Origin of the sequence: Massilia terrae (genome assembly GCF_024753145.1) — a bacterium.
Lineage (GTDB): Bacteria > Pseudomonadota > Gammaproteobacteria > Burkholderiales > Burkholderiaceae_D > Telluria > Telluria terrae.
In genome coordinates this window covers 1-54211 of sequence record NZ_JANUGU010000013.1, presented here as the reverse complement: position 1 = coordinate 54211, position 54211 = coordinate 1, and the positions used below count along the sequence as shown (strand labels likewise).

Below are 54211 nucleotides of genomic sequence, written 5' to 3'. Positions count from 1 at the left end.
GGCCGCGGCCCGGTTTTTTTTCGTCGGCCGAACGCCTCAGGCGCGGCCGGCCATGCGCTTGAGGATGTTGTCGCGGTCGACCAGCTGGTGCTTGATCACCCCCAGGATGTGCAGGCCGATCAGGTACAGCATCGCATCGGCGGCGAAGGCGTGGATGTCCTCGAGCGGGCCGTGCAGCGAGCGGAATTCGGGGAAGGGGCTGGGGATGCTGAACAGGCCCATGACCGGGATGCCGCGGCCGGTGGCCCAGATCGACAGCGGGCCGGTGAGCGCCAGCACCGTGATCCCCACCAGCAGCAGCACGTGCACGGTCTTCGAGAGCAGCGTCAGCGCGCGCGGCTGCGGCAGCTCGCGCGGCGAGGTGGAGCGCATGCGCCAGTACACGCGCCACAGGAAGAACAGCGCGGCGAAGGCGCCGATCGCGATGTGCAGGCCCTTCCAGAACTTCTTCACGTCGCCGCGCGGCATGTCCTCGAAATACAGCCCGATCGCCAGCAGCACCAGCACCAGCAGGGCGCCCAGCCAATGGTTAAACCGCGAAATCGATCCGTAACTGGTGGCTGTATCCTGGGTCGGCATGCTCTCTCCGTAGGAATGAAAAAATGCCATTATGGATCAAGCTGCTGCCGGGTTGTACAAGATTTTCAGCGCTTTACTCAATCGCGCAGCGCGAGGATCGGCGTGATGCGCATCGCCGCCAGCGTGTGCCGCAAGGTCGCGCCCAGCGCCACCGCGGCCGCCACCATCAGCGCCGCCAGCACGGTCCACATGCCGACCGGCGCGCGTTCGGTGAACGGCGCCAGGTAGCGTTCGGTCGCGATCCACGCGGCCGGCAGGCCGAGCAGGGCGCCGGCGCAGATCAGCTGGGCGAACTCCTGCAGCACCAGGCCGCCGATCGCGCCGCCGCTGGCGCCATACAGCTTGCGCAGCACAATCTCGCGGGTGCGCCGCTGCACGCTGTAGGCGGCCAGTACGTACACGCCGAACGCGGCGATGGCGATCGCGATCACGCTCGACGCGGCCAGCAGCTTGGCCAGGCGCAGGTCGTCGGCATAGCGTTCGGCGATCTGCGTGCCCATGCGCGTCACCTGCAGCACGTCGTTGGGGAAGAAGGTGGGCCACAGGCGCTCGATCTCGCGTTGGACAGTGAGCTGGTTCTGGCTGCGCACCGTGAATTCGTATAGTTTGTCGCCGAGGTAAAACACGCTGGCCTGCATCGGCTCGCGCGCCGTGCGGTGGCGGATGTCGGGCGCCACGCCGACGATCTGCATCGGCTTTTCGTGGCCGCTCGGGCTGGCGAGCGTCTGGCCGATCGCGTCCTGGGCGCTGGCGAAGCCGAATTTCTTCACCGCCGATTGGTTGATCACCACCCGGCCGATGCTGTGCATGGTATCCATCGCCGGGTTGTACAGGCGTCCGGCCACTGGCTTGAGGCCGTAGGCATCGAAGAATTCCGGACTGACCTGGTAGTAGTTGATCTCGACCGATTCGCCGCCATCGCGCCGCAGCGACGTGCTGTTGACGCTGGCGGTGACTGGCGTATCGCTTTCGCCCACTTCGATCACGCCGGGCAGGCGCGCAAGCGCGTCGCGGAATGCATGCACGCGGGCGTCGCGCATGTCCTTGTTCGTTCCCAATGTCAGCAGCGGTTCGGGCGCAAAGCCGGGATTGAGCGTGCTGGCGTAATGCGTTTGCCAGGTCACGGCGAGCGTGGTGCCGGTCAGTCCCATCGCCGCCGCCAGTTGCAGCACCGTGAGTATGCGGCGCAGCCACAGGCCGCTCGCGGTCTCGGCATTGCCGCGGCCGGCCAGCGCTGTGGTCGGGAGCACGCGCAGCGCCGACCAGGTCGGGTAGGCGCCGGCCGCAAGCCCCAGCAGCAGCCCGAGCGCCAGGCTCGCCGCGAGCGCGGCCGGGTCGAACATGTGGTCGAACTTGCGCTGCACCAGATCCGAGAATACGGGCAGCAGCAGCCACGCCAGCAGCAGGCCGACGCCGGTCGCGATCAGGCACACCAGCACGCTCTCGGCCAGGAACTGGCGCACCACTGCCGGGGCGGCGGCGCCCAGCACCTTGCGTAGCGCAATCTCGCGCTGGCGGCGCAGCGTGCGCACGGTGGCGAGATTGATGTAGTTGGTCGCGGCCAGCAGCAGGATCAGCACCGCCACCGCGGTCAGGCCGTAGATCGTGTTGCGGTCGCCGTGGCGCGTCCGGGAGTCTTGGGTGTCGGGGTCGAGATAGGCATCGGCGAGAGGGCCGAGGCGGAAATCTATCAGGTTGCGGCCGCCCAGGCGGGCCAGTTGGTCCGGAGATTGGCGCTGGTACCTGGGTGACGCGCGCAGTGCGCGCTGCACCGCGTCGAGCAGGGCTTGCGGATCGGCGCCCGGCAGCAGCTTGATGTAAACACGTCCGTGCGCCGAACCCCAGTTGCGGGTGACGAGATCGCGGTATTCCTCGTTCCAGGCGGAAGTGTTGGTGCCAGCCAGCGAGTCGAAGGGAAGGGTGGTGGCGGCCGGCTGGTCGGCCAGCACTGCGCCGATCCGGAAAGTACGGTCGTCGAACACCACCGTCTGTCCGATCACGTCGGCACGGCCGAACAGCTTGACAGCCGTTTCGTGCGTCAAGGCCAGCGCATCGGGACGGGAAAGCGTATCGCGCAGGTCGCCCGCCAGCACTGTCGGCCGGAATATCTTCTCGAAATCGGGGTCGACCACGGCGAAGCCGATTTTCTGAACCGTGTCGCCGGCGCGCACATCGACCGCGCCGTCGATGACGGTGCTTGCCAGGATCGGCTGGCCGCTTGCCAGTGCGGCGTCGCGCGCCGGCAGGCTGGCCGCGTCATGCCAGCGCAGCTCGGACGAGAACAGGTTCCAGTGCTGCATCAGCCGGAAGATCCGTTCGCGCTCGGGCACGGCGCGGTCGTAGGACAGCGAATGGCGCACGTAGCCGAGCAGCAGGAAGCACACCGCAAAGCCGACCGCCAGGCCCATGATCACCACCGCCGAGTAGGCCGGCTCCTTGGCCAGCAGGCGCCAGCCGATGCGAAAGTCACGCAGGTTCATATTGGTTTCCTTCAGTCGCGCAGCGCGCGCACGGGGGTGATGCGGACCGCGGCCAGTGTGTGGCGCAGCGTGGAGAACAGCGTGACCAGCCCGGCCAGGGCCAGCGCCGCCGCCAGTGTCCACAGCCCGACCGGGGCGCGCTCGGTGAACGGCGCCAGGTAGCGCTGGGTCGCGATCCATGCCAGGGGCAGGCCGAGCAGCGCGCCGGCCGCGACCAGGGTCGCGAACTCGCGCGCCACCAGCTTGCCGATCGCGCCCTGGCCTGCGCCGTACAGCTTGCGCAGCACGATCTCCTTGGTACGGCGCTGCACGCTGTAGGCCGCCAGCACATAGATGCCGAAGGCTGCGATGGCGATCGCGATCGCGCTCGATGCGGCCAGCAGCTTCGCCAGGCGCAGGTCGTCGGCGTAGAACTCGCGGGCGATGAAGCTGGCCATGCGCAGCGGGTCCTGGGTCTCGTTCGGGAAGAAGCGCGGCCAGACTTGCGCGATCTCGCGCATCACTGTCGCCGGATCGCCGCTGCAGCGCACGGTGAACACCTTCACCTGGTCGCGCAGGTAGAACACGCTCGACTGCGCGCTGCCGCGGCCCGATGGATTGCGCACGTCCGCCACCACTCCAACGATCTGCCTCGGCTTGACGTCGCCGCCGGTGTCGGCGATGGACTTGCCCACCGCGTCCTGCGGCGTGACGAAGCCGAGGGCACGCGCTGCCGACGCATTGACCACCACGCGGTCGGGCTGGTTCGGGGCATCCAGCGCCGGATCGAACAGGCGTCCGGCCACCGCCTTCAGGCCGTACACGCTGAAGAATTCCGGGCTGACGATATGCAGGCTCAGGTCCGTCGCCTCGCCGCCGTCGCGGCGCAGGGTGGTGACGTTATTGTTGGCGAAGATGTCGTTGCTGGATTCGGCCACGCCTTCCACGCCCGGCAGGCGGACCAGCGCATCGCGCAGGCCGCGCATGCGCGGATCGCGCATATCGTTGTGGGCGCCGAACATGATCAGCGGCGCCGGGTTGAAGCCGGGATTGAGCGTGCTGGCGTAGTGGGTTTGCCACGCCACGGCGAGCGTGGTTCCGGTCAGCGCGATCGCCGCCGCGAACTGCAGCGCGGTGAGGGTGCGCCGCAGCCACAGTCCGCGCGGGGTTTCACTGCCGCTGCGGCCAGCGAGGGCGGCGGTGGCGCGCACGTGCAGCGCCGACCACGTAGGGTAGGCGCCCGCCGCGAGGCCCAGCACCCCGCCAAACAGCACCGTGGCGGCGATGGCCGCCGGGGTGAACATATTGTCGAACCTGCGCTGCACGAGGTCCGAGAACACCGGCAGCATCAGCCACGCGAGCAGCAGCCCGCAACCGGTCGCGATCAGGCACACCAGCACGGATTCGGCCAGGAACTGGCGCGCCACTGCCGGCGCCGACGCGCCCAGCACCTTGCGCACCGCGATCTCGCGCTGGCGCGCCAGCGTGCGCACGGTGGCCAGGTTCACATAGTTGCTTGCGGCCAGCAGCAGGATCAGCACGGCGACCGCGGCCAGCCCGTAGATGGTGCGGGCGTCGGCGTGGACGTCGGAGGTGCCCTTCTGGTCGGGATCGAGGTAGACATCGGCGATCGGAGTCAGCTTGTATTCGATCAGGTCGCGCCCGCCGAGCGCGGCGACCTGCTCCGCATAGTCGCGCTTGACCAGGCGCGAGTTGCGCAGGCCCGTGCGGACGGCTTCCAGCACGGCCTGCCGGTCGCTGCCCGGCAGCAGCTTGAGATACACGCGGCCCAGGTTGCCGCCCCACGCGCTCTCGAAATTCTTCAGCGTCCCCGGCGGCAGGAAGCCGCTGTTGATGCCGGCGAGCGAATCGAAGCCCATCGTGGTGGCGGCCGGCTGGTCGGCGACCACGGCAAGCACGATGTAGTTCTGCTTGTCGCCCTGCAGGGTCTTGCCGACCGCGTCGACAGTACCGAACAAGCGCAGCGCGGTCGCCCGCGCAAGGGCTAGCGCGCCCGGTCGCGTGATCGCCTCATGCAGGTCACCGGCCAGCACTTTCGGCTGGAAGATCTTCTCGAAGTCGGCGTCGACCAGTTCCACGCCAAGGCTGACCACTTGCGACCCGGCGCGCACGTCGACGTTGCGGTCGACCACGGTGGTCGCCAGCAGCGGCTGGCCGCTGGCCAGCGCGGCGTCGCGCGAGGGCAGGCTGGTGGTGATGAACCATTCGTTGCCGAGCACTGCAAGGTTCCAGCGCTCCATCAGCTGGAACACGTGCTCGCGCTCCGGCACGTGGCGTTCGTACGAGAGCGAATGGCGCACCAGCCCGAGCAGCAGGAAGCACACGGCGATGCCGGCGGCCAGGCCGGTGATCACCACCGACGAATACGCGGGTTCCTTGGCCAGCAGGCGCCAGCCGACCCGAAAGTCACGCAACTTCATGCCGCCTCCTCAAGCGGCCTGCAGGGCGTCGACCACCACCCGGCCATCCAGCAGGTGCAGGGTGCGCGAAGCCTGGGCGGCGTGGGCCGGCGAGTGGGTCACCATCACGACGGTGGTGCCTTCCTCGTTGATCTGGCGGAGCAGGCGCATCACCTCGTCGCCATGCGCGGTGTCGAGGTTGCCGGTCGGTTCGTCGGCCAGCAGCAGGGCGGGGCCGGCCACCAGCGCCCGCGCGATCGCCACGCGCTGTTGCTGGCCGCCCGACAGCTGCGACGGCCGGTGCCCGGCGCGGTGCGCCACACCCAGCTTGTGCAGCATGGCCGACACGCGCTCGCGCCGCTCGGCGGCCGAGGTGCCGGTGTATTCGAGCGCCAGTTCGACGTTCTCGAACACCGACAGCTCCTCGATCAGGTTGAAGCTCTGGAAGATGAAGCCGACGCGCCCGCGCCGCAGCTCGTTGAGCTTCGACTCGCTCCAGCCGGCCACGTTGCGGCCTTCGAACCAGTAATCGCCGCTGCTGGGCACATCGAGCAGGCCGAGCACCGACAGCAGGGTCGACTTGCCGCAGCCGGACGGCCCGGTGATGGCCACGTACTCGCCGGCGGCGATGTCGAGGTCGATGTGGTCCAGCGCCGTGGTTTGCACTTCGCCGGTCTGGTGGACTTTGCTGACGCCTGAAAGTTTGAGCATGTTTGGATCCCTTGTTCTGTTATTTGGTGAGTTCGACCCGCTCGGCCTTCCCGAACGGAGTGTAGCTGGAGATGATCACGCGATCACCATTCGATAATCCCGACAGCACTTCGACCTGGGTGCTGCTGCGTCGCCCCAGGCGGATCGCCTTCTTCTCGGCGATGTTCGATCCCGCGCCGAGCACGAAGGCCCAGGCGCCGCCGGTGTCGTTGGCGAAGGCGCCGTTCGGCAGCAGCATGGCCTGCGCCGGCGCGCCGAGCGTGAGCTGGGCGTCGATGCCCTGGCCGGGGCTGAGCACTGGCGGCTGCTCCTTGCCGAACTGGAGTTCGACCGTGAAGCGGCCATCTTTAATCTGCGGGAACACGGCACTGATCGTGACCGGATATTCCTTGTCGTCCTGGCGCACCGTCCCATGACGGCCGACCGCGATGCGGTTCAGGTAGAACTCGTCGACGTCGGCCACCAGCTTGAACTGCGTGGGGTCGTCGATGCGGCCGATATGCTCGTTCATCTGGACGGTCTGGCCGACCTGCAGGTGGAAGTCGGCCAGCATGCCGTCGATCGGCGCGCGCACGGCCAGCGCATCGACGGTCTCGGACACCAGCTTCAGGCCCGAATTGAGGCCGTGGATCGCGGTCTGCATTTCGGTCAGCGCGCCGCTGCGCACCGTCTCTTCCAGCCCGAAGCGGGCGCGCTCCTCGTCCAGCGCGCGCTTTTGCTGCGCCAGCTTGTCGCTTGACTCCTCCAGCGCGACTTGCGAGATGAAGCCCTGGGCGGCCAGGCGCTGGTTGCGCGCATGCTGCTTGCTGGCTTGCGACCAGGCGAATTCGAGGTCCGACAGGCGGCGCTGGTGATCGGTGCGGCCCGCTTCCTGCGCCACCCGCAGGTTCGACAGGTTCGACACCTGCTGCGCGGTTTCGGCCTGGGTGCGCAGCAGCTCGATATTGCGCTGCGGGTTCGACAGCCGGAATAGCAGGTCGCCCTTCCTGACCATCTGGCCGTCGCGGATGAAGACCTGTTCGACGCGGCCGGACTCCACCGAATCGAGAATCACCGAATTGAGCGGCTGGGCGGTGGCGCGCACGACGATATCGTCGCGGAACACGCCCGGCGCCACAGTCGCCACGCGCACGTCGGCGGCAGCCACCTGCAAGCCGTGCGGCGCGAAGTGCCACAAGGCGAAGCCGCAGGCGGCAACCGCGGCCACGCCGGCGCCAATGCGCAGCCAGATGCGGCTGCGCTTCTTCGGCACGACCTTGTCCATGGAGGCGCCGGTGACGATGTGTGGTGTATGTCGATCCATTTGCATGTGAGAGTCAAAGAACAGGTACATGGCCATTAGTGCAAGTCGCGTGCCAGCCCCAAAACTGGGTGAAAAATGGCTTGCGGACAGCCAAAGTGTCCGGATCCGGACAGTTGCCGGTGTTCGGATCCGGACAGCTGTTTTTTGTGCTTTCCGGCCGCGGCCAGCCCGGCTAGAATCCTTGCAGTCCTGACCACGCCAGCAACCGAGAATGGCCGATCCCGCCGCCCACATCCTGATCCTCGACGACGACATCGACGTCGCGTACGCCGCCCAGCTGCTGCTGCGGCGCCGCTTCGGATCGGTGGTGTCGCTGAACGATCCGCAGCAGCTGCAGGCCGCGCTGGCCGAACGGGCGCCGGACGTGGTCCTGCTCGACTTTAACTTCACGCCGGGCCGCATCGATGGCGCCGAAGGGCTGGCGGTGCTGGACCGCCTGCGCGCGCTGCCCCAGCCGCCCGCCGTGATCGCGCTGACCGCCTACGCCGACGTGCCGCTCGCGGTCGAGGCCCTCAAGCGCGGCGCCAGCGATTTCATCACCAAGCCCTGGGATAACGCGCGCCTGATCGCCGCCATCGACAGCGCGCTGGCCCGCCGCGGCGGCGCCGGTGCGGCGGCCGAATCGCCGCTGATGGGCGCGTCCGCCGCCATCCGCGAAGTGAAGGCCATGATCGCCAGCGTGGCGCCGACCGAAGCCAATGTGATGGTGTTGGGCGAGAATGGCGTCGGCAAGGAACTGGTGGCGCGTGCGATTCACCTCGCTTCGCGCCGCGCGGCGAAAACCTTCCTCGCGGTCGACATGGGCGCGCTGCCCGAATCAACCTTCGAGAGTGAGCTGTTCGGGCACCGCAAAGGCTCGTTTACCGACGCGAAGGAGCATCGCGCCGGACGCTTCCAGGCCGCGCGCGGCGGCTCGCTCTTCCTCGACGAGATCGGCAACATGCCGCTGGCGGCGCAGGCCAAGCTGCTGACCGCGCTGGAGCGGCGCGAGGTGACGCCGCTCGGCGCCGACCGCGCGGAAGCGATCGACGTGCGCATCGTCAGCGCCACCAATCTCGACGAGGTTCGCCTGTTCGATCCGTCCGTGTTCCGGCCCGACCTGCTGTTCCGCCTGAATACCATCGTGATCCGCGTGCCGCCGCTGCGCGAGCGCCGCGAAGACATCCCGACCCTGCTGCGCCACTATCTCGACCTGTACCAAGTCCAGTACCAGCGGCCGGAGCGCGTACTGTCGGGCGAAGCGATCGAGCGCCTGTGCGCCTGGCCGTGGCCCGGCAACGTGCGCGCGCTGCGCCATGCCTGCGAACGCGCCGTGATCCTCGGCGCGCAGCCGGAATACCAGTTCGGCGATTTCGGCCTGGCCGCGCCGGCCGCAGCGGTTCCGCAAGAGATCCCGGCGCCGGAACCGCAGCTGGTGCTGGGTGCGCTCGAACGCGACGCCATCGCCGCCGCGCTGGACAAGGCCAAGGGCAATATCAGCCACGCCGCGCGCCTGCTGGGCGTGAGCCGCGCGGCCCTGTACCGGAAGCTCGGCAAGCATGGCATCTGAACGGCGCGCGGCGCTCACCGCCACGTTGTCGGGCGCCGGCCTGCTGGTTTGCGTGTTCGGCGCCGGGATGCTGGCGCAGGCCGACTGGCCACGGCCCGCCGTCCTGTGCTGCATTGGCGCGGTGGCGCTGGCACTGCCTTTGTTCCGGTCGCTGCGCGCCTTGCATGCGACACCGGCCGCGATGACCGAGCCCGCGCCCGCGCTGACGGCCGACCGCCAGCGCCTGATCGACAACGCGCTGGCGCTGGAGGCCCGCCTGGAGCACGCGCCGATCGCGCTATTCCTGATCGATGGCGCGCACGGCGAAGGCGCCGCCACGCCGATGAACGCCAACGCGCGCAAGCTGGTCGCGCCGGGCCGCGCGGTCGATCCCGCTGGCCTGTACCGCGAACTGGCGGCGCAGCCGGTGGACCAGCGCGGCATGATCGGCTTCGACACCGAACGCGGCGCCGAACGGGCGCTGGCGGCAGTGTCGGCCCTGTCCCTGCACGGCAAGCCGCAGCGGCTGGCGGCGCTGATGCCGGTCGAATCCGAGCTCGAAGCGGAAGCGCTTCATGCGTGGCGCCAGCTGGTGCACGTGCTGACCCACGAAATCATGAATTCGCTCACGCCGGTGGCCTCGCTGTCGCGCACCGCGCACGACATGCTCGACGAATTCCGCGTGAGCCTGCCGGCGGATGCCGCCAGCGATCTCGCCACCGCACTGGATGCGATCAGCCGCCGTTCCGGCAGCCTGGTCGATTTCGTCGGCAGCTACCGCAGCCTGTCCAACGTGCCGGAGGCGCGGCCGGAGCGGGTGCGCGTGGCCGACCTGTTCGATCGCGTGGCGGCGCTGGTCGCGCCGGGCTGGCGTGCGCGCGGCGGCGAGGTTGGTTTCGAGGTCGAACCGCCGTCGCTGGAACTGATCGTGGACCAGGGCCAACTGGAGCAGGCCCTCATCAACCTGATCAAGAATGCGGCCGATGCGACCGCGCAGGCGGCGGCGCCACGCGTGACGGTATCGGCACGGCTGGTCCGCGGCGCGCGCCTGCGCATCGAGGTCGCCGACAATGGGCCGGGCGTGCCCAACGACCTAATCGGCAGCATCTTCACGCCCTTCTTCACCACCAAAAAACACGGCAGCGGCATCGGTCTCGCGATGGTACGCCAGCTCGTGCACGGCAACGGCGGGACGGTGCGCTACGCCAAATCGGTCGGCGCCGGCGCGCGCTTCGTGATTGCTTTCTAAAACACGAGACCTTAGGCTCGCTCAAATTGCCTCTGCCTCGGCTAAGTAAAATCGGTGCTTCCGTCCGTGCGGGAGGTTCCGATTATGTCGAGGCTTGTATTCAATGGCGCCACGCACCAGATCATCCTTCTGTCGAACGGCCAGATAGTCGGAAGCTGGCCGGCATATAACAACGTCGACTCTCACGCCACGCTGCGTCATGTAGACGACGGCATTTATCTTGTACTGGACAAACGTGCGCCGCGTAAGCACCTGGCAAGTGCTAACGGACCATACGGTTTACACGGTATTGTGAGATTTTACGTGGCTGGACATCCTGGTATTGGGGTGCATTCGGGCCGCGCTTTCGCACGCCGCGCTCCTGGGCCCGAGCATCCCATCATGGGATGCATAAGGACTAACGATAAGGCCATGAGCGCTATCGTCAAGACGATGAAGACGTCTCCGCTCACGACAATACAAGTCATGTGCAACAGCGCCAAATCCGCACATGCGGGTTCAGTTTGCAATCAATGCCGCGCTCTGGGAGAAAGCCATGGCTAAGCTCGGGCTATTTTATCTGGCTGTCGCCGCGCTCTTGCTGGCCGCGAGTGACGGGAACGCCCACGAGCGCAAGTGCACCGCGCGAGAAGCGAGCGAGGCCGATGCCATGGTAGACCAGCTCCATAGCTGGAAAACTGTCGACGCTGTCTTCCGGCGCTACAGTCAATGCGACAGCGGCAGCATCGCTGAAGGAAATTCCGAAGCGGTCGCCCGTCTCTTGGTCGACAAGTGGAATACCTTGCCTGCTTTGGTTCACCTGGCTAAGTCACGTCCCGGCCTACGCAGGTTTGTTGTCGTCCATGTCGACAGCACCTTGAACACGTCCGACCTTGAACGCATCATCAAGTTGTCAGCCACGTCTTGTCCAAAGGGTGCGGCTGGCTTGTGCGACGAGCTGCACACGGCGGCAACCGCCGCCCTGGGCGAACAGGCTCCCGTCAAGGCAGCAGGATCGACAGCTCCTGCGCGCCCTTGAGCAGCACCGGCAAGAACTCTTCCTTCATCTTGCGGCTCGACACCCGCGCGGCGTGCGCGCCGACGTTGAGGGCCGCGATCACGCTGCCGCTGGCGCCGCGCACCGGCACCGCGATCGAGCGCAGGCCCACTTCCAGCTCTTCCTCGATCAGCGCGTAGCCCTGTTCGCGCACCTCGGCCAGGATCTCGCGCAGGCGCGCTTCCGACACCACCGTCCGCTCGGTCATCGCCTTGAGCGGTATGTGCGCGAAGTAGGCATCGAGCTGCTCGGGTTCCAGGTGCGCCAGCAGCACCCGGCCCAGCGAGGTGCAGTAGGCCGGCAGCCGGCTGCCGGTGGTCAGCGACACCGACATGATGCGCGAGGTGGCCGAGCGCCCGACGTACAGCACCTCGTCGTCCTGCAGCACCGCGAGCGAACACGATTCGTTGAGCGTGCGGCTGACCTGGTTCAGGTAGGGGTGCGCGGACACCGTGAGCGGCGTCGACGACAAATAAGAGTAGCCGAGCGTGAGCACCTTCGGCTTGAGCGCGAAGTGGTTGCCATCGACCTCGGCGTATCCGAGTTCGATCAGGGTGTGCAGGCAGCGCCGCACCGAGGCGCGCGGAATGCCGGTCTTGTGGCTGACCTGCGCCATGGTCAGGCTGCGGCGCTGGTCGCTGAAGGCCTGCAGCACCGCCAGCCCGCGCGCCAGCGAGGTCATGAAGTTGGGATCACTGGGCGCGGCTTCAGCCTCGCTTGCTTTTTCTTCATCTTTGCTCATCGTCGTCTTTCATCAACGTAAGTACGACCATTTTACCGTTCGCCAATCGCACAGAATTTACGCAAGCCGCCTTGACGCGTCATTGACGAGACTCCTAAACTTCCCGCAGTACTTCCGAAATCGAACATTAGTGCGATTACCGAACAGTGTCAACTGGCCGTTCAAGAGGTCTCCACGTGATAAACAAGCTATCCCAGTCGCTCGAAGCGGCGGTCGCCGGCATTCATGACGGCGCCACCGTCCTGATCGGCGGCTTTGGCACCGCCGGCCAGCCGGCCGAGCTCATCGATGCCCTGATTGCGCAGGGCGCCCGCGATCTCACCATCGTCAACAACAATGCCGGTAACGGCGAGATCGGCCTGGCCGCGCTGCTCCAGGCGCGCCGGGTGCGCAAGATCATCTGCTCGTTCCCGCGCCAGGCCGATTCGCAGGTGTTCGATGCGCTCTACCGCGCCGGCGAGGTGCAACTTGAACTGACCCCGCAGGGCAACCTGGCCGAACGCATCCGCGCAGCCGGCGCCGGCATCGGCGGTTTCTTCACGCCGACCGGCTACGGCACCCTGCTCGCCGAAGGCAAGGAGACCCGCGTCATCGACGGCAAGCACTACGTGTTCGAAACGCCGATCCACGCCGACTTCGCGCTGATCAAGGCGCACCGCGGCGACCGCTGGGGCAACCTCACCTACCGCAAGACCGCCCGCAACTTCGGGCCGGTGATGGCGATGGCCGCGCGCTGCACCATCGCTCAAGTTAGCGAGGTGGTGGAGCTGGGCGAGCTCGATCCGGAAGCCATTGTCACGCCGGGCATCTTCGTCCAGCGCGTGGTCCTGCAAGGAGCCCAATGATGCAGCGCCTGACCCGCGACCAGATCGCAGCCCGCGTGGCGCGCGACATCCCCGAAGGCGCCTACGTCAACCTCGGCATCGGCTTGCCGACCATGGTGACCAGGCACCTGCCGGCTGAACTCGACATCTTCCTGCACAGCGAGAACGGCCTGCTGGGCATGGGCCCGCCGCCCGCGCCGGGCGAGGAGGACGAGGACCTGATCAACGCCGGCAAGCAGCCGGTCACGCTGCTGCCGGGCGGTTCCTATTTCCACCACGCCGACTCGTTCGCGATGATGCGCGGCGGGCACCTCGACATTTGCGTGCTGGGCGCCTTCCAGGTGTCCGAAAAAGGCGACCTGGCCAACTGGCACACCGGCGCGCCGGATGCGATTCCTGCCGTCGGCGGCGCGATGGACCTGGCGATCGGCGCCAAGCGCGTGTTCGTGATGATGGAGCACCAGACCAAGTCCGGCGAAAGCAAGATCGTCGCCGATTGCAGCTACCCGTTGACCGGCGTCGGCTGCGTCAGCCGCATCTACACCGACCTCGCCGTGCTCGACGTGACGCCGGAGGGACTGGTGGTGCGCGAGATGGTCGACGGCCTCTCGTTCGAGGAACTGCGGCGCATCACCGGCGTGCCCCTGGCATACGCGCCGGCGCTTTGAAAGGATGGACATGCAAGACGCTTTTATCTGCGACGCCGTGCGTACCCCGATCGGGCGCTACGCCGGCGCGCTGAAGGATGTGCGCGCCGATGACCTGGGCGCGATCCCGCTGCGCGAGCTCATGGCGCGCAACCCGCAAGTCAATTGGCAGGAAGTGGACGACGTGATCCTGGGCTGCGCCAACCAGGCCGGCGAGGACAACCGCAACGTGGCGCGCATGGCGCTGCTGCTGGCCGGCCTGCCGCAGGACGTCGGCGGCACCACCGTCAACCGCCTGTGCGGATCGGGCCTCGACGCGGTCGGCAGCGCCGCGCGCGCGATCAAGGCCGGCGAAGCGTCGCTGATGGTCGCCGGCGGCGTCGAATCGATGACGCGCGCGCCCTTCGTGATGGGCAAGGCCGAGTCGCCATTCGCGCGACAGGCTGCGCTGCAAGATACGACAATGGGCTGGCGCTTCATCAACTCCTTGCTCAAGGAGCGGTATGGCGTGGACAGCATGCCCGAAACCGCGGAAAACGTAGCCACCGACTTCGGCATCAGCCGCGAGGACCAGGACCGCTTTGCGCTCGCCAGCCAGGCCAAGGCCGCGGCGGCGCAGGAGCAGGGCCTGTTCGCGCACGAGATCGTGCCGGTGACGATCCCGCAGAAAAAAGGTGAACCGCTGGTGGTCTCGAAGGACGAGCATCCGCGCCCAACCAGCATGGAAGCGCTGGCCAAGCTGAAGCCGGTGGTGCGGCCCGGCGGTACGGTCACCGCGGGCAACGCATCGGGCATCAATGACGGCGCCTGCGCACTGGTCATCGCCAGCCGTGAGGCGGCGGTTCGCAACGGCCTGACGCCGCGCGCGCGAATCGTCGGCATGGCGACCGCCGGCGTCGCGCCGCGGGTGATGGGCATCGGGCCGGTGCCGGCCGTGCGCAAGGTGCTGCAGCAAACCGGCCTGACGCTGGACCAGATGGACCTGATCGAACTGAACGAAGCATTCGCCGCGCAGGGACTGGCGGTGCTGCGCGAACTGGGACTGCGCGACGACGATCCGCGCGTCAATCCGCAGGGCGGCGCGATCGCGCTGGGACATCCGCTCGGCATGAGCGGCGCCCGGCTGGCGACCACCGCGATGTACCAGCTGCAGCGCAGCGGCGGCCGCTACGCGCTGTGCACGATGTGCATCGGTGTGGGGCAGGGAATCGCGCTGATCCTGGAACGCGTCTGAATTTTTAAAACAATCATACGGAGACAAAACATGGCCAGACAAGAGACACTCACCCACACGCCCCTGGCGGAACTCACGCCCACGCAGCGCATCTTCGCAATCGTGGGCGCGTCGTCCGGTAACCTGGTCGAGTGGTTCGACTTCTATATCTACTCCTTCTGCGCGCTGTACTTCTCGTCACAGTTCTTCCCCAAGGGCGACCCGACCTCGCAGCTGCTCAACACCGCCGGCATCTTCGCGGCCGGCTTCCTGATGCGCCCGGTCGGCGGCTGGCTGTTCGGCCGCATCGGCGACCGCTACGGCCGCCGCCGCGCGATGATGATTTCGGTGCTGATGATGTGCTTCGGCTCGCTGATGATCTCCGTGCTCCCGACCTACAAGTCGATCGGCAACCTGGCGCCGCTGTTGCTGCTGGTGGCGCGCCTGTTCCAGGGCCTGTCGGTGGGCGGCGAGTATGGCACCAGCGCGACCTATATGTCCGAGGTGGCGCAGTCCGGCAAGAAGGGCTTCTACGCATCCTTCCAGTACGTGACCCTGATCGGCGGCCAACTGCTGGCGCTGCTGGTGCTGGTGATCCTGCAGCAGTTCCTGACCGAGCCCGAGTTGAAGTCCTACGGCTGGCGCATCCCGTTCGCGATCGGCGCGCTCACGGCACTGGTGTCGCTGTACCTGCGCCGGTCGCTGCTTGAAACGACCACTGAACAGCAGCGCAAGATCAAGGGCGCGGGCACGCTGTCGGCCCTGCTGAACCACAAGCGCGCTTTCATCACCGTGCTCGGCTTCACTGCCGGCGGCTCGCTGATTTTCTACGCCTTCACCACCTATATGCAGAAGTACCTGGTCAACACGGTCGGCATGGGCAAGGAAACCGCCAGCTTCGTGATGACCGTCGCGCTCCTGGTTTACGCCTGCCTGCAGCCGGTGTTCGGCCTGCTGTCGGACCGTATCGGCCGCCGCAGCTCGATGCTGTGGTTCGGTTCGCTGGCCACGATCTTCACCGCGCCGATCTTCTTCACCCTGCGCGGCGTGACCAGCCCGGTGGTGGCCTGCCTGCTCATCATCGCGGCGCTGGCGATCGTCAGCCTGTACACCTCGATCAGCGGCCTGATCAAGGCCGAGATGTTCCCGGTCGAAGTGCGCACGCTCGGCGTCGGCTTTTCGTACGCCATCGCCAACGCCCTGTTCGGTGGTTCGGCCGAGTACGTGGCCTTGTGGTTCAAGTCGGTCGGCGTCGAGCAGAACTTCTACTGGTACGTGAGTGCGATGTGTGCGCTGGCTTTTGTGGTAGCGTGGAAGATGCCCGATCCGGGCAAGCAGGGCCTGCTCAAGTAAGGCCCAGTTTGATGCATGCCAATGCAGCCGGCAATGGCTGCCGCGGTTCGCACCTTCGCGCTGTCGAACCGCACATTCGAGCGGAGGTGTACATGAGCGGTTTCGACGAATGGCCGGCCCTGCCTTACGAACGGTGGAAGGATACCTACGCCACCTTGCACCTGTGGACCCAGGTGGTCGGCAAAATCAAGCTGGCGCTCATGCCCTGGACTAACCACTCCTGGCACACGGCGCTCTACCTCACCGCGCGCGGCCTCACCACGGGTCCCTTGCCCTACGGCGCGCGCACCTTGCAGATCGATTTCGATTTCTCCGAACACCGGCTCACCATCGTCACGGCGGAAGGCGCGCTGCGCGCGCTGCCGCTGGAGGCGCAGTCGGTGGCGGGTTTCTATCGCAAGGTCATGGACACGCTGGACGAGCTGGCGCTGCCGGTCTCAATCCACCTCATGCCCAACGAAATCCCGGACGCCATCCGCTGCGACCAGGATGAGCTGCACTGTTCCTACGAAGCGGAAGCCGCCAACCGCTGCTGGACGGCGATGCTGCATGCGCAGCGCGTGCTGCAGCGCTTCCGGTCCGGCTTCATCGGCAAGTGCAGTCCGGTGCACTTCTTCTGGGGCAGCTTCGACGTGGCGGTAACGCGCTTCTCGGGACGGCATGCGCCGCCGCATCCGGGCGGGGTGCCCAACCTGCCGGACTGGGTCGCGCGCGAGGCCTATTCGCATGAGGTGAGCAGTGTCGGCTTCTGGCCGGGCGGGCCGGCCTTGCCGGAGCCGGTGTTCTATTCCTACGCCTATCCTGAGCCGCCGGGCTTCAGCAAGGTGGGCGTGCAGCCGGCGGCGGCGTTCTACCATCCGACCCTGCGCGAGTTCGTGCTGCCGTACGAGGCGGTGCGCAGGGCGCATTCGCCGGATGATGAGCTGATGGCGTTTTGCCAGAGCACGTACGAGGCGGCGGCGGACCTGGGCAACTGGGATCGGGCGGAGCTGGAGTATCCGCGTGGGGCTTTGCCGGGGGCGGCGTAGCCGCAACGCGTGAAAAAAAACCGACCGTCGTTCCGGCGCAGGCGGGAACCCCATTTTGCGTGCTTGGCGGTACTGCTAACTGGGGTGGCTTGCGGGAGAAATGGGGTTCCCGCCTGCGCGGGAACGAGGTTCTATCTTAAAAATGCGCTTCGTCTTACCGCAGCATATCGATGTGCATGATGCCGTCTTCATCATACGGTTCCGAGATCGTCTCGAACCCAAAGCTCTGGTAAAACTTCTCCAGATACTGCTGCGCCCCAATCCGTATCCTGTGCCCCGGATGCAGCTTTTCCGCCAGCGCGATCCCGCGCGCCAGCAGCTCGCGCCCGGCGCCGCTGCCGCGCGCCTTCTCGGTGGTCAGCACCCGCCCGAGCGACATCTCCGCATACTTCGCCCCCGGCGCCAGCACCCGCAGATAGGCCGCCAGCTCGCGCCCGCCATCCGCGTTCCGGCGCCAGCCGATCAGGTGATGCGCCCCGACATCCAGCCCGTCGAATTCATCGTAGAAACACTGCTGCTCCAGCACGAACACCTTCAGCCGCTGGGCCATCACCTCGTACAGCTCCACATTGGACAGCTCGTGAAAGCCGCACCACTGCCATTCAATCATCGTCGTTTCCAAGTCAGACCGCCGTCTCGAAGCCTTCGAGCACGTTGACGGTATTGATGCCAAGTTCCGCGATCGCGCTGCCGCCCTCGAACATGAAAGTGGTCGCCAGCCCGAGGTGGGCCAGCCGCTCGCCGATGCGCAGGAAGTCGCCGCCCTGCAGCGCCACGCGCGAGGCCGGGTCGCCGGCGAAACCGTCGACGCCGAGCGACACCACCAGCGCGTCCGGCGCATAGGCCGCGATCTTCAGGCAGGCGCTTTCCAGCGCCATGAACCACTGCGCCGAGCTCGACCCCGCCGCCAGCGGCAGGTTCATGTTGTAGCCCAGCCCTTCGCCTTCGCCGGTCTCGTCCGCGTGGCCGAGGTAGAAGGGATAGGCGTCGCGCGGATCGCCATGGATCGACACGAACAGCACGTCGTTGCGGCGGTAGAAGATGCTCTGCGTGCCATTGCCGTGGTGGTAGTCGATGTCGATGATCGCCACCCGCGCGGCGCCGTCGTCGAGCAGGTGCTGGGCCGCCAGCGCGGCATTATTCAGGAAGCAGTAGCCGCCGAAGAAATCGGCTCCGGCATGGTGGCCCGGCGGCCGCGTCAGGGCGAAACTGGACCGTTCGCCCAGCCGCAGCGCATGCGCCGCGTTGACCGCGCAGTCGGCGCCGGTCTTGGCCGCGATCCAGGTTCCCGAAGACAGGGGCGTGCCGCTGTCCATTGAATACAGGCCCATCCGGCCGTGGAAGTTGTCCGGCTCGATGTCGTCGCGCAGCGTGCGCACCGGCCACACGGCGGGCAGCGCGTCCTTGCCGGCGTTGGCCGGATCCAGCGCGGTCCACTCGTTCCAGGCATTGCGCAGGAAGTGCAGGTAGCGCGGCGAATGCACCCGTTCCAGCGACACCAGCGGCACGCCATGCGGCGTCACCACCCGGCCCAGGCCGCGCCGCTCGAACTCCGCCAGCACCAGGTCGGCTCGCTCAGGCTTTTCCGAACAGGCTACCAGTTGGCCGCGATGGAGTTCCAGCCGCGGCTGGTGCTGCGCATGGTGTTCGTTGAAAAAGGTGAGCAAGAGGTCCCCGCGGCTAGTTATTGCCGCATAGTGTACTGGTGTTGTACTTGGCGACAAAGTCGTCGAAGCTGCCGGTGTCTTCCTGCTCGATCACGGTCTGCTCGGCCAGCGAGGCCGTCGCCATCTCCTCGAACATCGCTTCCTCCGCCGGCATCAGCGCGTTCTCGCGGAAGTATTGGGCGTGCAGCTCGCTCTGGCGCAGGCCGAAGGCCTTGAACGAGCCGATCTCGCGCACTTCTTCCAGCACCTTCGCGGACGGCGTTTTCGACGGGTCCTCGACCTTGGCTTTCTGCACGGCGAGCGAGGCCGCGTGCACCGCTTCGTCGTGCTGCGAATCGAGCAGCTGCGCCACCGGGCGGATGCGCTCGATCAGCTCCAGCGCCCATTCGGTGAGCGCCACTTCGGTGCCGTCGCAGCGCGTCAGCGTGAGGTCCGGACGGCGGCCTTCCTTGACCGTGCGCGCGAAGTTGGACGCGTGGACCTGGCCTTGTGCCGCGCTGATCGGCGGGCTTTCTTCCAGCGCGCAGAACATCAGGAAGGCGTCGAGGAAGCGGCCGGTTTCGAGGCTGATGCCGACCGGCTCGAACGGGTCGATGTCCATGCAGCGCACCTCGATGTACTGCACGCCGCGGTTGCACAGCGCCTGCACTGGACGCTCGCCGGTGCGGATCACGCGCTTGGGACGGATGGTCGAATAGTATTCGTTCTCGATCTGCAGCACGTTGGTCGACAGCTGGATCCACTCGCCGTCCTTCTTGGTGCCGATCGCCGCATACGGCTGGTAGGGACGGTTGACCGCGTCCATCAGCGAGCTGACGTAGCTTTCCAGGCTGTTCTCGTGCGGGCGCAGGCCGGACTGGGCATCGTTCTGGTAACCCAGGTCGCTCATGCGCAGGCTGGTCGCGTAGGGCAGGTAGAGCGTATCGTCCGACAGCGTCTGCAGATTGTGCTCGCGGCCGCGCAGGAAGCTCTTGTTCAGCACCGGCGAGGCGCCGAACAGGTACATCAGCAGCCAGCTGTAGCGCCGGAAGTTGCGGATCATCGCGATGTAGCTCTCGGACTGGAAGTCGCGCAGCGCCGAGCGCCGTTCTTCGAGCACGCCTTCGTTCACGGCCAGCACCTGCCACAGCTTTTCCGGCAGCGAGTAGTTGTAGTGGATGCCGGCGATGCACTGCATGGCCTTCCCGTAGCGCAGGGCCAGGCCGCGCCGGTACACGTGCTTGAGCATGCCGAGGTTGGATTTGCCGTACCACGCGATCTCGATGTCCTCGTCGGGCGGCAGCTCGCAGGGCATCGACTCGCTCCACAGCATTTCGCCGTTCATCCTGGAATAGGCGAAGCGGTGGATCGCGTCGAGCCGGTGCAGGGTCTCCGAAACATCGTGTTCGGCCGGCGTGATGAACTCCAGCAGGGCCTCGGCATAGTCGGTGGTGATCTGCGGATTGGTCAGGGCCGAACCGAGCGCCGCCGGGTGCGGCGTGCGCGCCAGGTCGCCATCCTTGTCGACGCGGAGCGTTTCGCGTTCGATACCACGCAAGCCCTGGCCAAGCAGGGAGCGGTGGGCGTCATCGTCGAGCAGTGCCAGGCGGCGGGTCAGTTGGTTCGACACGGATGTTTCCTTTCTCATACTGCCTAATCGTTGGCGCAAAGAGTAACCGAAATCGCGCGGACGCGTTGGCGGGCCTTCAATTCACACGTTTGACACAAAACTCAGCCCGCCGGCGCGCTTGCCGTGGCCTTGGCGGGCTCGGTTTTGGGCGGCGCGTTCTCAAGCGCGATCCAGCGATCGATCTCGCGCTCGAGCACCGCCAGCGGCAGCGGGCCGTTGTCGATCACGGCGTTGTGGAAGCGCTTCAGGTCGAACTTCGGGCCGAGCGCGGCCTGCGCCTTGTCGCGCAGCGCCGCGATGCGCAGCTGGCCGATCTTGTAGCCCAGCGCCTGGCCCGGCTGCGCGATGTAGCGGTCCACTTCGGCCTCGTTGTCGACCGGCGAGTTGGCGGTGTTGGCGTTCATGTAGTCGACCGCCTGCTGGCGCGACCAGCCGAGCGCGTGGATGCCGGTGTCGACCACCAGCCGCGCCGCCCGGAACAGTTCGTCGTTGAGGTGGCCGAAGGCGGAGAACGCGTCCTTGTAGAAGCCCATCTGCGTGCCCAGCCCTTCCGCGTACAAGGCCCAGCCTTCGCCGAACGCCACGTACCAGGCGTTGCGGCGGAATGCCGGCAGCTTGTCCAGTTCGTGGGCGCGCGCGACCTGGGTGTGGTGGCCCGGCACGCCTTCGTGCAGCGCCAGCGTGTCCACCTCCCACATCGGGCGCGTGTTCAGGCGCGAGGTGTTGACCACCAGCGCGGCGGTGCGGCCGGCGTTGCCCGCTTCGTAGTAGGCGGCCGGCTGCTGCTCGGCGCCGGCCGGCTGGATCGCCTTCACCGTGACGTCTTCCTGCGGCACCGTCGCCAGCAGGTCGGGCAGGCGCGCGCGGGCGCGCATCAGCGTGCGGCGGTAGCGGCCGAGCAGCGCTTCGGGATCGGTGTAGAACAGGCGCGGGTCGCTGTGCGCGAACACGATGAACTGGGCGAAGCTGCCCTGGAAGCCGGTGCGCGCGATCGCCTCCTTCATCTCGACGCGCAGGCGCGCCACTTCCTTCAGTCCGAGCGCGTGGATCTCGGCCGGCGTCATGCTGGTGGTGGTCGCTCCGCGCGCCAGCAGGGCATACCAGGGTTGGCCGCCGGGCAGGCTCGATGCCGCGATGGCCTCGCGCGCGGCCGGCAGGTATTCGTTGCGCACGAAGTCTTCGAGCTTCTGCAGGGCCGGCGCCACCGTGCCGGTGAGCGCGGCCTGGCCGCTGGTCGCCAGCTGCTCGCGCACCGGCTTGTCGATGGTGGCCGGGATGGCGCGCAGCGGTGCGCCCACCACGCCGTCCGCCAGGTGCTCGCGCAGTGCCTTGAGCTGGCCCGGCACCGATTGCATGATCACTTTCGGCGCGGTCCAGCCGTTCCTGATCCCGTAGCGCATCTGCTCGATCAGGCCGTCGACGTGGCGCGGCACGGCCTGCAGGCGGGCGATGTAGGCGCGGTAGTCGGCCTCGGTCGCGAACGGCATCTGCGCCACCAGCTGCGGCAGGAGGAGCTGCAGGCCGTTCTGCGCGGTGAGCGGGTAGGGCGCGATGGGGAAGAACGCGGCTGTGGCCAGCTTGCGCTCCTTGTCGTCGACGAACAGGTCGTAGGAGATCTGGTCCTGCACCGGCAGCTGGTTGCGGTCGATCGCCTTGATCGCGTCGAGCATGGCCTTTTCGTGCTCGGTGGCCTGGCGCGCGGCGGCGAGCGAGGTGTCGGACAGGCTGTCGTCGAAGCGGTGGTCGCCGACGGTGGTGGCCAATTCCGGCTGGTGGCGCAGGCGCCACTGCCAGTCCTTCTCGAACAGCGCCTGCGCCAGTTCGGCCGGCGTTGGCGCAGGCGCCTGCTTCTCGGCGGCGCCGGCGAGGGGAGCACATAGCACGAGGATGGCGAACAGTCGGCGCATGGGATGGTGGTCGGGGTGGACCGGGAATTTTATCAAAGACGCAATTTTTGTTGCGCCAGGTAGAGAATCGTAGCCGTCGCTCTGTGACAGGCCGTCGTTCCCGCGAAAGCGGGAACCCCATTTTGCGTGCGCGGCCACCGATCTTGCGTACGCGGCTAAAGCATAAGAAATGGGGTCCCCGCTTTCGCGAGGACGACGTTCTCTTTGATTCGAAACGTGGAGCCGCTCAGGAATTGCGCGCCGCGATGCGGCCGCCGCTGGCGCGCTCGATGCCGGCCAGGTCGCGCCAGCTCTGCACCTCGGCGTAACCGTGAGCTTCCAGCAGCTCGCGCACCTGCGCCGCCTGGTCGTAGCCGTGCTCCAGCAGCAGCCAGCCGTCCTGCTCCAGGTGCGCCGCCGCGCCGCCGATGATGATGCGCAGCGCCGACAGCCCGTCCGCGCGGTCGGTCAGCGCGATGTTCGGCTCGAAGCGCAGGTCGCCGCGCGCCAAATGTTCGTCGGCGTGGGCGATGTAGGGCGGGTTCGACGCGATCAGGTGGAAGCGCTCCTGCTCCAGGTTCGAGAACCAGTCGCTACGCAGCAGCCGCACCTTGGCGCCGTGCGCATTGGCGTTGGCGCGCGCGACGTCAAGCGCGGCGCCGGAAAAATCGAGCGCCGTCACCGCCGCATCCGGCCGCGTGTGCGCGACCGACACCGCGATCGCGCCGCTGCCGGTGCCCATGTCGAGCAGGCGGCCATGTTTCGGCAGGCGTTCCAGTGCCAGTTCGACCAGCAGCTCGGTGTCCGGCCGCGGGATCAGCACCGAATCGTTGACCTGGAAGTTCAGGCCGAAGAATTCGCGGTGCCCGACGATGTAGGCGATCGGCTCGCCGAACTGGCGGCGCTGGACCACGGCCGCCAGCCGGCTGGCTTCATCGGCGGTCAGCGCGCGCTCGGATTCGGTGATCAGCGCCACCCGCGACAGGCCGAGCGCGTGGCACAGCAGGATGCGGTTTTCCAGCGGGTCGAGCGGCAGCGATGCCTGCAGCGCGCCGATGGTGGCGCCGGGGGCGATCATCGGCTGCGGCGCGCCAGCAGCCAGGCCAGCGACGCGGTGATGATGAAGAACCAGATTGCCGACCAGGCCGGGACGTAGAGCCCGAACAGCTTGTCCGTGGCGTCCTCGCACATGCCGTTGGCCTGGAACAGCCAGGGCAGGGCGGTCGCGGTCGGGATCTTGTTCAGCATGGTCTCCATCGGGTCGATCCCGCAGGAGAAACCGGGGTGGGTCAGCACGTACAGGTGCTTGCCCGCGACACCGAGGCCGCCCAGTCCACCGAGCACGCCCAGCGCCGCGCCGGCCTTCGGCTGTCCGCCCCAGGCGCCCAGCAGGCAGCACAGGGCGATGGCCAGGAACAGGTAGCGCTGGATCACGCACAGCGGGCAGGGTTGCATGTATTGGACGTGCTGCAGGTAGAGCGCCGCGCCCACCAGTGCGATGCAGACGGCGGCGGTGGCGTAAAGGACGGTTCTGGACGATGGCATTGTTTTGTCGAGGCTGCACTTATGGAAGGGGCATTGTCGCATAAAGCGAAAATCCAGTTCTTAAGACAGAACGTCGTTCCCGCGGAGGCGGGAACGACGGGCTGCATGTAGCAGAAGGTGTTGGCTGATTAATCGCCCAGCGCCGCCAGCTGCTCCGCCTGGTGCTCGGCCGACAGCGCGTTGGTCAGCTCGTCCAGGTCGCCGTCCATGATCATGTCCAGCTTGTAGAGGGTGAGGTTGATCCGGTGGTCGGTCAGCCGCCCCTGCGGGTAGTTGTAGGTGCGAATACGCTCGCTGCGGTCGCCCGAGCCGATCAGGCTCTTGCGCGTGGCCGCTTCCTTCGATTGCTGCTCGCGGATCTGCACGTCCTTGATGCGCGCCGCCAGCACCTTCATCGCCTGCGCCTTGTTCTTGTGCTGGCTGCGGTCGTCCTGGCACTCGACCACGATCCCGGTCGGCAGGTGGGTGATGCGCACCGCGGAGTCGGTCTTGTTGATGTGCTGCCCGCCCGCGCCCGACGCGCGGAAGGTGTCGATGCGCAGGTCGGCCGGGTTGATGTTCACGTCCTCCACCTCGTCCGCCTCCGGCATCACCGCCACTGTGCAGGCGGAAGTGTGGATGCGGCCCTGGGTCTCGGTGGCCGGCACCCGCTGCACGCGATGCCCGCCTGATTCGAACTTCAGCTTGGAATACGCGCCTTGGCCCACGATGCGCACGATGACCTCGCGGTAGCCGCCCAGGTCCGACGCCGATTCCGACACCATCTCGACCTGCCAGCGGTGGCGCTCGGCGAAGCGGGTGTACATGCGCAGCAGGTCGCCCGCGAACAAGGCCGATTCGTCGCCGCCGGTGCCGGCGCGGATCTCTAGGAAGATGTTGCGCTCGTCGTTGACGTCCTTCGGTAGCAGCATCTTCTGCAGCTCCAGGTCGAGTCCCGTCTGGCGCTCCTTGGCCGCCTCGATCTCTTCCTGCGCGAATTCCTTCATGTCCGGGTCGGATAGCATCTCCTGCGCGGCCGCGATGTCACCCAGCGCTTCCTGGTACTGGTGGTACACCGCGACCAGCGGCCCGAGCTCGGCGTGCTCGCGCGTCATCTTGCGGAAGTTGTCCATGTTCGCCGTCGCGTTCTGTTGCGCCAGCAGTTCGTCCAGTTCGACAAGTCGGTTGGCCAGTTGGTCCAGCTTGGCCAGCATGGATGGTTTCATTCGTATGCTCGGATAGGGTCAGCGGAAGGCGCGCGCGGCGGCGCCGGGGACGCGCCGTGGCGGCGCGGACGCACAGGGAAGGGCCGCTAACGGCGGCCGCGGAACAGCTGCGGCAGCAGGCTTGCCAGGCGGGCGCGCTCGTCGCCCTGGGCGCGGTGCAGCGCCTGCTGCGGGCCGTGCAGGAATTTGGCGGCGAGGCCGCGCGACAGCGCTTCCAGCACCGCTTCCGGATCGTCGCCCTTGGCCAGCATGCGGCGCGCGCGATCCAGTTCGGCCAGGCGCAAGGCCTCGCTCGACTCGTGCATCTCCTGGATCACGGGCACCACCGCGCGGTCGCCGACCCAGTGCATGAAGGACTGCACGCGGGTTTCGATGATGGCCTCGGCCTGCGCCACCGCGGCCTGGCGGCTCTCGATGCCGGTGCGGACCACCTGCGCGAGGTCGTCCACGGTGTACAGGAACACGTCGTCGAGGCTGGCGACTTCGGGTTCGATATCGCGCGGCACCGCCAGGTCGACCATGAAGATCGGGCGCCGGCGGCGCGCCTTGATCGCGCGCTCCACCAGGCCCTTGCCGATCAGCGGCAGGGTGGATGCGGTGGACGAGATGACGATGTCGAATTGCGCCAGCTGCTCCGGCAGGTCGGCCAGGCGGATCGCGCGGCCATTCAGCTTGTCGGCCAGCGCCTCGCCGCGCTCCATGGTGCGGTTGGCGATGGTGATGCTTTTCGGGTTCTGCGCCGCGAAGTGGGTGGCGCACAGCTCGATCATTTCGCCGGCGCCGATGAACAGCACGTTCTGGTCGGCCATGCGGTCGAAGATGCGCTGCGACAGGCGCACCGCGGCGGCGGCCATCGACACGCTGTGGGCGCCGATCTCGGTGGTGCTGCGCACTTCCTTGGCCACCGCGAAGCTGCGCTGGAACAGCTGGTGCAGGTAGGTGCCCAGGCCGCCCGCTTCGTCGGCCGCGCGCACCGCGTCCTTCATCTGTCCCAGGATCTGGGCCTCGCCCAGCACCATCGAATCGAGGCCCGACGCGACCCGGAACGCATGGCGCACGGCGTCGTCCTGCGGCAGCAGGTACAGGTGCGGGCGCAGCTCGGCGTAGTTGAGGGCGTGGTAGTGGGCCAGGAAGTGGCCGGATGCATCGAGCGGATTGGGCGCCGTGCTGGCGGCGTACATCTCGGTGCGGTTGCAGGTGGACAGCAGGGCCGCCTCGTCGCCGCCCTTGTCGGTAAAGCGGCCGAACCACTGGCGCGCCGAATGGACTGCGTCGCCGAGCTGCTCAGGACCAAGCGCCAGTTGCTCGCGCAGCGAGACCGGTGCGGTGGTGTGATTGAGGCCGACGGCGAGGAGTTGCATTACTTGCTTTACAGACGAGGCAGGCGGACGCCGTCATTATACCCTTTCAGCGAAAGGGAGTTTCAGGCGCCCAGTTTCTCCAGCCGATAGCCATAGCTGTACACCGGGACCAGGCGGAAGCCGTTTTCCGGACGCAACTGCAGCTTGTTGCGCACGCGCGAAACGTGGGTGTCCATGGTGCGCGACGGCACGGCGGTTTCACGCACCCACACCGATTCGTGGATGTAGGCGCGCGACAGCGGACGGCCGATGTTGCGGAAGAACAGCAGGGCCAGGTAGAACTCCTTGTGCGTCACGTCGATCGGCGCGCCATCCATCAGCAGGCGGCCCGGGCGGGTCTCGAAGGTGTAGGGGCCGAAGCTGAGCTGTTCCGAGCCGTTCTGCGACGGGTAGGCGCGACGCAGCAGGGCCGACACGCGCGCCGCCAGTTCGCCGCGGCGCAGCGGCTTGACGATGTAGTCGTCGGCGCCGGCGGTCATGCCCGCCACCATGTCGTCCTCGGCCGAGGTGTTGGCCATGAACATGGCCGGCGCATTGGCGGGCATTTTTTCCTTGGCGCGGCGTAACACTTCGGCGCCCGCCATGTCCGGCACTTGCCAGTCCATGATCAGCAGGTCGGCGCTGTCCTTGCGCAGCTGCGCCAGCAAATCCTTGCCCGACTCGAAGGTCTGGCAGCTGTGGCCCGCGCCGGTTAACACCTGGGACACGGTGTCTGCCTGGGTACGGTCATTGTCCAAGATGGCGATTCGCATGATCTGACTCTGCTGTGAGGATGGGGGCCTGTAGGATGTCTGTAGGACAACTCCTACAAGGTTACGCCGACTATAACAGACTTTTACAAAAAAATGCCACGTCGAGAAAAGAAAATTTCGTTTAGAAACAACGATTTCCCGCGTGCAATCGGGTGCGCTTGGGCGCGATTTTTGATCGGAAAAAAATCCTTGATCTACATCAAAAACTTCTGAGAAAAGAGGCGACTACAGTAGTTCTGTTCCCTGGGGCCGGCCGCGACAGCAAAGCCGCCACGGCATGGCTGTTGCGCAAACGCGACTAAACCCGGTGACCTTCCTGGGCGCGACGGGGGCGCAAAACGGGGTAAGGTAGGGCCTGTCAATGACATCTCGATTCGCGCCATGAACAAACAGGAAGCAGGCAACTGGGAAGTGATGCCGGCGACGAGCAGCGAGATCGCGCGCGTGCGCGAGCGCTGCCGCAAGCTGGTGCGCACGCGCGCGGCGGTGTCGGCCGGGGTGGCGGCGGTGCCGGTGCCGGGCGTCGACCTGGTGTCGGACCTGGCCACCTTCGCGCTGCTGGTCGAAGAGGTGAACCGCGCTTTCGGCCTGACCGCCGAGCAGATCGAACAGCTGCATCCGCGCGTACGCATCGTGGCTTACGAAGCGGCCGCCGCGATCGGCGGCATGTTGGTCGGGAAGATCATCACCAAGGAGCTGGTGCTGAGGCTGTTCAAGAAGTCGGGGGTGAAGCTGGCCGCCAAGTCGGTGGCCAAATTCGTGCCGCTGGCGGGGCAGCTGGCATCGGCCGCGATCGGGTATGCGCTGTTTCGCCGGATGGGCTACGAGCACGTGGAGGCGTGTGCGCGCGTGGCGCGGGAAGTGGTGGCGGCGGCGAAGCCGGTGTGAACGTTCAGCGCAAACTTAGAACGTCGTCCCCGCCTGCGCGGGGAGTCGTTTCCGGCAGTGCCGGAAACGACGGCTTTTTCGGCTAAAACTAAGCGCTTAAGCGTCCGGCAACACCACATTCACATCGAGCACTTCCAGGTTGCCCTGGCGGTCGAGCGAGATCTTGATGTCGTCGGAATTGACCTTGGTGTACTTGGAGATCACCTCGATCAGCTCGCGATGCAGCGCCGGCAGGAAGTCCGGGCCGGAGCGGTTGTTGCGCTCGCGGGCGATGATGATCTGCAGGCGTTCCTTGGCCTCGGATGCCGATTTCTGCTTCTGCGGGAACAGGATTGAAAGCAGGCCCATGTCACTTTACCCCAAAGATGCGCTGCAGGATGCCGGGTTTCTCGTAGCTGGTGAAACGCAGCGGCAGCTCGCTGCCGAGGAAGCGCGACACCACGTCTTCGTACGCTTCGGCCACGTCGGTGCCCTTGAAATGGATCGCCGGATTGCCCTGGTTCGACGCATGCAGGACTTGCTCCGATTCCGGGATGATGCCGATCAGCGGAATGCGCAGGATTTCCTGCACGTCCGTGTGCGACAGCATCTCGTTGTTCTCGACGCGTTTCGGCGAGTAGCGCGTGATCAGCAGGTGTTCCTTGACCGGCTCCGCACCCGACTGCGCGCGGCGCGACTTGGCCTGGATGATGCCCAAGATGCGGTCGGAGTCGCGCACCGACGACACTTCCGGGTTGGTGACCACGATCGCCTCGTCGGCGAAGGTCAGCGCCATCAGCGCGCCGTGCTCGATGCCGGCCGGCGAATCGCAGATGATGTATTCGAAGCCCATCTGCACCAGCTCGTTCAGCACGCGCTCGACGCCGGCTTCCGACAGCGCGTCCTTGTCGCGCGTCTGCGACGCCGGCAGGATGAACAGGTTCTCGCAGTGCTTGTCCTTGATCAGGGCCTGGTTCAGGGTGGCTTCGCCGTTGACCACGTTGATCAGGTCGTACACCACGCGGCGTTCGCAGCCCATGATCAGGTCGAGGTTGCGCAGGCCGACGTCGAAGTCGATGACGACGGTCTTGTGCCCGCGCATTGCCAGGCCGGTCGCAAAGCTCGCGCTCGAAGTGGTCTTGCCCACACCGCCCTTACCGGACGTCACAACAATAATTCGTGCCACAAATAGGTCCTTTACGGTATCTGGTTTAAGTCGTCGCTCAGGCGCGCGTAGCGGAACTGAGCGGTAGTATATCGAGTCGATCGCCTGTCAGTCGAATTTGCGACGGCGCCTTGCCGATATCGGCAGGAAAGCCATCGTCGAAGGTGCGGTACACGCCCGCGATCGAGACCAGTTCCGGCTGCATCGACAGCGCGAAGATGCGGGCGCCGGCATTGCCGGATGCGCCCGCCAGTGCGCGGCCATGCAGCGGCGCGTACACGTGAATGCTGCCGTCGGCGATGATTTCGGCGCCGTTATTGACGACAGCGGTGATGATCAGGTCGCTGCCGCGCGCGTAGATGCGCTGGCCGGCGCGGACCGGGGTGTCGACGATCATGGCGGCCGCCTGGGCCGCGGGGGCTGCCACCGGAGCGGCGGTGGGCGCCGGGGTCGGGGCCGGCGCGGCGGCTTGTGGCAGCGCGCGGTCGCCGCTGGAGCCGTCGTCCAGGAACAGGCCGGCGGCGCGGATCGCTGCGCGCATGCCGTCGGCGGCGCCGCGCACGGCGACCGCGTTCAGGTTGTATTTTTTCAGCAAGGTGACCAGGCCCTGCCAGTCGATCGCCGGCGCGTCCTCGGCAATCGCCGAGACGTCGATCACCGCGAACTCGTCCTCGAAGAAGTCGGCCACGCCCCCGGTCATCTGCTTCAGCGCGGCGTCGATCGACGACGGGCTGGACGAATGCAGGATGGTCGAGATGGCAACAACCGTGGAAATCTTGATTTCGACAGGCGGGGAGATCGTTTTGGACATAAACAGGTCAGGTTGGCACAAGCCCGTGCATTCTACTGTGAAATTTATGCTTTTGGGCATGCGTCCGCCGATGATTTTTCCCTTATCTGGCGCGGGTTTGGCAGTTCTGAAACGTGACGTTGCGGCGCAACGACGAAGCGCCGTCCGGCCCGCATGTCATTGCGTTATTTTAATAAACAGGTAACACTAACATTAAAATTTAGATAACAAGCCGATGTCACCAGTGTGTCGCACGAATCTGTCATAAACCGGTCCGGGCGCGTGGGCGAGCTGATAAGATTGACTTGCCTCAAATACGAACAGGTGCCCGATCCGTAGCATCGATGTTTTCGACTTCCGGCCGCACATGCCTTACCCGGCGCGTACGGCCGGGTCGCGCAGAATCCGGACCGGCGGCCGCAGCGCCGCCGCCTAGCAAACCCCTGGCAAGTCCAGGACATGGGAGAGTCAAATGGAAGATGTTGTCATTGTCGCCGCCGGCCGCACCGCAGTTGGCAAATTCGGCGGTAGCCTCGCCAAAATCACCGCCGCCGACCTCGGCGCCCACGTCATCAAGCACCTGCTGGCCAAGACCGGCATCGCGCCGGAAGCCGTCAGCGAAGTGCTGCTCGGCCAGGTGCTGACCGCCGCCGCCGGCCAGAACCCGGCGCGCCAGGCCGTCATCAAGGCCGGCCTGCCGGACACCACCCCGGGCATGACCATCAATATGGTATGCGGCAGCGGCCTGCGCGCCACCCACCTGGCGGCGCAGGCGATCAAGTGCGGCGACGCCAAGGTCGTCATCGCCGGCGGCCAGGAAAGCATGAGCCTGGCCCCGCACGCCATGCCCGGCTCGCGCGACGGCTTCCGCATGGGCGACGCCAAGCTGGTCGACACCATGATCGTCGACGGCCTGTGGGACGCCTTCAACCAGTACCACATGGGCGTCACCGCCGAAAACGTCGCACGCAAGTTCGACGTCTCGCGCCAGGAGCAGGACGAGTTCGCGCTGCAATCGCAGCTCAAGGCCGAGGCCGCGCAAAAAGCCGGAAAGTTCAAGGATGAAATCATCCCCTTCGAGATCGTCACCAAGAAGGGCACCACGGTGTTCGACACCGACGAGTACCCCAAGCACGGCACCACGCTCGAAGGGCTGGCCAGCCTGCGTCCGGCCTTCAACAAGGAAGGCTCGGTCACGGCCGGCAACGCCTCCGGCATCAACGACGGCGCCGCCGCCGTCATCATGATGTCGGCCTCGCAGGCCGAGCAGATGGGCCTGAAGCCGATGGCGCGCATCAAGGCCTACGCCTCGGCCGGCCTGGATCCGTCGATCATGGGCATGGGCCCGGTGTCGGCCACCCGCCTGTGCCTGGAAAAGGCCGGCTGGAGCGTGAACGACCTCGACCTCATGGAAATCAACGAGGCGTTCGCCGCCCAGGCCATCGCGGTCAACAAGCAGATGGGCTGGGACACCTCCAAGATCAACGTCAACGGCGGCGCGATCGCGATCGGCCACCCGATCGGCGCCTCCGGCGCGCGCATCCTCGTCACGCTGCTGCACGAAATGATCCGCCGCGACGCCAAGCGCGGCCTGGCAAGCCTGTGCATCGGCGGCGGCATGGGTGTGGCGCTGGCGGTCGAACGCTGAGCGTGCGGTAACGCGGACGGGATGTCCGGTTTTCGGAAGTAGATGACAAAAACAGGAGAAGACGTATGGCTAGAGTGGCATTGGTAACTGGGGGCATGGGCGGCCTGGGCGAAGCCATCTGCATCAAGATGGCTGCGCTGGGCTACGAGGTCGTGGTCACGTATTCGCCGGGCAACACCAAGCACGAAGGGTGGCTGGCGGCCATGCGCGACAAGGGGCACGAATTCCATGCCTACGAGTGCGACGTCGCCGACTACGATTCGGCGCAGAAGTGCGTCGCCAAGGTGGTGGCCGAGGTCGGCCCGGTCGATGTGCTGGTCAACAACGCCGGCATCACGCGCGACATGACGTTCAAGAAAATGGACAAGGTCAATTGGGACGCGGTCATCAAGACCAACCTCGATTCCGTGTTCAACATGACCAAGCCGGTGACGGATGGCATGGTCGAGCGTGGCTGGGGCCGCATCATCAACATCTCGTCGGTGAACGGGCAGAAGGGCGCCTTCGGCCAGACCAACTATTCGGCCGCCAAGGCCGGCATGCATGGCTTCACCAAGGCGCTGGCGCTGGAAGTGGCGCGCAAGGGCGTGACCGTCAACACCATCTCGCCGGGCTATATCGGCACCAAGATGGTGATGGACATCCCGGGTGAAGTGCTGGAAACCAAGATCATCCCGCAAATCCCGATGGGCCGCCTCGGCAAGCCGGAAGAAGTGGCCGGCCTGGTCGCCTACCTGGCATCGGACGAAGCCGCTTTCGTCACCGGCGCCAACATCGCGATCAACGGCGGGCAGCACATGTCGTAAGCGGATCGCATCCGTGTGGAAAAGCACTGCTGCGGCAGTGCTTTTTTTTGCTTACGCGGTTTCAAATGGTTCGATTTCTTCTGTGATGCGGTCCCAGCCCGCAATGACTGCGCTGCGCAAATCATGTGTCTGTTGAAGATGGAGCCAGAATTCGGGTGTGGTGCCGAAGTAGCGCGACAGTCGAAGGGCAATATCAGCGGAAATACCCTCACGTTCCTGCACGATCTGTTCCACGCACGACAAAGGTACATGCAATGCGCGAGCGAGCAAGCTGGCAGCCAATCCTAGCGGAACCAGAAATTCTTCTCGAAGAATCTCGCCGGGATGTACTGGACGCATTCCGTTCTTAATCATACCAATCTCCGCTGGCGATTCGTTTCAATGGTAGTCAACGAACTCGACGTTTGCTGGACCATTGGGCGTCCACACAAAGCAGATTCTCCATTGGTCATTAATCCTGATGCTGTGCTGTCCGGCTCGCTTCCCGGCCAACGATTTCAGTCGGTTGCCCGGCGGTACCGTGAGGTCGTGCAGGTCCTGAGCCGAGTGCAGCAGTGACAGCTTTCGTTCGGCTGCGCTCCTGATGTTGGCGAAGCGCGCAATTCGATTCCCTTCGAACAGCGCTCTCGTGTCCGGGCAGGCGAACGATTGAATCATTGTAGGGGAGCTGTTTTTACTATACACCGGGCGGCACACCGGCACAGCATCGAACAGGACTGGCAATCGCGTGCTGTCCAAACTCAAGCCCGTGTCACATGAGCGCGCGAACGGTCGGCCAGTGCTTCCTATTCCGCCTGACCGTCGAAGCGCGTACTGCGGCGGCGCAGGCGCTACAATTAAATCGGGGGGCAGGTCGTCCAAAGAATCAAAAGTACGCTATCGAAAATCTTGCAGCGTTCAGGGACAAAGAACCACTGTTTCTAGGCTCAAATGGGACTGAGGGCGTGTGCAGCGGAGTAATCGGGCCGAGATTTTGATTCATTGGCACAGGCGGTCGCACGGCGAGGCCTTCATGGACGTGCTGCTCAACTTCAAGAAGGATGGCCTCTACCTGCTGGATGAGCCGGAGGCTGCGCTCTCGCCCGCGCGCCAGCTGGCAGCACTGTCAGCCATCGAGGCCTTGGTGCGCCAGGGCTCGCAATTCATCATCGCGACGCATTCTCCGATCCTGCTGGCCTATCCGAACGCCAAGATCCTCTGTTTCGACGGCAGCGGCATCACCGAGATGGCGTACACCGATACCGAGCACTACGCGATTACGCGGGATTTCCTCAACAACTACGAGCGGCGCCTGGAACAATTGCTCGACGGTGAGGACGGCTGAGTGTCAGGTTGGCGTTTCTAACGGCTCACTCCTTTTCACTCTCCCTAAGGCCAGTGTCGGCAGCTCAATGGTAATCAACGATTTCGACATTGGCGGGGCCGTCACCGCTACAATGAGTAATCCCCCCTCACGCACGCCATCGACATGAATTCGCTCCCCCACGGCGGCCTCGCCATCTCCAGCCTCGACGAACAGCTCCTGCAGCCTGGCGTGAAGGGCTTGCCGATCACGGAACCATTGCGCCAGGGCGCGATCAGCGTGCAGGGCTGGAACGTGCTGCACGCCGACACCAGCTTCCCGGTCGCGGTGCTGAAGACCTCGGCGCTCAAGCACAACCTCGACTGGATGCGCCGCTTCTGCGAGCGCTACGGCGCGACCTTGGCTCCGCACGGTAAGACCACGATGAGCCCGCAATTGTTCGGCGCCCAGCTCGCCAATGGCGCGTGGGGCATCACGCTGGCCAGCGCGACCCAGGTGCAGGTCGCGCACCGCTTCGGCGTGCGGCGCGTGTTGCTGGCCAACCAGCTGGTCGCGCGCGCCGACACCAACGCCGTGCTGCAGCTCATGCACGACGATCCCGATTTCGATTGCTATGTGCTGGCCGATTCGCTGGCCGGCGTCGAACGCCTGGCGCAGGCCGTGGATGCCCATCCGCTGGCGCGCCGCCTGCCGGTGCTGGTCGAACTCGGCCTGCCGGGCAAGCGCGCCGGCACCCGCACCATGGATGAGGCGATGACGGTGGCGCGCGCGGTCGCCGGCGCGCCCGGCCTGCAGCTGGCCGGCTTCGAAGGCTACGAAGGCCTGCTGTCCGACACCGGCGAGGTCTCGGCATTCGTGGCGCGGCTGGTGGCGCTGGTGCGCGAATCCGACGACGAAGGCCTGTTCGGCGCGGCCGAGGTCCTCGTGTCCGCCGGCGGCTCCGCCTATTTCGACCTGGTCGCCCGCGGCTTCAGCGACATCGAACAGCTGTCGCGCCCCCTGCGCCCGGTGCTGCGCAGCGGCTGCTACCTGACCAGCGACCACGGCACCTACAAGCACGCCATCGCCGACCTGAACCAGCGCGAGGACCTGTCCGGCAAGGACGGCCTGCGCCCCGCGCTGGAAGTGTGGAGCGTGGTGCAGTCGCGTCCCGAGCCCAAGCTCGCAATCCTCACCATGGGCAAGCGCGACGCCTCATATGATGTCGACCTGCCGATTCCGCTGTTCCACCATCGTCCGGGTCCCGGCGCGCCGGCGCAACTGCCGGACGGCTGCACGATCTTCAAGATGAACGACCAGCACGCCTACCTGCGCCTGCCCGACGGCCATCCCCTGTGCACGGATCTGCTGGTGGGTGACCTGGTCGGCTGCGGCATTTCCCACCCGTGCACCACCTTCGACAAGTGGCCGCTGCTGCTGGCGGTGGACGACGATTACGTGGTGCGCTTCGCACTGAACACCTTCTTCTGATCGCAGGGCAGTACGCTACAATGGCTCTCGATTAACAAGAGAGCCGCCCATGCCCGTCACGCCGCCGTCGCTGTTCCCGCCGATCCTCCCGCTCCGCCATGGCATGCTGCCGGTCGACGAGCTCCACACGCTCTACTGGGAAGAAGTCGGCAACCCGAACGGCATCCCGGTGATCTTCCTGCACGGCGGCCCGGGCGCAGGACTGTCGCCGCAGCACCGCCGCTTCTTCGATCCGCACGCCTACCGCATCATCCTGTTCGACCAGCGCGGCGCCGGCAAGTCGACGCCGCTGGGCGAGTGGCGCAACAACACCACCCAGCTGCTGATCGAGGACATCGAGCGCCTGCGCCAGATGTTCGGCATCGAGCGCTGGCTGGTGTTCGGCGGCTCGTGGGGCTCGACGCTGGCGCTGGCCTACGGGCAGGCGCATCCGGAGCGCTGCCTCGGCTTTGTCCTGCGCGGCATCTTCCTGTGCACCGCCGCCGAGGTCGAATGGTTCCTGCACGGCGTGCAGTGGTTCTACCCCGAGCTATACGCCGAGTTCATCGCGCCCATCCCTGAGGCCGAGCGCGGCAAGCTGCTGCAAGCCTATTGCAAGCGCCTGCTGAGCGAGGACCCGGAAGTCTACTGGCCGGCCGCGCGCGCCTGGAGCCGCTTCGAGGGCCGGCGCGTGTTCCTGTTGCCGCAGGAAGAGGAAGCGCCCTCCGATTCGCTCGACCTGGGCGTCGGCCGGCTGGAGTCGCACTACATGGCCAATGGCGCCTTCATCGAGGAGGACCAGCTGGTGCGCGACCTGCACCGCATCGCCCACCTGCCGGCCGTGATCGTGCAGGGCCGCTACGACGTGATCTGCCCGCCACTGTCGGCCTGGCGCCTGTACCATGCCTGGCCCGGCTCGCGCCTGCGCATGATCCCGGATGCCGGCCATGGTGCGCTGGAAATCGGCATCGCCCGCGCCCTGGTCGCGGCAACGGAGCAGTTCAAACGCCACGGCAACTTCGACTGAGACCCTGTGCGGGTCATTGCGCTGCTACACTAGGCTTTACAACAAAAAACAGACTGCAGGGGCCACATGAACATCCAGACCAGCGACATCGGTCACATCATCCAATTGTCGATTGCCCCGGTATTCCTGCTCACCGGCGTCGCCACCAAGCTGGGCGTGCTGATCAACCGGCTCGGCCGCATCATCGACCGCACCCGGGTGCTGGAAGACCGCCTGCGCCTGAATCCGGATGACGACTACAGCGAGGAGCTGGAAGTCTTGTACCGGCGCTCGCACCTGATCAACTATGCGATCACCTCCAGCACCGCCTGCGGGTTCCTGATCTGCCTGGTTATCGCGCTGCTGTTCTTCAGCGACGTCACCGACATGCCGCTGCACCAGGTCATCGCCGCCTTCTTCGTGCTGGCGATGCTATCGCTGATCAGCAGCTTTGTGAACTTGCTGCGGGAAATCTTCATCGCCGCGCGCCACATGCGCGAGCGCCACACCGCGAGCCAGCCGCCCACGCCGGCCCGCTGAAAGCACACATCATGCACGACTACCAACGCCCCCCGACCCTGCACCGCTACGGCACGCGCGCCGAACTCGAAGCCGCGCTCAAGACCGGCCAGTTCCGCCTGATCCCGGCCGGGCAGTTCCTGACCGTCGCCTTCTCGAAGGCCTGGGACAAGCGCCTGTTCGACCTGCTGGCGCCGGCCGACTGCTGCCTCGTCATCCATAACACCGAGGAGTTCGGCGAGCGCCTGCACCGCGCCGTGCAGCGCGCGCTGCCCGACTGGGCCGGGATCGACGGCGCCATCGAATACGGCCACCGCTCGCCGCTGGGCGCGGCCTTCACCAAGGCCGCCGAACAGGCGCCGGAACAGGAATGGCAGTTTGCCTGGCGCTCGATGTCGCCGGGCGCAAGCCTGAATCCGGTGACGGTGCGGATCGGCAGCCTGGAGCACTTCGCCGAACTGCGCGACCGCGAAAGCCACCTGGCCTGACCGATGGCCTATCCCCACCTGCTCGCGCCGCTCGACCTGGGTTTCACGACGCTGCGCAACCGGGTGGTGATGGGGTCGATGCACACCGGCCTCGAAGACCGCTTCTGGCATTACGGGAAGCTGGCCGCGTTTTACCGCGAACGGGCGCGCGGCGGCGTCGGGTTGATCGTCACCGGCGGCATCTCGCCCAACCGGCAAGGCTGGCTGCTGCCCTTCGGCGGCACCATGAACTTCATCGGCGACGTGCTCAATCACCGCCGCCTCACGCGCGCGGTGCACGCGGAAGGCGGCAAGATCCTGATGCAGATCCTGCACGCCGGCCGCTACGGTTACCAGCCGTTCGCGGTGTCGGCCTCCGCGATCAAGTCGCCGATCTCGCCGTTCAAGCCGCGCGAGCTCACCGAGTCCGGCGTCGAAAAGACCATCCGCGCCTACGCGCGCGCGGCGCGCCTGGCGCGCGTGGCCGGCTACGACGGCGTCGAGGTGATGGGTAGCGAGGGCTACCTGCTCAACCAGTTCCTGTGCGCACGCACCAACAAGCGCACGGATCGCTGGGGTGGTTCGATCGAGAACCGCATGCGGCTGGCGGTGGAAGTGGTCAGGCGCATCCGCGCCGTCGCCGGGACGGACTTCATCATCATGTATCGCCTCTCGGTGCTCGACCTGGTCGAGGGCGGCAACAGCTGGGACGAGATCGTGGCCGTGGCGCGCGCGCTGCAGGATGCCGGCGCCACCATCCTCAATACCGGCTACGGCTGGCACGAGGCGCGCGTCCCGACCATCGTCACCTCGGTCCCGCGCGCGGCCTTTGCCAGTGTGGCGGGGCGGCTGCGCAAGGAAGTGTCGATTCCCGTGGTGGCCTCGAACCGTATCAATATGCCTGGGGTCGCGGAGGACATCATCGCGCGCGGCGACGCCGACATGGTGTCGATGGCGCGCCCCTTCCTGGCCGATCCGGAGTTCGTTGCCAAGGCGGCGAGCGGGCGAACGGACGAGATCAATACCTGCATCGCCTGCAACCAGGCCTGCCTCGACCACACCTTCGCGAACAAGCGCGCCACCTGCCTGGTGAACCCGCGCGCCTGCCACGAGACCGAATTGATTTATACGAAAGCGGCGGCGCCGAAGCGGATCGCGGTGGTGGGCGCCGGCCCGGCGGGCCTGTCGGCGGCGACCGTTGCGGCTGAACGCGGGCATGCCGTGACCCTGTTCGATGCGGATGCGCGCATCGGCGGCCAGTTCAACATCGCGATGCGGATCCCCGGCAAGGAGGAGTTCGCGGAGACGATCCGCTACTTCCGCCGCAGGCTGGAGCAGACCGGCGTGGACCTGCGGCTGGGCCATCGGGTCACGCGCGACGAGCTGCTGGCTGGCGGCTTCGACGAGGTGATCGTGGCGACCGGCGTCAAGGTGCGCAAGCCTGCGATCGAGGGCATCGGGCATCCCAAGGTGCTGTCCTACCTCGACGTCTTGCGCGAACTGCGGCCGGTGGGAAGGCGCGTGGCCATCATCGGCGCGGGCGGGATCGGGTTCGATGTCGGCGAATACCTGGTGCACGACGAAGCGCATCCGCTGCCGGTGCCGGTCGAGGAATGGGCCGCGGAGTGGGGCGTGGACCTGGCGGTGCGCGGACCGGGCGGCCTGGCGAAGGCAGCGGAACCGGCGCCGGCGCGGCAGCTGTGGCTTTTGCAGCGCAAGGCATCCAAGCCGGGCGCTGGGCTGGGCAAGACATCGGGCTGGGTGCACCGGACGACGCTGGCGCGCAATGGCGTGACCATGATGGCGGGCGTGCAGTACGAGCGGATCGATGACGCGGGCCTGCACATCGTGGTGGGCGGTGAGCGGCGCGTGCTCGATGTCGACAACGTGGTGATCTGTGCGGGGCAGGAGAGCCTGGTGGAGTTGATGCCGGAGGAGGGCGCTCCGAAGGGTGGCCCTCGCTTCCACAAGATCGGCGGTGCGGCGCTGGCCGCGGAACTGGATGCCAAGCGCGCGATTCGCGAAGGCGCCGAACTGGCGGCGCGGCTTTGATCAATTAACCACCGTCGTCCCCGCCTGCGCGGGGACGACGGTTTAATGTTAGCGATTACTTCTTGCGGACCACCACGCAGCCGATCGAATAACCGGCGCCGAACGAGCAGATCACCCCATACGAACCCGCCGGCATATCGTCCTGGTACTTGTGGAAGGCAATGATCGACCCCGCCGACGAGGTATTCGCATATTCGTCCAGGATCACCGGCGCCTCGTTCGGCTCCGCATCGCGCCCCAGCAGCGTGCGCGCGATCAGCAGGTTCATGTTCAGGTTGGCCTGGTGCAGCCAGAAGCGCGACACCTGCCCCACCTCCAGCCCCGCCGCAGCCACGGTGTCCTTGATCATCTCCGCCGCCATCGGGCACACTTCCTTGAACACCTTGCGCCCCTGCTGGCGGAACAGCTTGTCCGGCTGCCCGATGCCCGCTTCGTCGAAGCGGTTCATGAAGCCGAAGTTGTTGCGGATGTTGTTCGAGAACGCGGTCTTGAGCTTCGATTCGACGATCTCGAACTGGTGCTCGCTCACCGCCGTCTCCGCCGACTCCACCACGATCGCCGTGCACGCGTCGCCGAAGATGAAGTGGCTGTCGCGGTCGCGGTAGTTCAGGTGGCCGCTGGTGATCTCCGGGTTCAGCACCAGCACCGCGCGCGCCTGTCCGGTCGCCACGGCCGCGGCTGCGGTCTGGATGCCGAAGGTGGCGGACGAGCAGGCCACGTTCATGTCGAAGCCGTAGCCCTGGATGCCCAGCGCGTCCTGGACCTCGACCGCCATCGCCGGATACGGGCGCTGCATGTTCGAGCAGGCGACCAGCACCATGTCGATATCGGCCGCCGTGCGGCCCGCGCGTTCGAGTGCCTGGCGCGCCGCGGCCACGCACATCTCGGCCTGCAGCGACAGCTCGTCGTCGCCGCGCTCGGGGATGCGCGCGGTCATGCGGCGCGGGTCGAGGATGCCGGTCTTCTCCATCACGTAGCGCGACTTGATGCCCGACGCCTTCTCGATGAACGCGCTGCTCGACGGCTCGATCGCGGCCACTTCGCCGGCGGCGATGCGCTGCGCGTTCTCGGCGTTGTGCAGCTCGGCGTAAGCGTTGAACGCGGTCACCAGTTCATCGTTCGAGATCGAATACGGCGGGGTAAACAGGCCGGTGCCGCTGATGACGACAGGTTTCATATTGGAGAACTTTCAACGGAGAAGGCCGGAAGTTACCGGCAATTGGGCGGATTCTACACAATGCGGGGTGGGGTGGGAATCGGCTGGATCAGTTCTAGATGCATTGCTCCACAACGCAAGAACTGAACGTCGTCCCCGCGAAGGCGGGGATCCATGCTGAGTTTGCGGCAACGCTGCGTGTTTATGGGTTCCCGCCTTCGCGGGAACGACGGTGTTAGAGCTACGGGGTAAGCGTCTGCCCGCTATGCGCCAGCGTCGGCGCGCTGCGCTTGGCCAGCTGCATCGGCTGGCCCTTCAGGTGCCTGATGGCCTGCTGCAGCTGGAAGTCGCTCGCCGTGCCGTAGTCGATCGGCTTGCGCGCGTGCGCGGCCGCGACCAGTTCGTCCTCGCCCACCAGGTTCTCCGATGCCGCCGCCGTTTCCTTGTCGCGGTCGTTGGCCAGGTGGTGCTCCAGGTCCGCCTCGCGCACCCGCAGCATGTTGAAGTTCTGTCCGTCCGCAGTTTCATCCACCGCGAAATCCGGCACGATGCCGCGCGCCTGGATCGAGCGTCCCGACGGCGTGTAGTAGCGCGCCGTGGTCAGCTTGACCGCCGCGTCGCCGCCGATCGCGCGGATCGTCTGCACCGAGCCCTTGCCGAAAGTCTGGCTGCCGACGATGGCCGCGCGCTTGTAGTCCTGCAGGGCGCCCGCCACGATCTCGGAGGCCGACGCCGAGCCGCTGTTCACCAGCACCACCATCGGCATCGTCTTGAACACGCCCGGCACCTTGGACAGCGGATCCTCGCCAACCTGCAGCATGTAGTACTCCGGCTTGCCGTAGAAGTGCTGCTTGGAGTCGGCCAGCTGGCCATTGGTGGACACTACTTCCGAGCCTGCCGGCAGGAAGGCCGCTGCCACCCCGATCGCCCCTTGCAGCAGGCCGCCCGGATCATTGCGCAGGTCGAGGATCACGCCCTTCATGTCCGGATCCTGGCGGTACAGGTCGGCCAGCTTGCCGGCCAAATCGTCCACGGTCGGCTCCTGGAATTGCGAGATGCGGATCCACGCATAGCCCGGTTCCACCAGCTTCGCCTTCACGCTCTTTTGCACGATCTCCTCGCGCAGCACGACGAAGCTGAGCGGATTGGCCACGCCCTCGCGCCGCACGGTGAGCGTGACCCTGGAGCGTGGCTCGCCGCGCATGCGCTTGATTGCTTCTTCCATGTCCACGCCCTTGAGCGAGACGCCGTCCACATCCGTGATCAGGTCACCGGCCTTGATGCCGGCGCGCCAGGCCGGCGAATCCTCGATCGGGGCGACGATGCGCACATAGCCGTCGTCGGTCGGCGAAATCTCGATGCCCAGGCCGACGAACTTGCCCTCGGTGCCTTCGCGCAGCTCGCGGTAGGCGTCCTTGTCGAGATAGGCGGAGTGCGGGTCGAGCGAGCCGACCATGCCGGAGATGGCGTCGGTCAGCAGCTTCTTGCTGTCGACCTGGTCGACGTAATCGGACTTGATGATTCCATAAACATTGGACAGCTCGCGTACGCTGTCCATGGGCAGGCCGGCATCGACCGGCTTTTGCGCCAGCGCCGAAAACTGCATCGAAATGGCGACACCGGCGATTGCACCAAGCGCAACCAGGCCGGAATTCTTCAGTTTGGAACCCATGGAACCAGTATAAACCTGAACCGCGTCAGCGTCCCTGACTGCTGAATTGGCGCGCTTTCCGACAAGTTTTGTAAAGGGCTGTTGCCAATCTTGCGTGGAAGGTAAGCATTTGTAAGATAGAGGGCGACTCCCAGCCGTGAGTCATATATTGGCCTTGCAGTTTTTCTCTCTCCACTCTTTTTGAAGTGGTCTTCGCCCACGGTCCCCTCCGTGGGCTTTTTTATGCGTAGGAGATTGGTATGCAGACAATTCCGTTGCGCCGCGCGGTCCGGGCGGCGGTGCTGGCGCTGGCCTTGGGCGCGAGCGCATCCTCGTTCGCGGTGCCCCTGATGGACATGCGCGCGGAGGACATGCTGCCGATGGTGTCCGAGCTGGGCAAGGAGCTGAACCTGAATCCCAACCAGCAGATCCTGTGGCACAAGGTCGAAAGCGGCAGCCGCGAGATCCTGCGCCAGCGCGTGGACCGGCGCGCGCGCCTGCAGGAGCAAGCCAAGGGCGCGCTGGAGAAAAAGGATGTCGAGCTGCGCGAACTGAATGCGCTGATCGAAGCGGAAGCCAACACCAGCGCCGCCGAGGACAAGCAACTGCGCGAGATGTGGCTGACCGTGAACGACGCCCTGGACGACGGCCAGCGCCGCAAGGTCGCCACCTTCGTGTCGGAGCAGATGCAGCGGGTCGAACGGCCGGATGCGCCGCGCGGCGCGCCGAAGGGCGACGAAAGCGGTGGCCGCGGGCGCCGCGGCGGCGGCCGGATGGGCGGGGGAGCTGGTGGCATGCATATGCCAGGTAGTGGCGGCGACTGAGTAATTTTGCACTGCACAACAGCCCGTAAGCAGGGCTGTTGTTCCGCATGTATCGTAAAGTAAAAAACATCCGCCCGATGTTCTGGGCTGTTGTTACACGGCTAGAATGTTTAGTTCCGCAAGCAACATCCATCCGGTGGCATGTTGTTCGGCACAACAAGAACTGAACAAGCTAGATGACCAAACTGTTACCCATCGCCTGCCTCGCACTGCTCGGGGCCGGCGGTGCCGCGCTGGCGCAAGACCAGGCCGCGGCCCCTCCCCGGCAGGAAGACCAGGCCAAACCCGCCGCGCAGGACGACGCCGCCGCGCGCCGCCGCGTCCAGGCGCAGGCGAAGCAAGCCTCTCCCAAGCAAGCCGCCACGGCCGATGGCCAGATCCAGCAGGTGACCGTCACCGGCAGCCGCGCCGACGACACCGAGACCCGCCGCAACTCCACCGCCTCGAAGCTGGTGTACGGCCGCGAGGAACTCGACCGCAACGGCGACTCCAACCTCGGCGAAGTCCTCAAGCGCCTGCCCGGCGTGACCATGGGCGGCCCGCCGGGACGCGGCGGCGGCGGCATCCGCATGCGCGGCCTGGGCAACGGCTATACCCAGATGCTGGTGAACGGCGAGCGCCCGCCGCCAGGCTTTTCGCTGGAGTCGATCCCGCCCGACCAGGTCGAGCGCATCGAGATCATGCGCGGCCCGGTCGCGGAGCACAGCACCCAGGCGATTGCCGGCACCATCAACGTGATCCTGCGCGAAGGCTACCGCCAGAAGGACGTGCAGCTGCGCCTGGCCGACAACATCGAACAGGGCCGCCATGGCGCCAATGTATCGGTGACGGTGCCGGGCAAGGTCGGCAGCCTGACCTGGATGCTCAACGCCTCGCTGATGCAGAACCGCCAGCACACCGACGCCGACAGCACCGACGCCGACCTGCTGGCCAACGGCACCGTGCAGCGCATGCAGTATATCCACAGCTACGGCGACGGCAGGTCGCGCGGCATGCACCTGTCGCCGCGCCTGTCCTATAAGTTCGACAATGGCGACACGCTGAACTTCCAGCCCTTCGTGGTCGTGAACCGCAACGACGGCGTGTACGACGCGACCGTGAACCAGACTGCCGGCCTGGTGCCGCCGGAGTTCGTGTTCCAGCGCGCGATCAGCCATTCGAGCGGCACCATGGCGCGCGGCTTCGGCGACTGGGTCCACAAGATGGAAGACGGCGCGCGGCTGGACGTGAAGTTCAGCGGCGGCGTCAATCACAACGACAGCGACAGCCTGCGCAACAATTTCGACGGCAGCGGCAAGCTGGAACGCTTCTACACCGACATCGACACCACGCGCCAGCACAGCTTCTCCAGCGGCGGCAAGTACAGCCGCCCGCTGGGCGAGGGCCACCATTTCGCGGCCGGCTGGGACGGCGAGGTCGCGCGTCTGGCGCAGGTGCACGTGGCGGAAGGCGACAACGATCCGCTGTACGACGCCTCCGGCGCCAACCTGGCCGCCGATACCCGCCGCCTGGCCTTCTTCGCGCAGGACGAGTGGGACATCACGACCCAGTGGTCCGGCTATTTCGGCCTGCGCTGGGAAGGCATCCGCACCACCAGCGACAACCTGGGCTACGCGGTGAAGAACACCAGCAGCGTATTCAGCCCGGTGCTGCACACCGTGTACCGCATTCCCGGCCACGACCGCGACCAGGTGCGCGCCAGCCTGACCCGCAGCTACAAGGCGCCGGCCCTGAACGACCTGATCGCCGCGCCCTCGTTCTCCAGCGATAACCGCGCCACGCGTCCGGACCGCAGCGGCAACCCGAACCTGAAGCCGGAACTGGCCAAGGGCCTGGACCTCGCCTACGAACACTACCTGACCCGCAGCGGCATCCTGTCGGCCAGCGCCTTCGTGCGCGACATCGACAACCTGATGCGGCGCCAGACCACGCTGCAGCAGACGGCCCTCGGCCCGCGCTGGGTGTCGACGCCAATGAACATCGGCCACGCCCGCACCAGCGGCGTCGAACTGGAGGCCAAGTTCCAGCTCGTCGAACTCTATCCGAACGGGCCGGACGTCGACCTGCGCACCAACTACAGCCGCTTCTGGTCCAGCGTGGACGGCATCCCCGGCCCTTACAACCGCCTCGACCAGCAGGCCAGGCAGACCGCCAACTTCGGCGTCGATTACCGCATGAAGGCCGTGCCGCTGACGGTCGGCGGCAACTTCAACTGGACCCCGCTGACCCTGGTGCAGAGCAGCGTGGCCGAGCTGGACACCAGCGGCATGAAGCGCCAGCTGGACCTGTACGGCGTGTGGAAGTTCAGCGCCAACACCCAGCTGCGCGTGTCCGGCAACAACCTGTTCGCGCGCCGCTACGAATCCGGGCGCGTGGTCCAGACCGCCGGTCTGGTGCAGGCGCTCGATACCCTGACCCGCACCTACACCACGCTGGGCCTGCGCTTAGAGCTGAAAATTTGATTTTCTTACCCTTGTCTGTGATAAATTTTCCACCGGCCACAAGCCGCTACAACCACGTAAAGAGGAGTAATCCCGTGAAACGACAGCTTCTGAGCACTCTGACCCTCTCCCTGATGGCAGCTTTCGCGAACGCGGCCGACACCGCCACGCAGCACGCCACCGGCCCGGTTTCCGGGATTGAAACCCAATTCATCGACACCAGCGTGCGTCCGCAGGATGACTTCTTCCGCTACCTGAACGGAAAGTGGCTGCAGAACACCCAGATCCCGGCCGACAAGTCGAGCTGGGGCACCTTCGTGCAGCTGCGCGAGACCTCGCTGGAGCAGGCGCGCGGCATCATCGAACACGACGCCAAGGAAAAGGCCAAGGCCGGCTCCGACCAGCAGAAGGTCGGTGACCTGTACAACAGCTTCATGGACGAGAAGAAGCTGGACGCGCTGGGCATCAAGCCGCTGACCGGCGAACTGCACCGCATCAGCGCGCTGAAGGACAAGAAGGCGCTGCCGGCCCTGGTCGGCCACCTGTCCGACATCGGCGTGAACACCCCGTACCGCATCGGCGTGGCGCAGGACTCGAAGAACTCGACCCAGTACGCCGTGTACATGAGCCAGAGCGGCCTGGGCCTGCCGGACCGCGACTACTACCTCAAGAAGGACGACAAGCGCATGGCGTCCACGCTCGAGAAGTACGAGCAGCACGTGGCCAAGGTGCTGGCGCTGGCCGGCGAGAAGAACGCCGAAGCCCAGGCCAAGGCCATCGTCGGCTTCGAGACCCAGCTGGCAACCGCGCAGTGGAACCGCGTCGAACTGCGCGACCCGGTCAAGCGCTACAACAAGGTGGAAGTGGCCAAGCTGGCCGAGCTGGCCCCGGGCTACGACTGGAACGCCGCGCTGGCCGCCGCCGGCGTGGGCGGCAAGACCGGCACCGTGATCGTCGGCCAGCCGAGCTACCTGACGGCGATGAACCAGACCTTGCAGAACACCGAGTTGTCGACCCTGCAGTCCTACTTCAAGTGGCAGCTGCTGCGCGAATACTCGCCTTACCTCTCCAAGCCGTTCTCGGAAGCGAACTTCGCGTTCTACGGCACCGTGATCTCGGGCGTGCCGCAGGAACGTCCGCGCTGGCAGCGTGGCGTGGCCGCCGTCGAAGGCGCGCTGGGCGAAGCGGTCGGCCGCCAGTACGTGGCGCAGTACTTCCCGCCGGAGCGCAAGGCGCGCATGGAAGAACTGGTCAAGAACCTGCTGGCCGCGTACAAGGACAGCATCGAGCACCTGGACTGGATGGGCCCGGAGACCCGCGCCCAGGCGCTGGACAAGCTGGCCAAGTTCAGCCCGCACATCGGCTATCCGGTCAAGTGGCGCGACTACTCCAAGCTGACCATTAACAAGGATGACCTGGTCGGCAACGTGATGCGCGCCTCGCAGTTCGCGCGCAACCGCAACGTCGGCAAGCTGGGCAAGCCGGTCGATCGCGAAGAGTGGGGCATGACGCCGCAGACCGTGAACGCGTACTACAACTCGTCGCTGAACGAGATCGTGTTCCCGGCTGCGATCCTGCAGCCGCCGTTCTTCAACGCCGCCGCCGACGACGCCGTCAACTACGGCGCGATCGGCGCCGTGATCGGCCACGAAATCGGCCACGGCTTCGACGACAAGGGCAGCCAGTCAGACGGCGACGGCAACCTGCGCAACTGGTGGACCGATTCCGACCGCGCCGCGTTCAAGACCAAGACCGACATGCTCGATGCGCAGTACAGCGCCTTCGAGCCGGTGCCGGGCTACCACGTCAACGGCCAGCTGACCATGGGCGAGAACATCGGCGACAACTCGGGCCTGGCGATCGCGTACAAGGCGTACAAGATCAGCCTGCACGGCAAGGAAGCGCCGGTGATCGACGGCCTGACCGGCGACCAGCGCTTCTACATGGGCTTCGGCCAGGTGTGGCGCGCCAAGATGCGTGATGACGCCGCGATCCTGCAGGTCAAGACCGACCCGCACTCGCCGGCCCAGTTCCGCGCCAACGGCACGGTGCGCAACCAGCCGGGCTTTTACGAGGCCTTCGGCGTGAAAGAAGGCGACAAGATGTATCTTGCACCGAAAGATCGCGTGACGATCTGGTAGAGTAGAGTCAGTAGTCCCCGGGAGCCGGCGCCAAGAGCGCCGGTTCTCAATTCCGAAACTACAGAGTGGAGAACAACACATGAAACGTCATTTGCTGAGCGCCGTGACGCTCGCCCTGATCGCCAGCGTCACCTACGCCGCCGAAGGCACGGCAGCCGCCAAGAGCGCCACCACCTCCAAGACGCAGGCGCTGTCGGCCGGCATCGCCACCCAGTTCTTTGACGACGGCGTGCGCGCGCAGGACGACTTCTACGAGCACGTCAATGGCAAGTGGATGAAGACCACCGACATCCCGGCCGACAAATCGAGCTGGGGCTCGTTCCAGAAGCTGCAGGACGACACCCAGCCGCAGCTGCGCGGCCTGATCGAGGCGGCGATCGCCAAGCACGCCGCCGCCGGCACCGATGACCAGCGCATCGCCGACTACTACGCCAGCTTCATGGACGAAGCGAAGCTGGAGAAGGTCGGCCTGGCTCCGCTGAAGGCCGAGATGGACAAGATCGCTGCGCTCAAGGACAAGTCCGAGCTGCCGGCCGTGTTCGCGCGCATGAGCAAGCTGGGTGTGAACACGCCCTATGATTTCGGCATCCACCAGGACAACAAGGATTCGACCAAGTATGTGGCCGACATCGGCCAGGGCGGCCTGGGCATGCCGGACCGCGACTACTACCTGAAAACCGACGACGCCAAGCTGTCCGACACCCGCGCCAAGTACCTGGCCCACGTCGAGAAAATGCTGTCGATGGCAGGCGACAAGAATGCCGCCGCCAACGCCAAGGCCATCGTCGACCTCGAAACCGAGATCGCCAAAGTCCAGTGGACCAAGGTCGAACTGCGCGATCCGATCAAGGCCTACAACAAGGTCGAACTGGCCAAGCTGGCCGACATGGCGCCGGGCTGGGACTGGAACACCTGGCTGAAGGGCACCGGCATCCAGGGCAAGGTGAGCTATGTGATCGTCGGCCAGCCGACCTTCCTGAAGGGCTTCTCCGAGATCGTCGCCAAGACCCCGATCGACACCTGGAAGGCCTACCTGCAGGCGCACCTGGTCGAGAGCTACGCCAACTACCTGAACAAGGCCTTCCTCGACGAGCACTTTGCGTTCTACGGCACCACCTTGTCGGGCGTGAAGGAGATGGAACCGCGCTGGAAGCGTGGCGTGGGCGCGGTCGAAGGCGCGATGGGCGAGTCGCTGGGCAAGCTGTACGTGGCCAAGTACTTCCCGGCCGAGCGCAAGGCGCGCATGGAAAAGCTGGTGCACAACCTGCTGTCGGCGATGAAGGAAGATATCAACACGCTCGACTGGATGAGCCCCGAGACCAAGAAGGCCGCGCAAACCAAGCTGGCCAAGTTCACGGTCAAGATCGGCTACCCGAACAAGTGGAAGGACTACTCCAAGCTGGTGGTCAAGCAGGATGACCTGGTCGGCAACGTGATGCGCGCGCGTGGCGTGGCGTACGACCGTGAGCTGGACAAGCTGGGCCACCCGATCGACCGCAGCGAGTGGGGCATGACGCCGCAGACCATCAACGCCTACTACAACCCGGAGATGAACGAGATCGTGTTCCCGGCCGCGATCCTGCAGCCGCCGTTCTTCGACGCCAAGGCGGATGACGCGGTCAACTACGGCGGCATCGGCGCCGTGATCGGCCACGAGATCAGCCACGGCTTCGACGACCAGGGCTCGCAGTACGACGGCGACGGCAACCTGCGCAACTGGTGGACCGACGCCGACCACAAGAACTTCGAGGCCAAGACCAAGATGCTGATCGAGCAGTACAACGCGTTCGAACCGGTGAAGGGCTACCACGTGAACGGCGCGCTGACCCTGGGCGAGAACATCGGCGACAACTCGGGCATGGCGATCGCGTACAAGGCTTACAAGCTGTCCCTGAAGGGCAAGCCGGCTCCGGTGATCGACGGCCTGACCGGCGACCAGCGCTTCTACATGGGCTGGGCGCAGGTGTGGCGCACCAAGATGCGTGAGGCGACCGCCATCGTGCGCGTGAAGACCGACCCGCACTCGCCGGGCGAGTTCCGCGCCAACGGCACGGTGCGCAACCAGCCGGCTTTCTACGAAGCCTTTGGCATCAAGGCCGGCGACAAGATGTACCTGGCACCGAAGGACCGCGTGATCATCTGGTAATCACGCGACTTAGCGTGTGAAAAGGGCCGCTGCTTGCGGCCCTTTTTTATTGCGTGTTAGGCAGGGAGCGCTGACCTGTCGCTTTCCAGACCCTGCAGCCAGCGCCACGACAGCGCGGTCGCCACCACCATGAACCCGAACACGAGCACCACGAACAGCGGCGTGCCGAAGATGAGCGGCGTCGCCAGCACACCCTTGAGCAGCAGGGCGTTCAGGAACAGGAGCTTGTAGCCCCCGATCACCAGCAGCGGCACCACGCACAGCGCGGCCACGATCCAGCCGCGGTGCCGATTGGCGATGACGCGCCACGCCATCCACACCGGCGGCGCGCAGAACGCGAGGGTCATCGCCACCGCCATCCAGCGCGTTGCCGGCAGCGCGACCACGCCATCGAAGACCATCCGCAGCACGTTGCGTTCGTCGCCGCCGCCCATCAGTGCCGTAAATATGCGTGCGAACGGCAGCGGCGCGAAGATGAGCGAGAAGCCGATCGAGCGCCCGGCCGGCGTGGCCGCGCGCGTGAGCAGCCAGGCCCCGAACCACATCACCAGGTAGCTGAACAGCGGTCCGGCGAACGAGGCCGCGATCGCAGCCAGGTCGGTATGCGGCGACACGCCCGGACAGGCGAACAGGTTGTTGAAGTCGCGCTCGAAATAGCAGCCCGCGCCGATCCGGTTGGTGATGATGTGCGCCTGCTCGTGCAGTTCGCTGATCACGCCGTTCAGCGCGAAGAATGCCACCACGTACTTCCAGTCGATCCTGAGATGCACGCCGCCTCCATCGATGAGAAAAACAGGAAGTGTAGCGCGTGTTCGAAACCAGATGGAGCAAATCGCGTATGTACATCCCGTTGTATGCACGTGCGCCGAACTGCTGAGCAAAATGCTAATCTCCGCCCATTCGCCCGAGGAGAAGGCATGGACCAATCCCTACCGAATTACTCGCCCAGCCTGGACGGCTGGCGCGCGCTGGCCATCGGCTGCCTGTACATCGGCCACTTCTCCCCGGTCCCCGGCATCAACCTCGGCGCGGTCGGCGTGAACTTGTTCTTCGTGCTGTCCGGGCTCCTGATGGCGCGCATCCTGTTCGTGCGGCCGATGCCGATCCCGATCTTCTACAAGCGCCGCATCGCACGCGTGTTCCCCTCGCTGTATGTCTTCATCCTCGCGATCGCCGTCGTGTACGCGCTGCTCGGCGTGCGCACCAGCTGGAGCGAGACCGCCGCCGCGCTGAGCTTCACCAACAACTACTTCCTGCCGAATGGATCGGTGATGCCGTTCGGGCACGTGTGGTCGCTGTGCGTGGAAGAGCACAGCTACGTGCTGCTGTCGCTGGTCGCGCTGGGCCACCGCGCCGGGCGCCTCGATGCGCGCCGCACCGTGGGCCTGCTGGCATTGCTGTGGCTCGCGTGCGCGGCCTGCTACTCGCTGGTGGTGTCCGGCTCGCGGCTGGAATTCGGCCTCTGGCGGCACAGCGAGGTGTCCGCCTTCGGCATTTTCGCCGCCGCGTGGGTCCTGCTGCGGCTGGAGCCCGACGCGCTGCGGCGCCTGCCGCCGTGGAGCGTGGTGGCGCTGGCGCTGGTGGGCTTCGCGGCGCACTGGTGGTCGGTGCCGATGCCGCTGCGGCTGGCGATCGGCACCGGTGCCTTCGCGCTGGCCGTCAATATGGTCGACCGCGCACCAAGCCTGGTGCGGCGCCTGCTGTCGCTGGCGCCGCTGCGCCAGCTCGGCCTGTGGTCGTTCTCGCTGTATCTGTGGCAGCAGCCGTTCTACCTGCTGGTGTGGCGCCACGGGATGCCGGCCTGGCAGGGGATCCTGCTGGCGCTGGCCAGCGGTATCACGGCCTACTACCTGCTCGAAATGCCGGCCCGCAACTGGCTGAACCGGCGCTGGGGCGCACCGGACCGCAAGCATGGACCGGCCGCACAGCGCCTGCCACCGTACGGCGAGGTGGCCTCGTAAAATGAAAAAAGGGCCGCAGCAGCGGCCCTTCCGGGTCAGGCGATTACAGCCTGATTAATAGCGCGGCACGATCGCGAACTGCGGTTGCGAGCCGTAGTTCGGCTTGACCGAACGGTTCATGAACACGGTCCATGCGGCCTTGCCCTTGCTGCCCAGCGCGTCCGATGCGTAGGCCAGCGCCGGCTGCAGGTTGGACGGGTAGCCGGCCGGGTCCGACGAATAGCCGGTCATCTCGCCCACTTTCAGGTTCAGCGCGGTGGCCATCGCAGTGCTGCCGCAGGCCAGGGCGTTGAAGGTCGCCGTGTGGTTCTTGGTGTAGGCCTCGCCCATGGTCGTGTAGAACGGGCTGGTCGACGTGTCGCGAATGTTCAGCGCGTAGATCGAGCCGTCGATCCAGCAGGTGCCGGTCGCGGTCATGCGGTCCACCGCGAACTTCGATTTCCACACCAGGAAGGTCTTCGCCTTGGCGAAGCCCATGTCGGCGGCGTGGCCGATCACCGAGGTGAAGAAGTCGTCCTGCCAAGGCGCCAGGCCGGTCGAGCTGTTGTAGGCCATCGCGTAACCGTTGGTGATGACGCCCAGCTGGTTGGCGCTCGCATTGTTGGTGTAGTTCGCGTTGTACCAATCCAGGTTGCTGTCGACGATCGACGCGAAGTGCGACTTCAGGCGGTCGGTGTCCGGCGTGATGTAGGCCGCTTCGGCCAGCGTACGCAGGCACCATGCCTGGCCGCGCACCTGCTCCGGAGTCACCAGGCCCTTGGCGTACTGGCGGTAGGCCGGGTTGGATGCGAACGCATCCCACATCGCCCAGAACTGCAGCTCTTCCAGGTAGTAGTAGTCGCCGGTCATCAGGTAAGGCAGGTAGGCGAATGCCGGCTGGTGGTCCGGGTCATGCGTGTACGGCGTGTCGCAGGCGCCGGCGGTCGTGGCGCACAGCGGGAAGGCTTCGCGCTGCTTGGTGGCCGGGTTGTAGGTGTCGCTGGCATTGCCGTAGATGGTCATGTACGGAAAGTCGAGCAGGCTGACCGGACGGTCCGTGTTCTTGTCGCGGTAGTGCGCGGACCAGCTGCCGGCGCCGTCGGCGGTACCCAGCGTCGCCGTACGGGCGCGCTGGTCCATGGTCAGCAGCCACAGGGTCGACCATTGCGGCATCAGGCCGATGTCCGGACGGCCGCCGGTCATCAGCATGTAGGGCACGCCCAGGCCGATGCCCATCGGTTCGGTGACCGCGCCGGTGTAGCGGGTCGCCAGGTCGGCCAGGGCCGAATCCGGGACCGACACGGTCTGGTCGTAGTTCGGCACGGCGCCAGTAGCCAGCAGGTACGGGATGTTGTGCTTGATGTTGATCTGGGGCGTGTCACCGTTCCACCAGAAGACCTTGCGCCAGCGCGCGTGGTGGTAGTGGGTCATGCCGGTCTTCGCATACGCCTGCTTGCCGCCGACCAGCACGGCCGCGTCATAGGTAAAGTTCTGCGGGTTCGGTTCGTAGGCCCAGTCGTTTTCGACGGTCACGTCGACGCGTGCCTTCTTGACGTTCTGGTACCAGCGGATCGCGAAGCGTGCGCTCAGGTGCGGGTGCGCGGCGCCGCTGCTGGTTTTCAGCGGAGCCGACACCTGCCATTCGTTGACCACGTTACCGGCCAGCCAGGTCTGGTGCGCCGCGGTCTTGATCAGGTCATCGGCGAAGGCCGAGTACTTGACGCCGTTGATGGTGGCGCTGACCGAAGCCGAGAAGCCGTTCGACATCATATTAGTGGTGGCCAGCGCGGTGGTGGCCGCGACCTTGCCCGACTTGATCATCGAGATGGTGCGCATCTGGCCGGCGCCCAGCGTGGGCAGCACGGCCGAGATGATGGCGTGGCGCACCGAACCGTCGGCGTGCAGGGCCTTGACGTCGACCTGCAGCGGCACGGTGGTGCCGTCGTCGAGGCGGCCGACCAGCGCATCGGTCGGCGCAACCGCGCCCACCGCGAACACCTGGCCGAAGGTCACCGGGACGTTGGTCTGGGCGGTGGTGGCATTGGTGCTCTGGATGCGGAAATCGGTGACCGTCGGGCCGTTGACCGGCGCGGTGCTGGTCGAGCCGCTGGTGCTGGTGCTCGTGCTGGGGTCGGTGGTCGGGGTCGGCGCCGGCGCGGTGACGTAGCTGCCCGTGCTGGTGCTGGTGCCGGTGGTCGGCGTCGGGGCTGGCGCGGTGACGTAGCTGCTCGTGTCGGTCGTGGTGGTCGTGGTGGAGCCCTTGTCGCTGTTACCGCCCGCGTTGGACGTGGCCGGGGTCGTGCCGTTGCCATTGCCATTGTTGCCGGTTGCGGTAGGCGCCGGTGCGGTCACGGTCTTGCCGAGCAACTCAGTGGAATTCGTGCCGGACCCAGCATCGCCACCGCCGCCGCAGCCGGCGAGGATCGAAAAGCAGGTCAGGGTTGACAGCACCTTGGCTGCCTGGGAATGCAGTTGGAGTTTCATTGCTATCTCTTTGGGAAATGTGGCTCAGAAGCAACTGCCACAGTTGGGTAAGGGGGCCAGATTACCGCAAGGAAAATGATTTGTGTGAGGAAATTTCGTATTTCTGTTCAATTTTTTCCCGAATCCAACACGTTGTTTACCTTTATTTCAACGAATTTAATTCGGAAAAGCAACTTACTGTGCATTCTTTATACTGTTGAGGTTTTTTCAATTGACCAATAAAAAACCGCCCCGTAGGG

At 65.9% G+C, this 54211-nt stretch carries 45 protein-coding genes and 1 pseudogene; 22 read left to right on the top strand and 24 right to left on the bottom strand.

Annotated elements, in window-relative coordinates; translation table 11 throughout:
- Positions 1-36 precede the first annotated feature (36 nt).
- The 5 genes from NX778_RS23910 to NX778_RS23890 all read right to left on the bottom strand — a co-directional run bounded on the left by NX778_RS23910 (position 37) and on the right by NX778_RS23890 (position 7472).
- Positions 37-579 carry a cytochrome b gene (locus NX778_RS23910; RefSeq protein ID WP_258814319.1) on the bottom strand — a complete coding sequence of 181 codons (543 nt, stop codon included), beginning with the start codon at positions 577-579 and terminating at the stop codon, positions 37-39.
- 77 nt (positions 580-656) lie between these two features.
- Positions 657-3059 (bottom strand): ABC transporter permease, encoded by a 2403-nt coding sequence (locus NX778_RS23905; protein WP_258814318.1) that lies wholly within the window; start codon positions 3057-3059, stop codon positions 657-659.
- Between the two features lie 11 nt (positions 3060-3070).
- Entirely contained in the window at positions 3071-5479 is a 2409-nt protein-coding gene (locus NX778_RS23900) for an FtsX-like permease family protein (RefSeq protein WP_258814317.1), read from the bottom strand.
- A 9-nt stretch (positions 5480-5488) separates the two neighbouring features.
- Positions 5489-6169, bottom strand: coding sequence for an ABC transporter ATP-binding protein (locus NX778_RS23895; protein WP_258814316.1), 681 nt, complete (start codon positions 6167-6169; stop codon positions 5489-5491).
- Between the two features lie 19 nt (positions 6170-6188).
- On the bottom strand, positions 6189-7472 hold the full coding sequence (locus tag NX778_RS23890) for an efflux RND transporter periplasmic adaptor subunit (protein ID WP_258814315.1): 1284 nt from the start codon (positions 7470-7472) through the stop codon (positions 6189-6191).
- Between the two features lie 211 nt (positions 7473-7683).
- On the opposite strand from NX778_RS23890, the gene NX778_RS23885 reads away from it, so the two are divergent.
- The 3 genes from NX778_RS23885 (at position 7684) to NX778_RS23875 (ending at position 11267) form a co-directional block, all read left to right on the top strand.
- Positions 7684-9021 carry a sigma-54-dependent transcriptional regulator gene (locus tag NX778_RS23885; RefSeq protein ID WP_258814314.1) on the top strand — a complete coding sequence of 446 codons (1338 nt, stop codon included), beginning with the start codon at positions 7684-7686 and terminating at the stop codon, positions 9019-9021.
- Complete coding sequence (locus NX778_RS23880; protein WP_258814313.1) at positions 9011-10249, top strand: sensor histidine kinase; 1239 nt, start codon at positions 9011-9013, stop codon at positions 10247-10249. Before NX778_RS23885 ends, NX778_RS23880 begins: the two co-directional genes overlap by 11 nt.
- A gap of 535 nt (positions 10250-10784) precedes the next feature.
- Positions 10785-11267 carry a hypothetical protein gene (locus NX778_RS23875; protein WP_258814312.1) on the top strand — a complete coding sequence of 161 codons (483 nt, stop codon included), beginning with the start codon at positions 10785-10787 and terminating at the stop codon, positions 11265-11267.
- Here the strand turns inward: NX778_RS23875 and NX778_RS23870 are convergent.
- Complete coding sequence (locus tag NX778_RS23870; RefSeq protein WP_258814311.1) at positions 11230-12027, bottom strand: IclR family transcriptional regulator domain-containing protein; 798 nt, start codon at positions 12025-12027, stop codon at positions 11230-11232. The two genes, NX778_RS23875 and NX778_RS23870, sit on opposite strands and share 38 nt — an antisense overlap.
- Before the next feature lie 176 nt (positions 12028-12203).
- Here NX778_RS23870 and NX778_RS23865 point away from each other — a divergent pair, with 176 nt between their 5' ends.
- The 5 genes from NX778_RS23865 (at position 12204) to NX778_RS23845 (ending at position 17092) form a co-directional block, all read left to right on the top strand.
- Positions 12204-12872, top strand: coding sequence for a 3-oxoacid CoA-transferase subunit A (locus tag NX778_RS23865; protein WP_258814310.1), 669 nt, complete (start codon positions 12204-12206; stop codon positions 12870-12872).
- A complete protein-coding gene (locus NX778_RS23860; protein ID WP_258814309.1) occupies positions 12872-13519 on the top strand; it encodes a CoA transferase subunit B in 648 nt (215 codons plus the stop codon). Before NX778_RS23865 ends, NX778_RS23860 begins: the two co-directional genes overlap by 1 nt.
- Before the next feature lie 10 nt (positions 13520-13529).
- Positions 13530-14732: a 3-oxoadipyl-CoA thiolase gene (pcaF, locus tag NX778_RS23855; RefSeq protein WP_258814308.1), complete on the top strand. Its 1203-nt coding sequence runs from the start codon at positions 13530-13532 to the stop codon at positions 14730-14732.
- A 30-nt stretch (positions 14733-14762) separates the two neighbouring features.
- Positions 14763-16064 carry an MFS family transporter gene (locus tag NX778_RS23850; protein WP_258814307.1) on the top strand — a complete coding sequence of 434 codons (1302 nt, stop codon included), beginning with the start codon at positions 14763-14765 and terminating at the stop codon, positions 16062-16064.
- A gap of 92 nt (positions 16065-16156) precedes the next feature.
- A complete protein-coding gene (locus NX778_RS23845; protein ID WP_258814306.1) occupies positions 16157-17092 on the top strand; it encodes a DUF5996 family protein in 936 nt (311 codons plus the stop codon).
- 154 nt (positions 17093-17246) lie between these two features.
- Here the strand turns inward: NX778_RS23845 and NX778_RS23840 are convergent, their stop codons facing one another.
- The 9 genes from NX778_RS23840 to NX778_RS23800 all read right to left on the bottom strand — a co-directional run bounded on the left by NX778_RS23840 (position 17247) and on the right by NX778_RS23800 (position 27117).
- The gene (locus tag NX778_RS23840; RefSeq protein WP_258814305.1) at positions 17247-17702 is read right to left on the bottom strand and encodes a GNAT family N-acetyltransferase; all 456 of its coding nucleotides are present in this window, start codon (positions 17700-17702) and stop codon (positions 17247-17249) included.
- A gap of 13 nt (positions 17703-17715) precedes the next feature.
- Positions 17716-18759: a histone deacetylase family protein gene (locus NX778_RS23835; protein WP_258814304.1), complete on the bottom strand. Its 1044-nt coding sequence runs from the start codon at positions 18757-18759 to the stop codon at positions 17716-17718.
- Positions 18760-18772: 13 nt separating this feature from the next.
- Positions 18773-20368: a glutamate--cysteine ligase gene (gshA, locus tag NX778_RS23830; RefSeq protein ID WP_258814303.1), complete on the bottom strand. Its 1596-nt coding sequence runs from the start codon at positions 20366-20368 to the stop codon at positions 18773-18775.
- Between the two features lie 101 nt (positions 20369-20469).
- Positions 20470-22275 (bottom strand): DUF885 domain-containing protein, encoded by a 1806-nt coding sequence (locus NX778_RS23825; RefSeq protein WP_258814302.1) that lies wholly within the window; start codon positions 22273-22275, stop codon positions 20470-20472.
- A 226-nt stretch (positions 22276-22501) separates the two neighbouring features.
- The gene (prmC, locus tag NX778_RS23820) at positions 22502-23332 is read right to left on the bottom strand and encodes a peptide chain release factor N(5)-glutamine methyltransferase (RefSeq protein ID WP_258814301.1); all 831 of its coding nucleotides are present in this window, start codon (positions 23330-23332) and stop codon (positions 22502-22504) included.
- The gene (locus NX778_RS23815) at positions 23329-23799 is read right to left on the bottom strand and encodes a disulfide bond formation protein B (protein ID WP_258814300.1); all 471 of its coding nucleotides are present in this window, start codon (positions 23797-23799) and stop codon (positions 23329-23331) included. The genes prmC and NX778_RS23815 overlap by 4 nt, the downstream gene beginning before the upstream one ends.
- A gap of 128 nt (positions 23800-23927) precedes the next feature.
- Entirely contained in the window at positions 23928-25004 is a 1077-nt protein-coding gene (gene prfA / locus NX778_RS23810) for a peptide chain release factor 1 (RefSeq protein WP_258814299.1), read from the bottom strand.
- A gap of 86 nt (positions 25005-25090) precedes the next feature.
- A complete protein-coding gene (gene hemA / locus NX778_RS23805) occupies positions 25091-26365 on the bottom strand; it encodes a glutamyl-tRNA reductase (RefSeq protein WP_258814298.1) in 1275 nt (424 codons plus the stop codon).
- 62 nt (positions 26366-26427) lie between these two features.
- Entirely contained in the window at positions 26428-27117 is a 690-nt protein-coding gene (locus NX778_RS23800; protein WP_258814297.1) for a response regulator transcription factor, read from the bottom strand.
- A gap of 381 nt (positions 27118-27498) precedes the next feature.
- Between NX778_RS23800 and NX778_RS23795 the strand changes: the two genes are divergently transcribed.
- Entirely contained in the window at positions 27499-28005 is a 507-nt protein-coding gene (locus NX778_RS23795; RefSeq protein ID WP_258814296.1) for a hypothetical protein, read from the top strand.
- Positions 28006-28101: 96 nt separating this feature from the next.
- On the opposite strand, the gene minE is transcribed toward NX778_RS23795, so the two are convergent.
- From minE to minC, 3 genes are read right to left on the bottom strand one after another with little or no spacing between them, the layout of a single operon-like run.
- Positions 28102-28353 carry a cell division topological specificity factor MinE gene (minE, locus tag NX778_RS23790; protein ID WP_258814295.1) on the bottom strand — a complete coding sequence of 84 codons (252 nt, stop codon included), beginning with the start codon at positions 28351-28353 and terminating at the stop codon, positions 28102-28104.
- Position 28354: 1 nt separating this feature from the next.
- Positions 28355-29170: a septum site-determining protein MinD gene (gene minD / locus NX778_RS23785; RefSeq protein WP_258814294.1), complete on the bottom strand. Its 816-nt coding sequence runs from the start codon at positions 29168-29170 to the stop codon at positions 28355-28357.
- Between the two features lie 37 nt (positions 29171-29207).
- Positions 29208-29960 carry a septum site-determining protein MinC gene (minC, locus tag NX778_RS23780; protein WP_258814293.1) on the bottom strand — a complete coding sequence of 251 codons (753 nt, stop codon included), beginning with the start codon at positions 29958-29960 and terminating at the stop codon, positions 29208-29210.
- 451 nt (positions 29961-30411) lie between these two features.
- Here minC and NX778_RS23775 point away from each other — a divergent pair, with 451 nt between their 5' ends.
- Entirely contained in the window at positions 30412-31587 is a 1176-nt protein-coding gene (locus NX778_RS23775; RefSeq protein WP_258814292.1) for an acetyl-CoA C-acetyltransferase, read from the top strand.
- A 65-nt stretch (positions 31588-31652) separates the two neighbouring features.
- Positions 31653-32393, top strand: coding sequence for an acetoacetyl-CoA reductase (gene phbB, locus NX778_RS23770; RefSeq protein ID WP_258814291.1), 741 nt, complete (start codon positions 31653-31655; stop codon positions 32391-32393).
- A 51-nt stretch (positions 32394-32444) separates the two neighbouring features.
- Here phbB and NX778_RS23765 read toward each other — a convergent pair whose 3' ends face one another.
- Positions 32445-32747: a HigA family addiction module antitoxin gene (locus NX778_RS23765; protein ID WP_258814290.1), complete on the bottom strand. Its 303-nt coding sequence runs from the start codon at positions 32745-32747 to the stop codon at positions 32445-32447.
- Positions 32748-32771: 24 nt separating this feature from the next.
- Positions 32772-33050, bottom strand: a complete 279-nt coding sequence (locus NX778_RS23760) for a type II toxin-antitoxin system RelE/ParE family toxin (protein WP_258814321.1) — start codon at positions 33048-33050, stop codon at positions 32772-32774.
- A gap of 328 nt (positions 33051-33378) precedes the next feature.
- On the opposite strand from NX778_RS23760, the pseudogene NX778_RS23755 reads away from it, so the two are divergent.
- The 6 genes and pseudogenes from NX778_RS23755 to NX778_RS23730 all read left to right on the top strand — a co-directional run.
- Positions 33379-33717 (top strand): annotated as a pseudogene (locus tag NX778_RS23755) (AAA family ATPase); the annotation flags it as partial.
- Positions 33718-33861: 144 nt separating this feature from the next.
- Entirely contained in the window at positions 33862-35166 is a 1305-nt protein-coding gene (locus tag NX778_RS23750; RefSeq protein WP_258814289.1) for an amino acid deaminase, read from the top strand.
- Between the two features lie 49 nt (positions 35167-35215).
- On the top strand, positions 35216-36172 hold the full coding sequence (gene pip, locus NX778_RS23745) for a prolyl aminopeptidase (protein WP_258814288.1): 957 nt from the start codon (positions 35216-35218) through the stop codon (positions 36170-36172).
- A 66-nt stretch (positions 36173-36238) separates the two neighbouring features.
- A complete protein-coding gene (locus tag NX778_RS23740; protein WP_258814287.1) occupies positions 36239-36691 on the top strand; it encodes a DUF2721 domain-containing protein in 453 nt (150 codons plus the stop codon).
- Positions 36692-36702: 11 nt separating this feature from the next.
- The gene (locus NX778_RS23735; RefSeq protein ID WP_258814286.1) at positions 36703-37158 is read left to right on the top strand and encodes a hypothetical protein; all 456 of its coding nucleotides are present in this window, start codon (positions 36703-36705) and stop codon (positions 37156-37158) included.
- Positions 37159-37161: 3 nt separating this feature from the next.
- Positions 37162-39189, top strand: a complete 2028-nt coding sequence (locus NX778_RS23730; protein ID WP_258814285.1) for an NADPH-dependent 2,4-dienoyl-CoA reductase — start codon at positions 37162-37164, stop codon at positions 39187-39189.
- 55 nt (positions 39190-39244) lie between these two features.
- On the opposite strand, the gene NX778_RS23725 is transcribed toward NX778_RS23730, so the two are convergent.
- Both NX778_RS23725 and NX778_RS23720 read right to left on the bottom strand, forming a co-directional pair.
- The gene (locus NX778_RS23725) at positions 39245-40366 is read right to left on the bottom strand and encodes a beta-ketoacyl-ACP synthase III (RefSeq protein ID WP_258814284.1); all 1122 of its coding nucleotides are present in this window, start codon (positions 40364-40366) and stop codon (positions 39245-39247) included.
- Between the two features lie 220 nt (positions 40367-40586).
- Positions 40587-42017 (bottom strand): S41 family peptidase, encoded by a 1431-nt coding sequence (locus tag NX778_RS23720; RefSeq protein WP_258814283.1) that lies wholly within the window; start codon positions 42015-42017, stop codon positions 40587-40589.
- 239 nt (positions 42018-42256) lie between these two features.
- On the opposite strand from NX778_RS23720, the gene NX778_RS23715 reads away from it, so the two are divergent.
- The 4 genes from NX778_RS23715 (at position 42257) to NX778_RS23700 (ending at position 49548) form a co-directional block, all read left to right on the top strand.
- On the top strand, positions 42257-42820 hold the full coding sequence (locus NX778_RS23715; protein WP_258814282.1) for a hypothetical protein: 564 nt from the start codon (positions 42257-42259) through the stop codon (positions 42818-42820).
- A gap of 176 nt (positions 42821-42996) precedes the next feature.
- Entirely contained in the window at positions 42997-45282 is a 2286-nt protein-coding gene (locus NX778_RS23710) for a TonB-dependent receptor plug domain-containing protein (RefSeq protein ID WP_258814281.1), read from the top strand.
- Between the two features lie 113 nt (positions 45283-45395).
- Positions 45396-47402, top strand: coding sequence for a M13 family metallopeptidase (locus NX778_RS23705; protein ID WP_258814320.1), 2007 nt, complete (start codon positions 45396-45398; stop codon positions 47400-47402).
- 79 nt (positions 47403-47481) lie between these two features.
- On the top strand, positions 47482-49548 hold the full coding sequence (locus NX778_RS23700) for a M13 family metallopeptidase (RefSeq protein WP_258814280.1): 2067 nt from the start codon (positions 47482-47484) through the stop codon (positions 49546-49548).
- A 56-nt stretch (positions 49549-49604) separates the two neighbouring features.
- Here the strand turns inward: NX778_RS23700 and NX778_RS23695 are convergent, their stop codons facing one another.
- Entirely contained in the window at positions 49605-50318 is a 714-nt protein-coding gene (locus NX778_RS23695) for a hypothetical protein (RefSeq protein WP_258814279.1), read from the bottom strand.
- 147 nt (positions 50319-50465) lie between these two features.
- Here NX778_RS23695 and NX778_RS23690 point away from each other — a divergent pair, with 147 nt between their 5' ends.
- The gene (locus NX778_RS23690) at positions 50466-51509 is read left to right on the top strand and encodes an acyltransferase family protein (protein ID WP_258814278.1); all 1044 of its coding nucleotides are present in this window, start codon (positions 50466-50468) and stop codon (positions 51507-51509) included.
- A gap of 54 nt (positions 51510-51563) precedes the next feature.
- Here NX778_RS23690 and NX778_RS23685 read toward each other — a convergent pair whose 3' ends face one another.
- On the bottom strand, positions 51564-53972 hold the full coding sequence (locus tag NX778_RS23685; protein ID WP_258814277.1) for an RIFT barrel domain-containing protein: 2409 nt from the start codon (positions 53970-53972) through the stop codon (positions 51564-51566).
- Positions 53973-54211 lie beyond the last annotated feature (239 nt).

Coding starts and splice junctions, on each gene's coding strand:
- NX778_RS23910 (WP_258814319.1), bottom strand. CDS start 579: ATGCCGACCCAGGATACAGCCACCAGTTACGGATCGATTTCGCGGTTT.
- NX778_RS23905 (WP_258814318.1), bottom strand. CDS start 3,059: ATGAACCTGCGTGACTTTCGCATCGGCTGGCGCCTGCTGGCCAAGGAG.
- NX778_RS23900 (WP_258814317.1), bottom strand. CDS start 5,479: ATGAAGTTGCGTGACTTTCGGGTCGGCTGGCGCCTGCTGGCCAAGGAA.
- NX778_RS23895 (WP_258814316.1), bottom strand. CDS start 6,169: ATGCTCAAACTTTCAGGCGTCAGCAAAGTCCACCAGACCGGCGAAGTG.
- NX778_RS23890 (WP_258814315.1), bottom strand. CDS start 7,472: ATGGATCGACATACACCACACATCGTCACCGGCGCCTCCATGGACAAG.
- NX778_RS23885 (WP_258814314.1), top strand. CDS start 7,684: ATGGCCGATCCCGCCGCCCACATCCTGATCCTCGACGACGACATCGAC.
- NX778_RS23880 (WP_258814313.1), top strand. CDS start 9,011: ATGGCATCTGAACGGCGCGCGGCGCTCACCGCCACGTTGTCGGGCGCC.
- NX778_RS23875 (WP_258814312.1), top strand. CDS start 10,785: ATGGCTAAGCTCGGGCTATTTTATCTGGCTGTCGCCGCGCTCTTGCTG.
- NX778_RS23870 (WP_258814311.1), bottom strand. CDS start 12,027: ATGAGCAAAGATGAAGAAAAAGCAAGCGAGGCTGAAGCCGCGCCCAGT.
- NX778_RS23860 (WP_258814309.1), top strand. CDS start 12,872: ATGCAGCGCCTGACCCGCGACCAGATCGCAGCCCGCGTGGCGCGCGAC.
- pcaF (WP_258814308.1), top strand. CDS start 13,530: ATGCAAGACGCTTTTATCTGCGACGCCGTGCGTACCCCGATCGGGCGC.
- NX778_RS23850 (WP_258814307.1), top strand. CDS start 14,763: ATGGCCAGACAAGAGACACTCACCCACACGCCCCTGGCGGAACTCACG.
- NX778_RS23845 (WP_258814306.1), top strand. CDS start 16,157: ATGAGCGGTTTCGACGAATGGCCGGCCCTGCCTTACGAACGGTGGAAG.
- NX778_RS23840 (WP_258814305.1), bottom strand. CDS start 17,702: ATGATTGAATGGCAGTGGTGCGGCTTTCACGAGCTGTCCAATGTGGAG.
- NX778_RS23825 (WP_258814302.1), bottom strand. CDS start 22,275: ATGCGCCGACTGTTCGCCATCCTCGTGCTATGTGCTCCCCTCGCCGGC.
- prmC (WP_258814301.1), bottom strand. CDS start 23,332: ATGATCGCCCCCGGCGCCACCATCGGCGCGCTGCAGGCATCGCTGCCG.
- NX778_RS23815 (WP_258814300.1), bottom strand. CDS start 23,799: ATGCCATCGTCCAGAACCGTCCTTTACGCCACCGCCGCCGTCTGCATC.
- prfA (WP_258814299.1), bottom strand. CDS start 25,004: ATGAAACCATCCATGCTGGCCAAGCTGGACCAACTGGCCAACCGACTT.
- hemA (WP_258814298.1), bottom strand. CDS start 26,365: ATGCAACTCCTCGCCGTCGGCCTCAATCACACCACCGCACCGGTCTCG.
- NX778_RS23800 (WP_258814297.1), bottom strand. CDS start 27,117: ATGCGAATCGCCATCTTGGACAATGACCGTACCCAGGCAGACACCGTG.
- NX778_RS23795 (WP_258814296.1), top strand. CDS start 27,499: ATGAACAAACAGGAAGCAGGCAACTGGGAAGTGATGCCGGCGACGAGC.
- minE (WP_258814295.1), bottom strand. CDS start 28,353: ATGGGCCTGCTTTCAATCCTGTTCCCGCAGAAGCAGAAATCGGCATCC.
- minC (WP_258814293.1), bottom strand. CDS start 29,960: ATGTCCAAAACGATCTCCCCGCCTGTCGAAATCAAGATTTCCACGGTT.
- NX778_RS23775 (WP_258814292.1), top strand. CDS start 30,412: ATGGAAGATGTTGTCATTGTCGCCGCCGGCCGCACCGCAGTTGGCAAA.
- phbB (WP_258814291.1), top strand. CDS start 31,653: ATGGCTAGAGTGGCATTGGTAACTGGGGGCATGGGCGGCCTGGGCGAA.
- NX778_RS23765 (WP_258814290.1), bottom strand. CDS start 32,747: ATGATTAAGAACGGAATGCGTCCAGTACATCCCGGCGAGATTCTTCGA.
- NX778_RS23760 (WP_258814321.1), bottom strand. CDS start 33,050: ATGATTCAATCGTTCGCCTGCCCGGACACGAGAGCGCTGTTCGAAGGG.
- NX778_RS23750 (WP_258814289.1), top strand. CDS start 33,862: ATGAATTCGCTCCCCCACGGCGGCCTCGCCATCTCCAGCCTCGACGAA.
- pip (WP_258814288.1), top strand. CDS start 35,216: ATGCCCGTCACGCCGCCGTCGCTGTTCCCGCCGATCCTCCCGCTCCGC.
- NX778_RS23740 (WP_258814287.1), top strand. CDS start 36,239: ATGAACATCCAGACCAGCGACATCGGTCACATCATCCAATTGTCGATT.
- NX778_RS23735 (WP_258814286.1), top strand. CDS start 36,703: ATGCACGACTACCAACGCCCCCCGACCCTGCACCGCTACGGCACGCGC.
- NX778_RS23730 (WP_258814285.1), top strand. CDS start 37,162: ATGGCCTATCCCCACCTGCTCGCGCCGCTCGACCTGGGTTTCACGACG.
- NX778_RS23725 (WP_258814284.1), bottom strand. CDS start 40,366: ATGAAACCTGTCGTCATCAGCGGCACCGGCCTGTTTACCCCGCCGTAT.
- NX778_RS23720 (WP_258814283.1), bottom strand. CDS start 42,017: ATGGGTTCCAAACTGAAGAATTCCGGCCTGGTTGCGCTTGGTGCAATC.
- NX778_RS23715 (WP_258814282.1), top strand. CDS start 42,257: ATGCAGACAATTCCGTTGCGCCGCGCGGTCCGGGCGGCGGTGCTGGCG.
- NX778_RS23710 (WP_258814281.1), top strand. CDS start 42,997: ATGACCAAACTGTTACCCATCGCCTGCCTCGCACTGCTCGGGGCCGGC.
- NX778_RS23705 (WP_258814320.1), top strand. CDS start 45,396: ATGGCAGCTTTCGCGAACGCGGCCGACACCGCCACGCAGCACGCCACC.
- NX778_RS23700 (WP_258814280.1), top strand. CDS start 47,482: ATGAAACGTCATTTGCTGAGCGCCGTGACGCTCGCCCTGATCGCCAGC.
- NX778_RS23690 (WP_258814278.1), top strand. CDS start 50,466: ATGGACCAATCCCTACCGAATTACTCGCCCAGCCTGGACGGCTGGCGC.
- NX778_RS23685 (WP_258814277.1), bottom strand. CDS start 53,972: ATGAAACTCCAACTGCATTCCCAGGCAGCCAAGGTGCTGTCAACCCTG.